Here is a 57,671-nt window from a genome sequence, read left to right as displayed (position 1 = left end):
ACTTAAAGAAAGCAGATGTAGACAAAGCGGTTTTCTTTGCACAGTTTGACTGGGATGCGGTGTTGAAGATGATCAAGAAGCAGACAATAAAGTTTCAAGAGATTTCCAAGTTTCCGGCGGTACGTCGGGATTTGGCTTTGTTGTTAGACGAGAAGGTTTCATTCGAACAACTGCGCCTGATCGCGCAAAAAACCGATCGCAAATTGTTGAAAGAAGTGTCGATTTTTGATGTTTACAAAGGCGATAAATTGCCTGCCGGAAAGAAGTCTTATGCGCTTAGTTTCACCCTTCAGGATGAAAATCAGACGCTAACGGATAAACAAATTGATGGCGTAATTCAAAAATTAATTGTTAACTTTGAGAAGGAAGTTGGCGCTGAGGTGCGCTAAGTGAAAAACATTTGATATAATCGCAAAATATGGCTTCTTTATCTGCGCAAATGGATCTTATCGTCGAGAAGGCGACAAACTTAATTCAATTGTGTGAAGCATACCAAGAGGAAAATGACTTGTTGAAGTTGGAGGTACAATCTCTTCAAGTAGCGCTTGGTACAAGCTCAGAAAAAGTAAAACAATTAGAGGAGAGAGTGAAAGCATTAGCAGTCGCTAAATCCTTTGAAAATTCTGAGGCAGATGCGGCAATAAGTGAAAAAGTACTTGACACGAAACAAAAAATTAACGATTTTGTCCGTGAAATAGATAAATGTATCAATCTGCTGAAATAGCCAAAGGCAACCAGCATGGATAGCATACATTTTTAAGCTCAAAGAAATGGGAGATATTTCCATAAAAATAAATATCGCAGACCGGGTGTATCCGTTGCGCGTAGAGACGGAAGAAGAAGAGGTGATACGTTACGCTGCGAAATTGATAAACGAAAAAATAAAAGAATTGCAAGACAATTATGCAGTTCGTGATAAACAAGATTTGCTATCCATGTGTGTGCTGCAATATGCCACCGGGATGATCAAAGCAGAACGCAATGCACAGGATCAAGGTCAGGGCATTGAACAATCTGTACACGAATTGGACAAACTGTTGACCGATTTTTTTAATAAATAGAAATACGTTCTTTATTTACGGGCTTAAAACAACGAATTTGCCGCAGTTAAATTCGGGTTGTCACTATTTTAAACTTAACGCTTCAATATCACGAGCAAAACAAGATGTAGGCCATTTTGCGAAAGCCATCTGGGTCATGATCATACGCTCAAATCATGTGAATTCGAAGTTTAATAATACATGGAACCTGATTTTTAATTGCGGTTTTTTTTTGACTGAATTTTAATTATTTACTCTATATAAAATGGATATATCTATCACCATATCGATCATCATATCGCTGGTAATAGGCATCGTGATCGGGCGATACCTATTACAGATGTTGCTCAAGAAACAGGAGCAGACTGCCAATGAAAAGGCAGAAAATATCGTAAAGGAAGCCGAAAAACAAGCGGAGCACGTTAAGAAACAACGTCATCTTGAAGCAAAAGAAAAATTCCTACAATTAAAAGCGGAGCACGAGAAAGAAGTAAATCAACGTAATAGCACTGTCGCTCAGAAAGAGAACTCTATCAAACAAAAAGAACAGTCGCTCAACCAAAAGTTGGAAAATGCCAATCGCGATAAGCAAGAGCTGGAAGCCCGTGGCAAAAAGCTAGAGCAAATGATCGAGATCAATGACAAAAAGCGCGAAGAAGTAGAGGCGTTGAAGAATCAGCACATCAAACAGCTGGAAACGATCGCTGGATTGACGGCTGAGGAAGCCAAGGAGCAATTGGTAAGTTCACTACGCGAAGAAGCACGTTCGCAGGCGATCATGCAGATCAAAGATATTGTAGATGAAGCGAAATTGACCGCGTCGAAAGAAGCGAAGAAAGTCGTGATCCAAACCATACAACGTACCGCTACAGAATCTGCCATTGAGAATACCGTATCGATTTTCAATATCGAAAATGACGAAGTCAAAGGACGCATTATTGGCCGCGAAGGTCGTAATATTCGTGCATTGGAAGCGGCAACGGGCGTAGAAATCATTGTGGATGATACACCTGAAGCGATTATCCTTTCTGGGTTTGATCCTGTGCGTCGCGAAATTGCGCGTTTATCGCTTCACCGTTTGGTAACGGATGGCCGTATTCACCCAGCTCGTATTGAAGAAGTAGTGGCGAAAACACGCTCACAAATCGAAGATGAAATTGTAGAAATCGGTGAACGTACTGCTATTGATTTAGGAATTCACGGATTGCATCCGGAATTGATTCGTATGGTTGGCCGCATGCGTTACCGCTCATCTTACGGGCAAAACTTATTACAACACTCGCGCGAGGTGGCAAATTTTGCGGCAACAATGGCAGCAGAATTGGGCTTGAATGTAAAACTGGCTAAACGTGCTGGACTATTACACGATATTGGTAAAGTGCCCGACGATAATCCAGAACTGCCACACGCCATCTTGGGTATGCAGTTGGCCGAAAAATATAAAGAACATCCAGAAGTATGTAATGCGATCGGCGCTCACCACGACGAGATCGAGATGACCTCGATGATCTCACCAATTATTCAGGCTTGTGATGCGATTTCTGGTGCACGTCCGGGGGCGCGTAGAGAAGTAGTGGAAAGCTACATCAAGCGATTGAAGGAATTGGAAGATCTCGCGCTATCTTATCCGGGTGTAGAGAAAACCTTTGCTATACAAGCTGGTCGTGAACTGCGCGTCGTCGTAGAAAGCGAAAAAGTAAACGATACCGATGCCGAAATCTTGGCGGCGGATATTTCTAACCGCATTCAGACGGAGATGACCTATCCAGGTCAAATAAAAGTAACTGTAATTCGGGAAACTAGATCTGTTTCGTTTGCTAAATAACTAATTAATACTCATCATGAGTTGGTTTAAATAGGTATAACAAGCAAAGCTGTCCTAAAATGGGGCGGCTTTGTTTTTTTATGATATTTGATGCCAAGATGTTTCTCCACAGAATACATACTAAGCGTAGCGTTTGTGAAACAAATTGATGATTTGCCTGTAAAGTAGTAGTAGTAGTACTTTTTTATGTTTAGCGAAAATAAATATCTTTAATCGTTTTTTTGCTTGATGTAAATTTATTCATTAAAATAATGACAAATATTAATTCTATGCAGGAAGATGCCGCAAGCGGCTTGTCGAGGACACTGGTCTGGCTGATGGCTATCATTTCAGGACTAGTCGTAGCGAACAATTATTACAATCAACCTTTATTGGCGCTTATTGCTTCAGAGTTTAACATTGCTGAAAGTGCAGCAGGCAAAATATCCGTATTAACTCAGATAGGATACGCTGCAGGACTGTTATTGGTCGTGCCTTTAGGCGACAAACTCTTACGGAAAAGGCTTATTCTAATCGATTTAATCTTGGTTATTGCCTCTTTATTATGGATGACTTTTGCACGCGAGCTATGGATGCTTTATGTAGCAAGTTTGTTGATTGGAGCTACTTCAGTCATTCCGCAACTGTTTGTTCCGATCGCAGCACAGCTTTCAAATGACCGAGAAAAATCAACTAATATTGGATTGGTGATGTCGGGCTTGTTATTGGGTATTCTGCTTTCGCGTTTTTTCGGAGGTATTGTAGGCGAATTGTGGGGATGGCGTTCTATGTTTGGTATTGCAGCCGGAATAATGGTTTTTGTTTGGTTTGTGATTTACAAAATGCTTCCCGAAATGCACCCTAACTTTAAAGGTAGCTATAAGCAATTGATGCTTTCTGTGGTTGAGCTAGCAAGGACGCAACCTGTTTTGCAGTTGGCGTCTTTTCGTGGGGCTATGGCCTTTGGCTCTATGTCTGCTGTATTTACAACCTTAGTATTTCATATGGAGCAGCCGCCCTTTAGTGTAGGCGCTTCAGTTGTAGGAAGTTTTGGTTTAGCTGGTGCAGTCGGAGCTTTGGCTGCAGCAAAAGTAGGTAAACTGCAATCGGCCATAGGTACATACCGTACGATATTATATTCGTTGTTGGTTTTGATCGGCAGTTGGGGATTTACTTATTTCGCAGGCGAAACATATTGGGGACTCATTGTGGGAGTAATTCTTCTGGATCTAGGAGTGCAGGGTAGTCACATTATGAATCAAACGGATTATTTTGCCCTAAAGATAGAGGCAGTCAATAGGCTGAATACCGTGTACATGGTTTGCTATTTTATCGGAGGATCACTCGGCACATGGTTGGCTTCGATCGCCTGGCAGTATGCTCAGTGGGAAGGTGTTTGTGCGGTAGGAGCTACCTTTGGGTTGTTGGGCTTGGTGGCACATTTATTATTCAGTAGAAAAGTACGTTTAGCAGCCGCGAATACTTAAGTTCATCGTATATAATACAGGTAAAATAGCATGTTGATGCTCTAAAACTCAATTTTTAGAGCATCAGCATTAAAGTGAATAGTTTATCGATCTGACCAAACAGCTAATTCATTGCCAGATGGATCTAGAAATTGAAAGCGATGCCCTCCCGGAAAAGAAAATATATCTTTAGTGATCGTTCCACCAGCTTGCACAACATTGTCTTTTGCTAAAGCTAAATCTTCATGATACAGCACAACTAGTGCACCATTGATGATTTCTTCTTCTATTCCTTCAAAACCGCCATCTAAGCCGCTTCCTGAAAATGCCACGTAATTGGCGCCATAATCGGTGAAATTCCATGCGAAAGCCTTGGTGTAAAACGCTTTAGTAGCGGGTAGATCTTGAGCCTTGAATTCAATATAGTTGATATGGTTGTTCGTCATGGTGTGTTGTTTTACGAAAGGGTCTCTATCATAGAAAGCTAATTGCCAAAGGAAACGTTTAGATTGTGTTTCTCTGCGTAATCCTGTCCCAACGTGAGAAGAGCGACATACTTCTCTTCATAAGCTGATCCATATGTTTCAATAATCTTTTCAGATTCGGCCATGATTTCATTTTCTGTTTGTTTTTGATCACACATCTTCGCCAGATTTTTATATTCTTTTTGATATACGGGCAGTACAAATTTGAAGAGATCCAAGGCTGCTTTCTGGAGCACTTTGCCATCCTCATCCGGAGCTGTACTATCTTCAATCTTTTTAATCGTCTGCTCGATGTAAGCAATTTTGTTGTCTACAATTTGTTGTGCTTCGTCACCCTTCTTTTTGGTGTCGGGCATATCCGGAAATTCAACAGTTTCCGCTACTAAAGATTTGGCAAAACGTTCCGATGCAAACTCATTAAGAATATTAGTATTTAAAACCGTGGTTTGAAAGAATTCATCTGGTGATGGGCGATTGCAGCTCATCAATAGGCCAATAGTTAAAGCTGTAAGGGATAAAAATAAATTGAATCTCATAGATGTTTATTTGTGTTTAATAGTGTGCTTGTTATTGATATATGATGTCTATTATTTATAAGTACGCTAATAAAACATCATGTTGGGTTTCGAAATATAATAGAATTACGATTCTGATTGCGCCAACCAATCGTCATAAGATAATACACCTAAGCTTGGTTTAGGCGTACCATCAAGCAAAGCTAGGAATTCCAGTTGATTGCCATCCGGATCGTTGAAATAGATCGCCAATGCCGGCATCCAACAAAAAACCATCGGTTGCACAGATCCGTCTTTCAAAAAATTGTAAGGCACAAGATGATGCTTTTGCAGAAAATCCACCGATTTGCTTAATACAAAATCTTTATCACAATGGAATGCAAAATGACGGGTTTGCAAATTATTGGTTTCTTCCCAAAGGCCTAGCATACTCGTTTTGTCATTGTTGGGCATATACAGGAAAGCAATTCGGCGATCATCATCCAAATGGCCCACAGTTAAACCCAAAATTTCAGTGTAAAATGCAATAGCTTTTTCTAGGTTACTTACCTGTATGTGTGTTTCGTATATTCCGTTTATCATCTGTACAAATCTTATAACAAATTTAGTGTTATTAGCATCTAGTAAGTATTCATTAATCAACTTTTCTGCGCGATGGCATCGATTTCAAAAAGCATGCCGCTAAGCGCTAATTGTTGAACAGGAATGAGCGTACTGGTAGGCAGAGCTGTCTTTTCCCAATTCGCACGAGCTTCCTCACTCCACATCGCTAATTTGTCTTCATTGTGATCTACGATCAACAAAGTGATCTTTACCACATCGTGCATATTGAAAGATTGTAGCTCCAGTTGCAGCTTCAAATTTTGTAGTGCGGCGCGTACTTGCGTCCTGAAATCGGTCGAAAGTTCATGATTAAGTCCGATGCCGCCGCTTTGTCCGGATACGAAGCATATCGACGTTGGATTGGTTACTTTGATACTGTGGGCAAATCCATAAGGAGTCGGATCAAAGAGATCTGTTGGGTTGATGGTGTGTCTATTTGTCTTATTCATTACATTTGTATTTTAAGACAAATGTGGCAAGTAGCGCCTACAAAAACGTATACAAATGTTGAGGTTTTACCTTTTCAACTCTTTGATGATACGGCTTAGTTGCGTAGGAGTGATGCCGAGGTAAGAGGCAATATGATGTTTTTTCAAACGCATAAACATGGGCAAATCATGTTGCAATTTTAGGTATCGCTCTTTTGCCGTTTCATTACGCAGTGCGATTTCTAAAGGTTCTTTTTTTAGCACCCAATTGATTTCCAGATAATGCATATGAAATAATGCGATGTCATGATAAGTATTGCAAAGTTGTTTAAAACTGTCGACTAGGTATCTGATGATGCTGAAATCTTCGAGAGCCACAATCGCAAATTGGCTGTGCAAATGACTGATCGTGGCAGAGGTGGACGCTACAAAACTATTCTCTGCAAAAAACATTTTATAGCACACATCACCATTTTTGGTCGTTGTATAGTATCCTGCCAGACCTTTTACGATAAAATAGATGTATTTCGCAGGCTCATCCGCCAATTGCAAAAATGTGCCTTTTTTTATTTCCTGTTTCACGCAGATTTCTAGAAAAGCATTGCTACTCTCTGTCGAAAGCTTTTGATACCGTTCTACTTGTTCGATGAAAGTGTTCATTCATTGTTGAATAGGATTTGCAAAGATAAATGATATCCGGCTGATATACTTCTTCTTTGTCAATCCACCGTGCTGCTTTGCGCATAAGCATTATTTCAGTCCGTTTTTAGTATCTTCGTGCATAGCCCGATAGGATTCGTTGCGGTTTGTAGGCAACAGTTCTCGGTCGTTGAGGTTCAATCCATTTCTATGCAAATCTTACTAGTAGAAGATGATAATCGTATAAGCAGCTTTCTGATAAAGGGATTGGAAGAAGTTGGCTATTCGGTCACGCTATCCAAAAATGCAGAGGAAGTGCTCGAACATTATATCGAGATGTCGTGGGATTTGATGATCGTAGATGTGATGTTGCCCAAGATGGATGGCATTCAGCTAGTGCAATCGCTTCGCTACAAAAAGAATCTCGTACCGATATTGATGTTGAGCGCCTTGCAAACCGTGAATGACAAAGTATCGGCATTGGATTCTGGTGCCGATGATTACATGACAAAACCATTTCATTTTGCGGAATTGTTATCACGAATCCAAGCTTTAACACGACGTCATGGTCAACAGCCTACACCGCGTTCTAACATTCTTGAAATTGCCGATTTACAGATTGATCTACATCAATATCAAGTAAGTAGGGGCGGGGTGGCCATTGAGCTTTCGCCTCGCGAATTTAAGCTGTTTAAATATTTGGTGGATCACAAGAATATGGCCTTGAGTCGCCTACAAATATTAAATGCGGTGTGGAATATTCATTTCGACAACCATACCAATGTGGTAGACGTATACATATCCTATCTTCGAAACAAGTTGGAAACAGCCGATCTCAAATACATCTACACGGTGAAAGGTATCGGCTATATGTTTAAAAGTACCAATATCTGATCATATGAAGCTCAGATCGCGTCTTTCATATTATTCCTTGGTTATCTTTAGCGTATTATTTGTATTTACCTCAGTAATCATTTATACCTTATTCTATAGATGGGCGCAGCAAAACGAATATAAGAATCTGCAAAATACGACCTTAGTATCTGCAGTATATTACCTAGAGAAAGATGAGCAAACGCATGCAGAGCATGTAAGTGTGCAGAATGAGTTGCAACGATTAATTTCTACGACCAACATTGCGGTCTATGATAGTACCGACAAGCAAGCATACGGGCGGATGGAACAGGATGTGCTGCTTTCTCCAGCTGTTTTGGCCAAGACTCGAGCAGATGATTATTATGTTTTTGAATCCAAAACTGACTTTTATGCGGGTATACATTACCATGATAATCAGGGAGATTTTGTGGTGTTTACGCGAAGCAGCAAAGAAAGTTTTAATGAGTTGATGTATGTGCTCCTAGGTATTCTGAGTGCGGTTTTCTTATCGAGTTTGCTCATCATCCTGTTATTTTCGCGGTGGCTTGGCAAAATTGCTTACGAACCTATTTTGCGTATCATCGAACAGGTTAATACCCGCGATCATCAAAACCTTACGGTGCCTATTACGATTGATCGCAGTTACGAAGAAGTCGACGAACTGATTCAAAGTTATAACCGTTTCATCAAACGGATTAGCCAAACGTTTAATATTCAAAAAAACTTCATCGATTACGTATCGCATGAGCTGCGGACGCCGATTGCTGCATTGTTGGGCACATTGGAGGTGACCAATCAAAAAGAAAGATCCGTAGAGGAATACAAGACTATGGTTAGGCAGCTGGATGAATACATTCAAGATTTGCAATCTACCTTAGATCACATGATGTTGCTTACTGGTGCGAAAACCAATTTTGACTTTGCTCCGATGCGTATTGACGAAGTGCTCTGGGAAGTGGTAGAGCATGCCACGATGTATCACAATGCTCAGATCGAAGTGTACATGGATGTGAAGGATAACCATTTTTTGGAGATGAATGGCAATGACAAATTGCTGGAGCTGGCAATAAATAACCTCGTTGAAAATGCCATTAAATATTCCGACAACCAAACGGTGTATTTATCGCTGCATGAAAATAATGGGCAACTGAGTATTCGGATCTTAGATCATGGTATTGGCATTCCAAACGAGGATTTGGAGCGCGTGACACAAAATTTTTTTCGCGGGCAAAACTCGTCTGCCTATCAAGGCAAAGGCATAGGCCTGTCCATGGCGAGCATTGTTTTCTCTTTGCATGGTATACAGATGAACATTGCGTCTGGACAGGCCGGCACGACAGTTACCTTGCTGTTTTCCAAAGATTAGTGCTTCCGCAAAGCATTTCTAATCAAATTCTAATCTTAATCAGAAATAGGCTTAATCTTGGCCGCGTACTTTTGAGACTTTACAAATTGGTAGTACGTCTTGAAAACATTATACATCATGCTATTGTCCGGCATACTCTTTTCGCAAGTCGGGCAAGCTCAGACCTTTTCTTTAGAAGAGTTGGAGGCTGCTTTCTTGCAGAACAATTATATGCTGATTGCCTCGCGATTCCAAGTCAACCAAGCGGATGCCGAGATCGTGCAGGAAAAGCTGTGGGACAATCCCACGCTAAGTATCAGTGAGGTCAATCTTTGGAGTAATCGCACCAGTGAGCAGTTCGCCAGGCTATTTGGAAATTATGGTCGCACGCAGCAATTTGCGATTGATCTGGAGCAATTGATTGAGACGGCAGGCAAGCGGAAAAAACGCGTAGCGATTCGTTCGCTCGAAAAAAATAATGCCGTATTTGAATACGAAGAGGTGATGCGCGAGTTGCGCAAAGACCTGCGGCAAGCATATAATGAGTTGTACGTAATCAGCAATGATCTCGGCAAACTGCAAGAATCTGTAACTGTGTTTGCTAATCTAAGCGAGACATTCAAAAGGCAAGCGGCCAGTCAAAATATTTCGAAAGCAGATTGGTTGCGCGTGCAGTCGGAGCTAGTCACGATGGAAAAAGAGCAAGTCGATTTGCAAGCTGAATTGATTGAGGCGATCGGGGTGATTCAAGCATTGACCAGTATGCCAGATCTGAGCATCCAACAACTCTCATTTGCAGATATGTCACAGCGGATCAACCGTAGTGTGCCTTTAGACACGCGAGCTATGGCTTTCGAAAATAACTTAGGCATCAAAAAACAGCAAAACCAACTTCTAATCGCCGATAAAGAGCTGGAACTGGAGTTAGCCAACAGAAAGCCTGATCTTACTGTCGGGATAAACTATGATCGAGGCGGAAATATTATGCAAGATTTCTTTGGGTTAGGTGTGAGTATGGACCTTCCTATATTCAACCGGAATAAAGGCAATATCAAGGTGGCTCAATATCAGATTGAGGAGCAGCGCGCCAACCGATCTGCGATCGAAATTGCCTTGGATACACGACTGACAAGTCTTACCGCACAGCTTGTGCAATACCGACAAACACTCGATCGCTGGTCTGCCTTGGATGTAGGAGCAGAGAGCAAAATGTTGGAAAATTACCATAAAAATATGCTTTCCAAGCAAATCACCTTGCTCGAATTTATTGACTTTACGCAAGCTTGGCGCGCATCGTACCAATCGATGTTGGAGATACAGAAAAATTATTTAAACACATACGAAGAATTACAATTTGTCGTCGGCAATGACTTTTAGCACCATGAATAAGCACATCACGCACTATTTAATTTTAGCCAGTATGGCTCTTTCTGCTTGTGGATCGACTACAAGTACAAATGCCGAAAATGAGCAAACGCCAGATTCGACACAGTCGTATTGCCTCAACGAACAACTGCGCGGAAGCACCGCTATTCTGGAAGTGCTGGAGCGCCCGGTAACCGAGCAATTAGCACTTTCTGGAAAGATAGCCTATAATGAAAATGACTTGGTGGCCTTTCAAAGTTTACTGGTCGGAACGGTAGATCAGGTTAGATTTGAGTTGGGGGATTTTGTACGTAAAGGGCAGGTACTTGCTACCGTGAAATCCAGTGACATACAAGATTTGGTACAGCAGCGTCGTTCCCTCCAAAGTCAGATTCATTTACTTAAAAGTCAGCTACAGACCAAGCAAGAATTGTTGGAAGATGGTCTTGCTTCCAAACCTGAAGTCCTAGAGATGGAAAACGAATTGGCCACAGCACGTATAGAATTGGATCGCGTAACGCAATCGCTACAGCTGTTTAGAGCCGAAGGATCTGGTACTTTTCAGATTTTGGCGCCGAAAGATGGCTACATCATACAAAAGGCGATCAGCGCAGGACAAAGTATTACGGAAGACAATGAACCACTTTTTTCCATATCAAATTTGAAACAAGTGTGGGTGATGGTCAATATTTACGCACGCAATCTGCGTTTCGTCAATACCGGCGATGCCGTAAAAGTACGTACCGTGGCATACCCCGATCAGTTATATACGGGCAAAATCGATAAGATTTATCATGTGTTTGATAATGAGGAACATGTTCTAAAAGCGCGTGTTGTATTGGAAAATCAAAACCTAAACTTGATGCCGGGTTTGAGCGCTGATATCATCATTGATCGCAAGAGTTCGGCCGAAAAAGCATTTGCCATACCTAACGCCGCCAAGGTTTTTAGTAACAATAAAGAATACGTGGTCATCTACAAAGACGATTGCCAACTAGAAGTAAGGCAGATTACGCAAATTGCTAGTAATGAAGAATATACTTACGTAAAGGAACGATTTGTGCCAGATGAAAAAGTAATTGGATCAAATGCCTTATTGATATTCGAACAGCTAAATCACTAAGTTACCCATGAAGAAGTTTGTACAACAAATAGTTACCTTTTCACTGCGTAACACCACACTTATTTTATTTGGCACGATGCTACTGCTTTTTGCAGGCGTCTACGCATTACGCCATACGCCAATAGAAGCTTTTCCCGACGTTACCAATACGCGCGCGCGCATCATCACGCAGTGGCCAGGCCGAAGTGCAGAGGAGATGGAGAAATTGGTGACGTTACCCATCTCGAAAGAGATGAATAGCATTCCCAAAAAATCACATATTCGCTCGATTTCTTTGTTTGGGCTTTCTGTCGTTACGGTACAGTTTGATGATGGTGTGGATGATTTTTATGCGCAGCAATATGTGGCCAATAAGCTCAATGGCGTCAATCTGCCGGACGATGTGGATGCGGAAATTGAACCGCCTTCTGGCGCCACCGGAGAGATATTTCGCTATGTCATCAAAAGCGATCTACCGATCAAAGAGGTTTCGGCCATCCAAGATTGGGTAATCGAAAGAGAACTCTTGAGCGTATCCGGTGTGGCGGATATTGTGAGTTTTGGAGGCGAAGAGAAGATCTATGAAATCAAAATTAATCCTACCGAACTAAAGAATTTCGATTTGTCACCTTTGGACGTATACGAAGCAGTAGCACGCTCTAATATCAATGTAGGTGGTGATGTGATCCAGCAAGGCGATCAAGCGTACGTAGTGCGCGGTGTTGGTCTTTTGGACAAAGTCGAAGATATCGGCAATATTACCATCAAGCTCAATCGATCTACGCCCGTGTTGATCAAAAACGTAGCCGATGTTGTGATTTCCAGCAAACCTCGGTTAGGGCAAGTGGGCTATAATGATGATGATGATCTGGTACAAGGTATTGTCATTATGTTGCGTGGTGAAAATCCAAATGAAGTCATCGAACGATTGAAAACCAAGATCGAAGAACTGAATACGCGAATCCTGCCTGAAAATGTAAAAATGGAAACGGTCATAGACCGAACCAAATTGGTCGATAATACGGTGCATACGGTCTCTAGAAACCTGATTGAAGGTGTACTATTGGTTTCACTGATCGTATTCATCTTCTTATACAATTGGAAATCTACGTTCATTGTAGCCTCCGTGATTCCTCTGGCATTCTTGTTTGCCATCATTATGCTCAAAATCCAAGGATTGCCGGCCAACCTGATCTCCATGGGATCGCTGGATTTTGGGCTCTTGCTGGAAGGTACGCTCGTGATTGTAGAAACGGTATTTGTGGCATTGGCAACGGTATCGCACCAAGTGGGCAAAGAACGATTTGCCAAAATGAGCAAAATGGGGATTATTAAGAAAAGCGCCGGTAGCGTCGCGTCCTATATTTTCTTTGCTTTGCTGATTTTGATCGTAGCCTTGCTTCCCATTTTCTCTTTCCAAAAAGTAGAAGGCAAGATGTTTTCGCCTTTAGCATTTACATTGGGATACGCACTCTTTGGTTCTTTGCTATTGAGCTTGACCTACGTGCCTGCCATGTGTAAGTTATTATTTACGAAAGATATAGAGGAGAAAGAAAATGCAATTACGCGCTTTTTCCAACGAAATATCTATGGTATGTATGCCGCAGCATTTCGCTATAAGAAGGCTACCATAGTCCTATTTATTGGCATTTTGAGTGTCTGTGTGTTGAAATTTATGCATTATGGATCCGAATTTTTGCCGCAGCTTAATGAAGGTGCGATCTATATCCGAGCAACATTGCCTAATAGCATTAGTCTCAAAGAATCGACACGCTTGACCAAAGAGATGAAGCAGATGATGCGCGAAAGCAGTAATGCGATCGACTTTATCTTGACGCAGACAGGTAGACCTAATGATGGTACCGATCCAACGGGATTTTTTAATATAGAATTCAATGTGCAGCTCAAGGATGAAGGGGAGTGGGAGCGAGGCGTATCCAAAGAACAGATCATTCAAGATCTACGCGAAAAACTCAACCGTTATCCTGGTATTAACTTTGGCTTTAGCCAGCCGATTCAAGATAATGTGGAAGAATATGTAGCCGGCGTGAAAAGTTCGCTGGTGATCAAAATCTTCGGTGATGACCTGAATGACTTGGAAAGCTACGCCAATCAGGTTGCTGCTTCGATCGAAAAGGTACAAGGCATAACGGATATCAACGTCTATAAAAACATTGGACAGCCCGAGCTCCGTATACAGTTGCATGATTCTGAAATGGCCAAATATGGTGTGTTTACCGATGATGTACAAGCGGTAATTGCGATGACGATTGGCGGACAAGCAGCGACTAAGTTTTACGAAGGAGATCGCCAGTTTGATGTGGTATTGCGTTTTGAAGAAGGCTATCGCGATACGCCAGAAAAGATTCGCAACATCTTGATTCCAACTAGCAATGATCAAAGTATTCCGCTGCAAGAGATTGCTACGGTAGATTATCATACTGGTCCGGCATTTATTTACCGAGAAGGCAATAGTCGCTACATTGGTGTCGGATTTAGCATTGAAGGCCGCGATCTTGGTAGCACCATCGAAGATGCCAAACGCGTCGTAGCAAATGAGGTGAAATTGCCGAAAGAAAATCATATGGAATGGGCCGGTGAGTTTGAAAGTAAAGAGCGCGCCGCGCAGCAATTGGGATTAGTGGTGCCTGTGTCCTTAGTGCTCATTTTATTGCTATTGTACTTTAACTTTGGGAATTTTACGGATACTGCGGTGGCAGCGCTGACATTGCCATTTGCTTTTATTGGTGGCTTTATCTCGCTATGGATTACGGGTACCATCTTTGGAATTTCGGCGGGAATTGGATTTATTATTTTATTTGGTGTCGCGACGATTGATGGTATTGTATTGATCGGTGTGATCCGGGATAATTTAAATCGTAAGTACAGTCTTATCGAAGCTATTCAGCAAGGTGTACGTAGCCGTATTCGTCCGGTCGTGATGATTGCTTTAATGGGTTCCATGGGCTTGCTTCCAGCAGCGTTATCTACGGGCATGGGATCTGAAATTCAAAAGCCTTTGGCGATTATGATTGTAGGTGGTTTATTAATATGTCTGATTCTTTCGTTCACCATTTTACCAGTTGTTTTCTATTTTGCACATCGGAAAACTCACCGGTAAAACGGGCTATGTCTAATGATTTTGCTATCTTTGAGGTGATTACAAAAAAGATACTATGTCATCTAAGATTATTTATACAAAAACAGACGAAGCGCCCTTGTTGGCCACTTATTCATTCCTGCCAATTGTACAAGCATTTGCCAAAACTGCTGATATTGAAGTCGAATTAAAAGATATCTCGTTAGCAGGTAGAATTTTAGCTCACTTCAACGACTCTTTGTCCGAAGATCAAAAAACGGCTGATGCATTAGCAGAATTGGGTCAGTTGGCTACAACGCCCGAGGCGAATATCATCAAGCTACCTAATATTTCTGCTTCAGTGCCACAGCTCAAAAGTGCGATTGCTGAATTACAAAAAGCGGGCTATGCTGTTCCGAATTATCCAGACTCTCCGAAAAACGAAGAGGAGAAAATTATAAAAGCGACCTATTCAAAAGTATTGGGTTCTGCTGTAAATCCAGTCCTTCGCGAAGGTAACTCTGACCGTCGCGCGCCTAAGGCGGTTAAAAACTATGTAAAAGCCAATCCGCACCGTATGGGCGCTTGGTCTAATGAGAGCAAAACGGAAGTGGCTTCTATGTCTGAAGGTGATTTTTACGGTTCAGAGAAATCGTTGACACTCGATAAAGACACTGAATTTAAGATTGAATTTGTCAACTCCGCAGGTACTGCTCAAGAACTAAAAGGTTTTGCTAAGCTAAAAGCTGGTGAAATCATTGATGCTTCCGTGATGAGCGTTTCCAAATTGAAAGTGTTCGTACAGGCAGCTATCGCCGAAGCTAAGGCTTCTGGCGTATTGTTATCTGCGCACTTGAAAGCGACGATGATGAAAGTGTCTGACCCGATCATCTTTGCTGCTATCGTAGAGGTTTACTTCAAAGATGTATTCGATCAATTTGGATCATTGTTCGCAGAGCTAGGCGTAAATACCAATAATGGCTTGGGCGAAGTGTATAGTAAAATTGCTGGTCACGCACAAGAGAATGAGGTGAAAGCCGCTATTGAAGCAGCGATTGCAGCAGGACCTGATTTGGCCATGGTAAATTCGGATAAAGGAATTACCAACTTACATGTACCTTCTGATGTGATTGTAGATGCTTCTATGCCTGCTATGATTCGTATCGGTGGCAAGATGTGGGACAAAGAGGGTGCAGAGCGCGATACATTAGCTATCATCCCAGATCGTTCGTACGCTGGCGTTTATAAAGCTGTTATTGAAGATTGTAAAGCCAATGGTGCATACGATCCGACCACGATGGGATCTGTTCCAAATGTTGGTTTAATGGCGCAAAAGGCAGAAGAATACGGATCGCACGATAAGACTTTTCAAGCAACAGAAGAAGGAACTATCCGTGTCGTAAATAATGAAGGTGCAGTGCTATTGGAGCAAGCGGTTGCGGAAGGCGATATCTTCCGCATGAGCCAAACCAAGGATGCTCCTGTACAAGACTGGGTAAAATTAGCCGTAAATCGGGCAAGATTGTCCGATACGCCAGCCGTATTTTGGTTAGATAAGGATCGTGCACACGATCGTGAGATCATCGCGAAAGTAGAGCGTTACTTGAAAGATCACGATACCAGCGATGTGGACATTCGTATCCTAGCACCGATCGAAGCGACCAAGTTTTCAGTAGAGCGCATTCGCAAAGGAGAAGATACGATATCAGTAACAGGTAATGTACTTCGCGATTACTTAACAGATTTGTTCCCAATTCTCGAGTTAGGAACTTCTGCTAAAATGCTTTCTATCGTACCATTGATGAACGGTGGTGGATTGTTTGAAACTGGAGCAGGTGGCTCTGCACCGAAGCACGTCGATCAGTTTGTCACGGAAGGATACCTGCGTTGGGATTCATTAGGCGAATTTTTGGCATTGCAAGCTTCATTTGAGCATGTCGCGCAAACGCAGGATAATGCAAAAGCACAGGTATTAGCAGATGCGCTAGATCAAGCAAATGCGAAATTCTTGGCCAATGATAAATCACCAGCTCGTAAAGTTGGTCAATTAGATAATAGAGGATCGCACTTCTACTTAGCAAGTTATTGGGCTGAGGCTTTAGCAGCACAAACTGCTGATGCTGAGTTAGCGGAAAGTTTTGCGCCTGTAGCAAAAGCGCTAGCAGAAAATGAGTCTAAAATCAATCAAGAGTTGATCAATGCGCAAGGTAAAGCACAAGATATTGGTGGCTACTACTTCCCGAAAGATGAGTTAGCCTCTGAAGCAATGCGTCCGTCAATAACATTGAATAAGACGATTGATAGCTTGTACAATAGTGCATCTAATTCACAGCAATTGGTGACAGGCTAGTGCTGAATTTTAGTAATATAAACAAAGAACGCGGTGATTATCACCGCGTTCTTTGTTTATACACACTTTTAAATTCCTTGACCAGATAAATTTATTATCTTCGCAGCTACATCTACTAATTATCTAATTGATATGAAAAAAATATTATTGACCATTTCCGCTATCGCGGGTTTTGTTTTTGTTGGTTTTGCACAAGATTATGGGTTTGAAAAAGGAAATGTGATTTTGGAGGGTAGTTTTCGCGCCTCATCATCCAACAACGGAAATTTGTCCACTAAAGAATCAAATTTTAGTTTTCGTCCCAAAGTGGGATACTTTATTTCCGACAAGTTTGCTTTAGGAGTAGATGTGATCCTAAGTCAAAGTAAAAGGGATTCGGATCCAGAATCATCCAGTTTTACGAAGCAGCGAGGAAATGACTTTGCTGCTGGGGTGTTCGGCAGATATTATTTTTTAGAAATTGGTTCTCGCTTCAAAACCTATACCGAAGTTGGTGCTCGATACAACCAAGCTCGTATGCGTGCTTTTGATGATCCAAATGTGGATGAGCAGAAATTTGGTTTTAATGGCTTCAGTACATCGGCCGGTATAGGTGCTAATTTCTTTTTGACCGAGAGAATAGCGATCAATTATTTGTTCACTGACCTCATAGCATTCTCAACATCGAAGCAAAATGATGCGCCTAATGCGAAGAGCGTATCGCGATTTGATGCGAATTTAAATTCTTTTAATAATTTCTTTGGATCATCTAGTTTTGGTCTGACCTTCAAGTTTTAGTGTTAGTTGTTTATCGGTTTTTCAAGTGAATAACTAAACTATAAACAATAAGCCCCGCCATTTAGCCGGGGCTTATTGTTTATAATGCTACTCTAAAATCCGAATATCCCAAATTCTGGGTCAAAGTTGCCGTTCCATTGATCACACTCAAATTCATTTGATTCTGCGGAATCAGGTTTCTTGTTTCTATCGATATGTGCCTGTCAGTTTTTCTCAACTCTAGCTATTAATTAAACAAACAGTTGGATCCTTTAAGCACCATGTTACTTTTTCAGGAAGTGTTTTTAAGTTATAGGGATGATAAACGTGGGCAATACAAATTAGCCTATGATCTCTATTAATCGCCACAGCTATAATTGATAATTTACTGGACAAAAAAATTGGATAAAATTTTTCGATAAATTATGCCTTACGGCCCAAAGTGATATTCTGATCATGTATTTTAAAAGTCTAATTTTTTTCGCAATCGAGTGTAGGCAAACGTTCATGAACACTTTCTCGATCTTGCAACATCAATAACATCGAAATAGGCCAATTCCGCTTTCCGAAACAAATATTGTGTCACGATTAAATATTTTTAATACTTTTGCCGTGCAATGCGGTACAGGATCGTCGCCATACTTCTTCTTATTACTGTGATCAGCTCTAGCTTTTCACGTTTATGTATATATGCCGGCTTTGAATTCAATAAATCTTATATAGTTAAAGAACTTTGCGAAAACAGGTCACGACCTGCGATGCACTGTGATGGTAAGTGCTACCTGATGAAAAAGATCGAGGCTGCTGAGGAGAAAGAAAAAAAGCGAGAATTAAAAGACAACCTCAACCGCTTGGAAATATCCTTTTTTCTGGATCCATTTGAAGCGTCATTTAATAAAATGGTTACGCTCGAATTAAACATTTTACCAATCCCTAATTACGCTTGCCTGTATACCAACCAGCACACCCATGCTATCTTCATACCGCCTAAACAGGTTGCTTAACTTATAATTTTCTTGTTGAAATGATTGCGGATGGCATAAGCCGTTTGCTTAAGTTGCTATTACGCACCGGCGATATGCACTGGCGTCATGGTGCATGTTTGGGCGCCATCAACGTGATCTGATGAAATATCCAATTCACACATATTTTATCTCGTCCCTGCATGTCGTTAGGATAGCACAGAAAACGTTAAAAAATCTACGGGATAACTGATCGTATCGAGCATTATTAACCTATTTAATAGTGTCACAGCCAAAGCGTCTGATCAAGATGGTGCATTTACGATTCACTTAACGAATGGTAACCCGTGAAATTAAAGATATTATTGACCACCGATCCAAAAATGAAATATTATCATATTCTTATTCAATTTATATTAATTAGTTGCAGTAGCGTAGTTGCTGCGCAAACCAACACCGGTGTATTGGAAGGCCGAATCGTCACTGTTAACAACGAGCCCTTGATCGATGCCACTGTTAAGTTAGCTAACACCAATTTCGGCACGAAGACCGATGCAAACGGAATGTTTAGCATCAGCGGCGTATCAACAGGTACTCACCAGCTGATTGTATCAAGCATGGGCTATACTGCACATAAGCAGAACGTGATTGTCACAACCACAGGTACATATCTTGACCTGCAACTTTCAGAAAGTCGCTTAGAGCTCAGGGAGGTCACTATCGCTGCAAAGCGTAGCGGCTACCATCTTAGAAAGTCTAATACCGCTACCCGCATGGAGATGCCTCTACTTGAAACACCACAATCGGTACAGGTCATACCTGCTGAGGTCATGAAAGACAGGCAGGCATTTACTTTGAATGAAATTGCCGGCACATTCACAGGAATGAAGGCAAACAATGGCAATGGCTCATTTACGATGCGGGGTTTTACTGCCTACTCCCCAAACGACGCAAGCTTTCTACTGTATAATGGTATTAGGGGTAATCTATTTTTATGGAGCCAGCAACCGCTGCTGTATAATGTAGAATCTGTTGAGTTGCTTCGCGGCCCTTCTGGTGCTCTTTTCAGTGAAGGTGCGCCGGGAGGTGTAGTTAACTTTGTAACCAAAAAACCGCTTGCAATAAATAGTATGAACGTTGACCTATCGTTGGGTAGTTGGAATTTCAGGCGTGCTTCGGCTGACCTGACCGGCCCGCTGACCAAAAACAAGAAGCTGCTTTACCGTGCGATCATCGGTTATGACCGTTCGGAAAGTTTTCGTGATTATCAGGATAAAGAAAACATCTTTCTAGCGCCTTCACTCACTTATGTGTTCACTGAACATACATCGATAGATTTGGAAGTAAATTATGCACATTCCAAAGCGGTGCATCAGTATGATAATGGTTCCTATATTAAAAACAATGCTGACGGAAGCTTTGACTTTAATTATTACCCTAATAACCTGACCGTCCAAAGTCCAAGCGATTATGGTAAGACTAATAACGCATCGGCCACGCTAATGTTTAATCATGCATTTAAAGACAATTTGAAATTGGCAGTCGTACAGCGATTAGTACGAAATACACTGGACTACCGTGACCATATACCCTTAGGAAGGATTGTCAATGATTCGATCAGTCGAGCGTTACAAGACTGGGAGACCGATCGTTTCAGCCTGCAAACCACGGCTTACGCAACCTATAGTACAAGCACTGGCTTTTTAGGGCATCAAATTACCGTGGGTGCCGATTATAACCGCTACGGCTGGACGAAGAATGACTACCAATATAAGACATCAAGCCGCATCTCAATCTTAAATCCTGATTATAGTAATGATGCCGCAAGTTTTGATGCTCCGGCATTAGAATCGGACGACAATAAGCGCATTACCAACCTCATTGGTGCTTATATACAAGATCAGTTGAGTATCAATGAACAGTTAAAAGTATTGCTGTCGTTACGTTATGACAATTACGATGGCAAAGAAACGCCACTTTCTGCACGTGACAGCAATCAGGGCGATTCGTTGCAAGCCTCGGGCTGGATACCACGCGCGAGTTTGGTCTATCTTCCGTCGCACCATGTATCGGTATATGCATCCTTCGTGAAGTCGTTCAATCCACAAACTTCCAACAATATTTTGTCCGGCGGGCCATTCCCGAACCGGCAGGCCACGCAATATGAATTGGGTTCCAAGGCTGATATTTTCAAGAATCGGTTGTCAGCAATGGTGTCGGTTTATCAGATCAATTATGCTAATATCTTAACTGCTGCTCCTACCGAAGAAAACTCGCATAGGCAGGAAGCCATTGATGGCACACGTAGCCGTGGTGTGGAACTATTTTTAATGGGCAGCATCAATAACTTCAACATTATAGCAGGTTATGCTTATAACGAACATGTGTTGATCAGCTCCAGCGCGTTTGGTAAAAAGGGTGACCGTTTTGCCAACGCACCACATAACATGGCTAATCTTTGGCTGAAATATAATGTACCGTCCAGCATGTTGAAAGGCTTGGGTATTGCGGGGGGCGTGCGCTATGTAAGTGATCAGGTAGGTTTGCTCAGCATTCAGAACTTCGTATTTCCAGAATACACGGTATTCGATGCGGCCATCAACTACCAACGCGGCAGGTACAACATACAGTTGAACGCCTATAACCTTGCTGACAAGCATTATTTTACAGGAAGCCGTTCAAGTACGACCACCGGTGGGTTGGGTGATCCTTTCAATTTTAGAGTGGGTATCAGTTATCGTATCAAATGAGCGGAAAAAAAAGAATAACCAAATTAGCATTTGCTCTCCATAGTTGGATGGGCATGTTTACCGGTGTTTTTTTATTACTACTTGGTCTTAGCGGTTCGGTGCTGGTATTCAAAGAAGAGCTTGACTACGCAGTTAATAAAGAGCTATTAAATATAAAACTGGGTGAGAAAAAACACTCGCTTGATGACATATACCGCATGATCTGCGAACGTCATCCGAACCTCGCAGGTATCGCCTGGCTCAACCCTGACGCACCTACTCATCGCGCATATGAGTTTCGTTTATATCAGAATGATGGACAGTTAAGAACTTATGATCTCGGCATGATGAGCATCAACCCATACAACGGTAAGGTGCTTCGCGAAGGTAATCTAACCGATTTGAGCACCGGTGCGTTGCACTGGCTGGTACAGTTTCACTGGTGTTTTCAGCTCGGTATACCAGGATTACTATTGGCAACTATCTTAGGTCTGACGATGATCCTGTCGGTGATTACAGGTCTAGTCATTTACCGAAAGTATGTTTGGAAAGTGCTACTGTTCCGCGTGAAGTTCAAATGGCGTAACCGTTGGACAATCTCATCGGCCCTGCACCGCAGCGTAGGGGTTTGGGCAATGGTATTTAATATCGTGCTGTTCTTTACTGGCTTTTGGATGAATATGTTTTCTATGCAGCCCTCATACTGGGCTAAACAGACGGTCAGTGCCCCGAAAAATGTGTTAGCCGTGCAGTCGATAGATAGTATGCTGCTCACCGCAAAACAGACATTTCCTGACCTGCTAGTAAGAAACATTTACTTGCCTACGCAGCCCGATAAAAACTTTCGCATCAGTGGTGTGCTTAAAGATCAATCAGCAATATTTTACAATGGCAATTCCGTATCGGTCGATCCACAGAGTGGCGAAGTCATTGATGTGCAACGTTTGGCAGTACAGCCATTATTTGATCGTATTACGGCCACTTTCTTTCCGTTGCATACTGGGAGCTTCGGTCATACGATCGTTAAGATATGCTATGTGATATTGGGCTTGTTGCCTGGTATACTTTCTGTTACAGGGGTTGTTTTATGGTGGCGAAAACGGCGAAGCTATAGAAAAAAACGTTGAAGGTCGATAGGTTTTTCGGGTAATGGTCGACTGTAAGTAATAAGACAGCAATATTTCACCACACAGCAGGCATTTTTGATTCTTTGTATTTGCTGAGGTACTTCGATATGGATCTAGTAAGGTTAAAGGATCCAATGCAGGAAGAGATTCTTTCTTTGTGGCAAATCTCACTAATTTTGGTAATTTTTTCTCCACTAGCAAATTTGGTTTGACATTTAAACTATCGTATTTCTGCAAATACAAAGAAGCTACTAAACTTAAAAGATAGTAATAGATAAGCCCTGGCCAAATGGCCGGGGCTTACCTATATAGTACTATTAAAAAATCCTAATATCCCGGATTTTGAGTTAAGGTTGGCGAACCATTGATTACACTCAAATCAATTTGATTCTGTGGAATTGGGAAATAGTTTGTACGAGAGATGGCCGAAGCACCGCGCACGTCTGTCGTAATACCGCCTTCATAATTGTAAAATGCATTCATGGATGTTTGCAGCATTCCCCAACGGGATAAGTCGAAGAAACGGTGACCTTCCATCGCTAACTCCAATTTGCGTTCGAAGTAGATCGCTTTAAGTGCTAGATCTGTAGACGTAAAATAGCCTGCCGGATACTCGTTAATCAAATAGTTTGCCGCAGGTGTGGTATTGAATCCCGCCAGAGGCGCACTATTATTAATGTAACTGTAAAGCCATCCAGATGGTGTAGCAGCGCGTGCTCTCACACGGTTTACATAGGTTTGTGCCAGTGCCAAAGAACCGCTTTGTGCTTGCGCTTCGGCTGCCATCAATAAAACATCTGCAAAGCGAATCACCAACACGTTGATGGCAGTACCAGGAGCCCACGAGCTTTGATCAGAGTAGACATCTTGTGTAGCTTGCCAATAGATGTTCTTTTTGTTGCTGTAAGGTCCGGCACTCGGTTGCTCGCGAATCCAACGACGACCAGGATGCAACCCCCAATCGTGGAAAGGAATTCCTCGTCTTCCCACTGTCCAATCCAATCGCGGATCTACCGTGGTAGCATCCGGCGTAAAGGCAGCATCAGAAGCAATGTTCATGTCGCTGGCGATCGGTGTGCTATTGTAATCATCCAAATACGGCAAACCTGTGGTTGGCGAAGTGCGGTAAGAGTTGACCAGATCTTGTGTAGGCTGATAGAACCCACAACAGCGAAATGGACTTTCGTATGGGAAGTTCAAGCGACCGCCTGAGTTGGCAAATGTAATAGAGTTCGTGCCATCGTTGGCCACCATTTGTATGGCAAATACCGATTCGGCGTTATTTTTCGTCGCCGCATCAAAGTTATTTCTAAATGGTACTAAATCATATTTTAAACCATTGCTGGTCACACCATTGTTGATGACGTCCGTAAACAGGGTAGCTGCTTCTGGATATTTCTTTTGATACAACAATGTTTTGGCTAAGTATGCGCCAGCTGCCCATTTGTTCACCCGACCTACTTCACTTTGTGTAGCAGGAAGATTTTCAAACGCATACTGGAAATCAGCCTGTATTTGTGGCCAAATGTCTGCTGTGTTCGGAGCGTAAAATGTTTCGCTGGTCTCATCAATCCAAGGAACCTGATTAAACATCTTCTTAAGATCTGAATAGAAATGCGCGCGTAAGAAGCGTGCTTGCGCAGCAATTTCTAAGCGCTCTTGATCCGTAAGATCTTGCGCTAGACCTAAGAAGCGTAAAGTTTGATTCGCTCTACTGATACCTTCAAAAGATGATTTCCATTTGTTATTAAAGAAGCCATTACTAGCATCGAAAGACAAGCGCGCTATCTGATTGATAGCGGGTTGATCTCCACCATCACTGCCTTTGTGCGCGTCGCCGCCGGCCACACTTCCGTAAATCCAGTTGTCTGGCGAAGATTCCCATGGCCCACCGCCACCTAAGCCGTCGTCATCACGCGCAGCGGCCAACGCCGAGTATGTGCCTGTCAATAGAGACATTACACCGACTTTATTACTCAATTGATCTTCGGTAAGCTCACCTAGTGGAGGTTGTTCTAGGAATGTTTTGCTACAGCCTGAAATAAGCAGGCTGCCACATAATCCCCATTGTATAATTGTTAGCAATTTCGTTTTCATAATGCCTAGTTTTTAAAATCCAACATTCAAACCAAATAAGATCTGACGCGGCGTAATGTATGTACCTTGGTCAATACCAAATGCGGTCGTCGTACCAGATATTTCTGGATCAGGTCCTGTGTATTTCGTAATTGTAAATAAGTTAGCTGCTTGTACATATACACGTACGCGTTTTAAGCGTGCTCTAGTCAACCATTCTTCTGGTAAGGTGTAACCTAATGCCGCATTACGTAATCTCAAGTACCCGCCAGGTTCTACGAAGTAGGAGTTCGGTACGTTCTTAGTGCTCGTGTATCCATCCAACTCTTGTATTGGCGCTTTCGCATTCATGTTTTCTGGTGTCCAAGAGTTGTACACGGCCGTATTGCTGTTTGCACTACCGTTGAACGAAGAATAAAAGTCGGTGTACCAACGTACGTTGTTCCAAATGTCATTACCACCCACGCCGTAGAAAAAGGCGCTAAAGTCCCAGTTTTTGTAAGTCAAACCGAGGTTTAGTCCATAACTCACCGTTGGGTTCGGATTTCCTAAGACCGTCCGGTCATCGGCATCAATGATGCCATCTCCATTCACGTCAGCGTAACGGAATCGACCCACACCAATATCTGTTTGGTACACCGCTTCTGGATTACCTGAAACTTGTCTTGCACCTGCATTGGCCGCGTTTACTTCTTCCTGAGAATTCCAGAAACCATCCACTTGGTATCCGAAGAAAGATCCCATTGGATTGCCCACCGAATTGCGTACAACGTAGTTACCATTGTATCGATACTGCGTACCGATCACATCAAAGTAATCGCTGTTTTGTGAAATACTTTGAATGATGTTTTTATACGTAGTCAATGTTCCTGTGGTAGTTAATTTCAGGTCCGGTCCAAGATCAAAGTTTCCAGTAATGGCAAGATCCAAGCCCGAGTTTTTCATACGTGCTACGTTAGTAAATGGCTGCAATGCACGACCTGCTGTGCCAGGCAATTCTGGATTGTACAAAAGATCATCCACCACTTTGCTGTAGTAGTCTACATTCAACTCTAAGCGAGAAAATAAGGTCGCATCAAAACCAATGTTGGTATTGATGTTTTTCTCCCAACGCGCATCTGGATTACCGATACGGAATGGTTGAATACCTAAGGCGGTACTATTACCCGAACCGGTGATATCATAATAAGATCCACGGCGAACACCTACAAAAGTATTATAAGCATTTCGCGAATTGACATTAAGTTGATTACCCATTACCCCATAACCACCTCGAATTTTGAAGTCGTTCAACCAGTTTTTAGCGCCTGACATAAATTCTTCATCAGAAACGCGCCAGCCTGCACTCACTGCTGGAAACCAACCGGATTGATTGTTCAAAAATTTAGAAGATGCATCACGACGTAAGGTTAATCCCAATAAATATTTCTGCTTAAAGTTATAATCTACACGACCGATGTACGAGAACAGCGTCGAGGCATCACGAGCGGATCTCGCCGTCTGTGCACCAAAACCAGTGCTTAAATCCACGAAGTCACGATCAAAAGATACATATCCTTGTGTAGTGGCTTCCATAAACCGGAAGTTCTCTTGAAAAGATTCTGTACCTAATACGACCGAGATATCATGGACATTGTTGAAGTTTTGCTTGTAGTTAATGGTATTGGTCCAAGTCCAGTTCCAAGCATTAATCGCATTTTCGGTATAGGCATTGGCTACCTCGTTCTCCAAGTTTTCATATTGAGGAAAGACAAATCGCTGCGTATTTCCTGAAAGAATCTCTCCACCAAAGACGGTTCTAGCCGTGAAGTTTTTCCATAAATCAACTTCTGTAAATACGTTACCAATTAGTCGATTGTTTTGGCTGCGGTTGTTACGCATACGATCCAACATCGCCACAGGATTTCGCGCATTTCCTAATGCACCGCCTGCGGTACCAGCATAGTTACCCATAATATCATACACCGGAATAATAGGCGCTTGTCTGAAACTCATGCCAATCGCATTTCCCTCATCTAGTTCGCCAATACCGTCATTTCCAATTCCCCCTGTCAAAGATCCCTCTCCACTTTGTGGTGAACGGCGTAGCGAGTAGGTGATGTTTTCACCAATGCGCACGCGATTGCCAATTTTATAGTTGGAGTTAGCACGTACCGTGTAGCGATTCATAAAGGTGTTTTTCAATACACCTTGCTGATCGAAATAATTTGCTGAGAATAAAAATGCGCCTTTTTCATTACCATGGCTTACTGCAATATTGTGACTCATGATCGGTGCATTACTGAAAATCTCATCTGCCCAATCTGTACCAGCCTGATTTGCCTTGTTGATACGGTAAAAATCGCCTGCATTCCTATCAAAGAAGTTTGGATTGACATTATACAAAGCCGGATTCACTCTAGGGTCTCCTTCCATCGCCCCTTGTGGTGCAATGTAATCGGGTAATCTTGGTTCCGCTCCGGTACCATACAAATCATTTCCAACAGGAACACCACTGTTGCGCTGCGCTTGAAATGTTAGGCGCGCATTATCCAGTGGTGAAGCGATATCCCAAATGTTGCCGCGAATAGGGCGCTGACTGCCGTAGAACATATCGTAATTCACACGGACTTCGCCATCTTGCTTTCCTTTTTTGGTGGTAATGATAATTACCCCATTGGCAGCACGTGCACCGTAGATAGAAGCCGAACCGGCATCTTTCAATACCTGCATCTGGTCAATATCATTCGGATTCAAATCCACAATATTCTGAATGGGAATTCCATCTACCACGTATAGTGGTGAGTTATTTCCGAAGGTATTAATACCGCGAATACGCACTTGCGGCTCACGACCTGGTTGCCCTGAACCAGTAACCGTTACACCAGAAGCCTGCCCTTGTAATTGATTGTTGATCTGCCCGGATGGCTGACGGTTCATCTCCGAAACATTTACAACAGAAACTGCACTGGTAAGATCTTTACGACGTTGTGTGGCATAACCCGTTACGACAACTTCGTCTAGATTGCTGGTCGATTCATTGAGTTGCACGGTATAATTATCCGTTGCGGATGTGACGGGCACATCTTTCTGTGTATAACCGATGTAATCAAACGTAAGCACGTCGCCGCTTTTGGCGGTAATCTCAAAGCTTCCATCTTCTTCGGTGCGTGTACTTACATTGGTGCCTTTAACTGTAACACCTACACCTTGGATACCTTGCTTGCTTGTGCCGTCGATTACTTTGCCTCGAATCGTACTTTGTACATTATTGCGTAGGAGCAAAATCTTTTCATTTTCCAATTTGTACTGCACATTGAGATCGGCTTTTATTTGGTTCAATAATTGGCCTAGTACCCAATCCGTCGTTTTCAGATCGAGCATACGTGTGGTTTGCAACACGGATGGACTGTAGACAAATTTGATTTCTGTTTGCTTTTCTATTTCGTTAATTGTTCGTTGCAAACTGATTCTTTTCTCAGTCAATGTCACTTTTTGATGGGTCGGGTTTGCACTTTCTGCCATAAGTGTGTTTACCCCAATCATCAGCGCTAGGAATAGGTAGCCGTAGCGTTGGGCCGTTCTATTCATGGCAATTAATCTGGAACTATATTTTGTGAAGTTCATAATTCTGGGTTTTTGTGTTTACCAATTGGTTTTCTCGATCAGATATCCATCTGTTGGTTCACCATTTTTTTGACAGATCAGAAGATTGCCAGATAAGAATTGAGTTTTTGTTTTTATCATATTTATATGTTTAAATGTTAGTGGTTATAATATTGAAATTTGGCGATCGTGAATCACATACCGTGTGGCTGTCACTGCACAGATCAGGTCAAGCTGCTCGAAAAGTGTCAGGTTGTCCAAGTCGCCCGTAAATGTCGTATTATAGTGAGTAGGGGTTACCCGAATATCAAGCTCATAGATTTTGCTGAGTTTGTTAGCCAATTTTGGTAGATCAATAGCCTGAAAGCGCACTTGGGCAAGCAGTGCTTTGTCGAGCAACACAGGTTTTGGTTTTTCTACGATGGTAGCTTGTAGAGTTTCTCGTTTTTTATTGAATACTGCACGATGGTTGCTCGTAAGCGTAAGTTCATTTGCTTCGGTTCTTGAAAAAAGACGCTGTGCAAGAGATGTATCATGACAGGTTTGGGAAACTTGCACTTTGCCGGAGTATACAATCACTTCGCTTTGCTCGTTATCCGTATCTTTTATCAAAAATTGTGTACCGAGTACCTGTGTGGTCATTTTACCATGCAATACACGAAAAGGTCGTAATGGATCTCGGGTGATATCAAAAATGGCACTTCCTACAAGCGAAACTTTCCGTTGAGAAAAGTCGGCCGCATAACTCAAGCTGCCTCCTCGTAGTAGCTGGATAATTGATCCGTCGGGTAAATCAACGCGCACGGTGTCATCACTACTATTGTGTACGATTTCTAACGGAGTTGCTGGTTGCCAGAATGTAAAAACTAAAATTGGTAATAAAACGGCAGCAGCTACGGATATCCATCTGGCCGTCGTTTTGGCTAGCTCGAAGGTCGGTCTCGAAGTTGTCTTCGCTTGCGAAATCTTGTGCCATAATCTTTCTTCCATGGCGTTGTAATCTTCCTCCCTTAAAGATAATTTTTCATTTTCCGGAAGGCTGTCGTACCATTTTTCGATCATGCGCGCTTCCTCGGGCGTGCAGGTTCTTTGCAGGTATCGCTGCAGTATTTCTTGAAATTGTTTACGACTCATCAGAAAAGTCAGTTTATAATGTGTATAGGCTAGCAAACGCGAGTTTCAATTTCGCGTTCTACATTATAAGTAGTACAAGTAAGACGTACCCCTAAAAAGAATTGAATTTATTTTTTATTTCTTTTGTTCAAGAAAAAATAAGTGTTAAGCTAACACTTGTAGCAAGAAGGGCTATAGCGAGATAGTCGCGAAGTATGATGCGTAGCGACTTTAACGATTTAGTAATGTGATATTCTACTGCCTTTTCGGAGAGATGCAGTGCGAGCGCAATTTTTTTTACAGGCTGATATTCTAAGCGACTCATCACAAATATTTGTCTTGTTTTTGGTGCTAGTTTTTCCAAGCCATCGTACAACTGCGACATCAATTCCTTGGCAGCCAATGCATCATAGCTGCTGTGTTGTTGTTGCGATTCATCATGTGATGATTTGGTGACGTCTACAAATCGCTCTGCTTTGATCACCGATTTGAGGTGATTGATAAAACTAAATCGAGCAGCTGCATCGAGGTAGGAGGGAAGAAATTGAATATGTAAGTCTGTCCTTCTTTCCCACAGGGAAACAAAGATTTTTTGCGTGAGCTCTTCTGCTAATTCCATATCACCGGATTTAGCATAAAGCTGTCTGAATAGTGATCGCCAGTAGCGTCGGTAAATCTCCTCGAATGCGCTGTGATCGCTATTTTTTAACATGGACAGCAGCATCTCGTTGGTTAGTTCGGAGTTCTGCATAGGTTGTTTATAATAAGTAGTGATAAATATATATAATTTTTGTTACAAAGCACAAAATCCTATATACGAAAAAAGCTCTCAGTTGGACTGAGAGCTTTTAAATTTTTCAGATTGAAAATCGATCACACTTTGATTTCTACTTCAACGCCTGAAGGCAATTCAAGTTTCATCAACGCGTCAACTGTTTTCGAGTTAGAAGAGTAGATGTCCAATAGTCTTTTGTAAGCACTTAATTGGAACTGCTCACGCGCTTTTTTGTTAACGTGTGGTGAACGTAAAACCGTGTAGATTTTTTTCTCTGTAGGCAATGGAATAGGTCCGCTAACTACTGCACCTGTAGGTTTTACTGTTTTTACGATTTTCTCAGCTGATTTGTCAACCAAGTTGTAATCGTAAGATTTCAATTTGATTCTGATTCTTTGGCTCATTGTTTATTGTTTAATTGTTTTAAAAAGATCGCCAATTAGAGCTATTAACAACTGGCGATCGGTTTATTGTTAAGGATTGAATTAATCTTCAGTACCTTTAAGTTTACCTTTTGCTTTCGCGATAACATCTTCCATTACGTTACGAGGCGCTTCTGCATAGTGATCGAACTCCATCGTAGAAGTTGCACGTCCAGAAGTAATCGTACGCAATTGAGTCACGTAACCAAACATCTCAGAAAGTGGAACCAAAGCTTTGATTACTTGAGCACCGTTACGAGAGTCAAGACCTTGCATCTGACCGCGACGACGGTTCAAGTCACCCATTACATCACCCATATTCTCTTCTGGAGTCAACACCTCGATTTTCATGATTGGCTCCATCAATACTGGAGAACATTTTGGCAATGCCTCACGGTATGCTTGACGACCAGCTAACTCGAAAGATAGTGAATCTGAATCGACTGCGTGGAATGAACCATCAATCAAACGAACTTTCATACCAGATAATGGATATCCAGCCAATACACCGTTTGTCATGGAAGTTTCAAAACCTTTCTGAACAGAAGGGATAAATTCTTTAGGGATTTTACCACCAACGATCTCATTTACGAATTGAAGTGGAGATTTAGACAAATCGTGATCTTCATCTGCAGGAGAGATAACCACTTTAATGTCTGCAAATTTACCACGACCACCTGATTGTTTCTTGAATACCTCACGGTGCTCAGTAGTACCGTTGATAGACTCTTTGTAAGAAACTTGAGGAGCACCTTGGTTTACTTCTACTTTGAACTCACGTTTCAAACGGTCGATCAAGATCTCCAAGTGAAGCTCACCCATACCAGAAATTACTGTTTGACCAGTATCTTCGTCCGTTTTTACCACGAATGTAGGATCCTCTTCAGCTAATTTACCAAGACCAATACCCAAACGATCCATGTCCGCTTGTGTTTTAGGCTCGATAGCTAAACCGATAACTGGCTCAGGGAAGTTCATCGACTCCAATACGATTGGGTGTTTCTCTTCACAAAGTGTATCACCTGTTTTGATGTCTTTGAAACCAACTACTGCACCGATATCACCAGCCTCGATGAAAGGGATCGGGTTTTGCTTGTTAGCGTGCATTTGGAAGATACGAGAGATACGTTCTTTGTTACCAGAACGCGTGTTCAATACGTAAGAACCAGCATCTAATTTACCAGAGTATGCACGGATGAAACACAAACGACCTACGAATGGGTCAGTCGCGATTTTAAATCCTAAAGCCGCGAAAGGCTCATTTACGTCTGGTTTACGCAACAATTCAGCGCCAGTGTCAGGGTGAGTACCTCTTACACCTTCTGAATCCATTGGCGAAGGCAATAATTCCATCACCAAGTCAAGCATAGTTTGTACACCTTTGTTTTTGAAAGATGAACCACATACCATCGGTACGATAGAGTTATCTAATACAGCTGCACGTAAAGCGTTCAAGATTTCACGCTCTGTCAATGAATTAGGATCTTCGAAGAATTTCTCCATCAATGTCTCATCATATCCAGCTACTGCTTCTAGTAATTTTTCGCGGTATTCAGCTACTTCTTCTAGCATATCTTCTGGGATAGGCACTTCGGTAAAGGTCATTCCTTTATCGTGCTCATTCCATACGATACCACGGTTATTGATCAAATCAACAACGCCTGTGAAAGTGTCTTCGGCACCGATTGGCAATTGCAAAGCAACTGCTTCAGAACCTAGCATTGATTTTACTTGGCCAACTACTTTCAAGAAGTCAGCACCAGAACGGTCCATTTTGTTTACGAAACCAATACGTGGTACTTTGTAGTTATCTGCCAAGCGCCAGTTAGTCTCCGACTGTGGCTCTACTCCGTCTACTGCGGAGAATAAGAATACCAATCCGTCTAATACACGCAAAGAACGGTTTACCTCTACGGTAAAATCCACGTGTCCTGGAGTATCAATTACGTTTACTTGGTATTTTTTGTCGCGGTAGTTCCAGAAAACTGTAGTAGCTGCTGAAGTGATCGTGATACCACGCTCTGCTTCTTGCTCCATCCAGTCCATGGTAGATGCACCTTCGTGAACCTCACCGATTTTGTGGTTTACGCCAGAGTAGTAAAGGATACGCTCTGTCGTTGTAGTCTTACCAGCATCGATGTGGGCAGCGATACCGATATTTCTAGTTAATCTTAAATCTCTTGCCATAATAATTTTAAAGCGATAGGCTTAATGCCTGTATTTTGTTCAATGTTTTTAAATAAGTACACCGGCTTTGTCAAACCCTTGCGGGATGTCAAAGCCGGCGTATGCCTTATTAGATTCTGGTTGTTTTCACGATTAGAATCTGAAGTGTGAGAACGCTTTGTTAGCTTCCGCCATTTTATGCGTATCTTCTTTCTTCTTCACAGCTGCACCTTCACCTTTAGAAGCTGAAATGATTTCTCCTGCTAATTTTTCGAACATAGTTTTTTCACCACGTTTGCGAGCATAAGAAATTAACCATTTCATACCCAAAGCGATTTTACGATCTGGACGAACTTCCATAGGAACCTGAAAGTTAGCACCACCTACACGACGCGATTTTACCTCTACGGCAGGCATCACATTGTTCAATGCTTTTTTCCAAGCTTCAAGACCGTTCTCTTGAGTTTTTGACTCTACTAATTCTACTGCATCGTAAAAGATAGAATATGCGATAGATTTTTTACCATCGAACATCATGTTGTTTACGAAACGCGTTACCTGAACGTCATTAAACTTCGGATCAGGTAAAATGATTCTCTTTTTTGGTTTTGACTTTCTCATTTTATTTTCCTCCGTTTAATTATTTCTTTTTGCCTTTAGCAGGAGCTGCTGCTGCTTGTCCTGGTTTAGGACGTTTTGTTCCGTATTTAGAACGACGTTGGTTACGACCGGCTACACCTGATGTATCCAATGCACCACGGATGATGTGGTAACGTACACCTGGTAAATCTTTCACACGACCACCGCGGATTAACACGATAGAGTGCTCTTGCAAGTTGTGGCCTTCTCCTGGAATGTAGGCATTCACCTCTTTACCATTTGTAAGACGTACACGCGCAACTTTACGCATTGCTGAGTTTGGTTTTTTAGGGGTAGTAGTATATACACGTGTACATACACCTCTTCGCTGTGGACATGAGTCCAACGCTGGTGACTTACTCTTGTCAACCAGAGCTACTCTACCTTTTCTAACTAATTGTTGAATAGTAGGCATTTACCTGTTCTAGTTTTTTAATTCGTTTAAAATTAATTTTTAAAGTCCGCAAAGATACTTATTCCCTTTTGAATATTAAATAGTTAGATATAAATAGTTGCTGTGTTTTTATCATTTTTTGCTATTCTCTGGGTGTATTGTCAAATAGCAGCATTTTAGTGATGGGGGGCTTAGCGCTTCCAGTATCAATTAAGGTTTTCTAGTTAGTAGCAATATCATATGAAATATTTTGCTAATTTCGCATGTCTATGGCATGTATTTTGCCAAATGCACAATAACTATTGAAAACATTAATAATTTACTTTTAAAACTATGAAAAATAAGTGGGTAGCTGCCATTGTATTGGCGTTGGTAACATTTGCATTTGTTGGATGTTCTAAGGATGATGATAATCCTCAAACTGGTGGAAGCATTGATGCGGCTGTCGGTACGTACAATGGGTCAATTAAGTTAGCTGGTGTGGATAAAATGTTTGATAAAACACTTGTCGTTACGAAATCTTCAGATGGTGTCTTAAGAGCAGAGGTTTCAGATAAGTCATTAAATCTACCTGTTAAAGAGTTCCGCGTGATTAATAATATGGATCTATCCATCCAGACTTCGGGTGTGTCTCCGGAAGGAACCTTTTTATATGATGTAACAAACAGAACACTTCTATGTCAAGGTGAAGAAACTAAGGCGGGTGATATTTTTTATACGTTTGAAGGTACTAAGCAATAATAATCTTCTGTATAGATTGCAAAAAGCGCCAGAACATCAGTTCTGGCGCTTTTTTTCTGTAATGGCCACGTCTTTGCTAACCTGAGGAACGAAGGTGTGGCAATCTAAACTTTATATACTTAGATAAAGATAGATCAGTTTCCTTCGGAGCAGCCTTCGGCGGTCGTCGTACCTCCTCGTGAAGACGAGTAGCTAGGCTATAAGACATCCCGAATCTCTTCGACCTTGTCGAATACGCTTTTGGCGAAAGGACAAAGCGGCAAGATTTTAATGTTTTTCTCTCTCGCAAAATTTACAATCTCCATTAATATCGTTTTACCAACGTTCTTACCCTTGAAGTCGGGGTTTACTTCGGTGTGATCGATAATAATGCGGCTGTCGCCGGCCCAAGAATAAGTCATTCGCCCTGCTTCTTTGTTATCTTCTGTGGCTTTGAAATAACCTTTATTGTCGTGATTTACCTGTTCTACCTGCATGATGTTAACTTTTTAAATGCACTTTCGATTTTACCCTAGCTCACTAGGGTAAAATCAATTTGACGTTTCTCTAGATCTACTTTCTTGACTTTGATTTGCACCTCGTCGCCCAGTTGGTAGACTTTTTTCTTTCGTTGGCCGATGATCGCATAATTCTTTTCATCCAATGTGTAGAAATCATCATTGATATCTCGTAGGCGAATCATCCCTTCACACTTATTTTCTTCGATTTCTACATACATGCCCCATTCAGTCACGCCAGAGATTAATCCGGTATATTCTACGCCGATCTGATCTTGCAAGAATTCGGCTTGTTTGTATTTGATGGATGCGCGTTCTGCTTCTGCTGCTTTCTTTTCCATTTGCGAGCTATGCTCGCACAATTTCTCGTAATGCTCTGGATTCACCTGCTCGCCACCATCTAAATAGAATTGTAATAAACGATGTACCATCACATCGGGATATCGGCGGATAGGCGAGGTGAAGTGCGTATAATAATCGAAAGCTAATCCGTAATGCGAAGTATGTTTGGTCGTATAGATCGCCTTCGCCATGGAACGCACGGCTAAGGAGGTCAATATGTTTTGCTCTTTTTGTCCTTCGATCTTCGTCATCAGCGCATTGAGCGATTTGGCGGTTTCTTTATCCGTGCGGGTATTCATTTTATGACCAAATCTTGAGGCGAACTGCGAGAAGGAAGCCAAAGCGTCGGGTTTCGGTACATCGTGGAAGCGATAGACAAAGGTCGGTTTGTTTTTTCCTTTTCCGCGTTTACCGATGAATTCCGCTACGCGTCTGTTCGCTAACAGCATAAAATCTTCGATCAGCTTGTGTGCATCCTTACGCACTTTGGTATATACGCCGGTTGGCTTGCCGTTTTCGTCAAGGTGGAATTTTACTTCTTCGGATTCGAAGCTGATCGCGCCACTCTTGAATTTCTTTTCACGCAGAATGTATGCGAGCTCGTTGAGCTTTAAAATTTCGTCGGCAAAATCTCCCGATTTGTTCTCGATCACTTCTTGCGCTTCCTCATAAGTGAAGCGGCGATCGGAATGAATCACAGTGCGGCCAAACCATTCGTTTTGAATCTGCGCTTGATCGTTTAATTCAAAGACGGCGGAGAAGCAAAGTTTGTCTTCTTTTGGTCGGAGTGAGCAGAGGTTGTTGGACAAGCGCTCGGGCAACATTGGGATTACGCGATCTACTAAATAAACGGATGTTCCACGATCAAATGCTTCTTTGTCTAGCGGTGAATCTGGGATTACATAATGCGACACATCGGCGATGTGTACACCGATCTCATAGTTGCCATTTTCCAGTTGTTCAAAGGAGATCGCATCATCAAAATCTTTGGCGTCTAAGGGGTCAATCGTGAAGGTCGTGACAGCTCTGAAATCACGTCTCTTGGAGATCTCTTCGGCGGTGATTTGGGTGGCGATATTTTTCGATTCTTCTTCCACTTCATTGGGGAAGTTTAGGGGGAATCCGAAGTCCGCCAAGATCGCATTCATCTCGGTGTTATTCTCTCCTTTTTTACCCAAAACATTCTTCACGATTCCGATCGGATTCTTCGCACTTCGTGGCCATTCTAAAATCGAGACCAGTACCTTTTCGCCGTTCTTCGCGCCATTCAAATTGTCCAGCGGAATGAAGATGTCGTGGTGCATTTTTCGGTCGTCTGCTACGAAGAATGCAAAGCTTCCGGTGATGTCAATTGTGCCGGTAAAATCGGTCTTCGCGCGTTGTATAATTTCGACTACTTCGCCCTCTTTTTTACGTCCGCCTTTGCGTTCAAAAACGTGGACTTTTACGATGTCTCCATGGAGCGCTTGGCGCAATTTTCGAGGGGCAACAAAGATGTCTCCATCTGCTGAATCTTCAGGAACGATGAAGGCCGATCCGTCGGCAGTCATGTCTACTTTTCCTGTAATATAAACCTTGATTGATTTTAATTTGTACTTGCCGCGGTCGTGCGATACGAATAAACCATTTTTGGAATTGTCTGACAGAATGTCTCGTATAGCTTCTTTTGCTTCTTCGTCGTCGAGCTTTAGTTTAGCGCTTACTTGTTTATAGTTGAGTGGTTTGTTATTACCTTTTTCAAAGATCTCTACGATTAGTTTTACGAAAACATCTTTGTAGATTTTGTCTGTTTTATTCTTCATCGTTTGTGTCGAATTATGAGAACAGTTTTGTTGCTGTTTATTTGAGCAAGTGAACTGATTCGTATATACTCGAAGATACTCTTTTTTTGCGGCATATACAAGGTGGTGGGGTAGGGGTGATACTGATTCTGCTATTCGTAAAGTATAATTTTATTTTAGCTTATTTATGTATCTGATTAACAGGTTTACATTTATTTAAATGCTAAAATAAAAGTGATTTAAAAGTGCTTTTAGACCGAATAGAGTGAATAATTGAAAAAGCCATCAATATTTGATGGCTTTGCTAAAAGTATTTATGTGAATTTTTTGATTCGATGTAAGTATTCAAATTGTTTGATATCAGTGTGTTATTTTTTATTTGCTAAATTTTTATCAGCTCGAAATAGTATTATTTTTAGCGGTTTGATTTGGTTTGACTGTTGATCTATGACTGACACTTGTCGCAAAGCCCGACCGCATTTACAGCGACCGATTGCAGCGCGAAATTCTTTGGAACGCGGATGTTTGGAATGGAGATTTCTTCAAGACAAATGACGCTGTTGCAAGATGAGCAAATGAAGTGAATGTGTTGGTCTTCGTGTTTGTGTTCCGAGCAATGGTGCGAGCAGGTCGCGTAGGTTGCCGTACCATGCAAGTCAAATACTTTGTGTAAAATACCCTTCTCTTCGAAGCTGGCCAGGATTCGGTATAGCGTCACTCTGTCAGTTTCCTTGCCCAACAGTTTTTCTAATTCTGGCTGGGATATGGCGCTATCTTTTGCTGATATGATTTCCAAAACACGAAGTCTTGGCTGGGTCACTTTCAACTTATTTTCTCGAAGTAAGTTTTTAAAACGCACCAAATCGTTCGCCTCTACCAGTCCTTTTTGATCTTCTTTCATACGGTATAAAAGTACGGATTATAAAGTCAAAAAAAAACCGTTGCCATAGGATATGACAACGGTTTTACAGCGCCCTGAAATCGGCTCAAAATTATTTGCCAGCAGCCTTGTTGTAGTCTGCCAAAAACTGTGTAAGTCCACTATCTGTAAGTGGGTGTTTCAACAACGAAAGCATCGCTGAAAGAGGTCCAGTCATCACGTCTGCGCCCAACTTAGCACAGCCTAAAATGTGCGCACTGTGACGTACCGATGCAGCCAAGATTTGAGTCTCGAATGCGTAGTTGTCATAGATCAAACGGATCTCTTCGATCAGTGCCAAACCGTCTACCGAGATGTCGTCCAGACGACCGATAAATGGTGAGACATACGTCGCTCCAGCCTTCGCTGCAAGTAATGCTTGACCAGCTGAAAATACCAGCGTACAGTTGGTTTTGATTCCTTTACTTGAGAAGTATTTGATCGCCTTTACACCGTCTTTGATCATCGGTACTTTGACCACGATTTTAGCATTCAAGGCAGCTAATGCTTCCCCTTCTTCGATCATCTCGTTGTAGGTCGTCGCGATCACTTCTGCACTTACATCTCCATCTACAATATCGCAAATTGCTCGGTAGTGATTCAAGATGTTTTCCTGTCCAGAAATACCTTCTTTGGCCATCAGGCTCGGGTTGGTGGTTACCCCATCTAATACGCCCAAATCCTGTGCTTCTTTGATCTGCTCCAGATTTGCCGTGTCGATAAAAAACTTCATATTCGATGTATTGATTTTTAGTGTATTATACTATTGGTAAAAACTAACACTCGCGTCAGTTGTTCCAAAGTTAACTATAAAAAACACAAAGAGTAAACGGTTATTCTTAAATTCGAAGCTTATCTTGATCGATGAATATTTTTAGATCGCTACAGTATCCCAATTTTAGATTACATGTTATCGGACAGGCAATTTCGCTGATGGGTACTTGGATGCAACGGGTAGCCATTAGTTGGATGGTGTATTCCATTACCAATTCGGTTTTCTGGTTGGGTTTTGTTTCCTTTATTTCATTATCGCCCTCGCTTTTCCTTTCTCCATTCATTGGATCCTTTATCGATAAACGGAAGAAATATGGTCTTGTGCGCAAGACGCAGTTTGGTCTCATGTTGCAGGCTGGGCTATTGACGTTATTGGTTTATCTGGGTCTCGAATCGGTGTTGCTACTGTCGGTTTTGGGTTTTATGCAAGGCGTAGTCAACGCATTTGATGTACTTGGTCGGCAATCGCTTATGGTTTCCTTGGTGGATGACAAAAAGGATTTGCCCAATGCCATTGCACTAAATTCCTCTATTTTCAATGCGGCTAGGATGGTGGGGCCTGCTATTGGAGGTATTCTACTCAGTACGTACGGAGAATTGGTGTGTTTCGGGGTGAATTTTTTGAGTTTTATTCCGGTTATCATTTGTTTGATGTTGATGAATGTAACCGAGAGACCAGTGACGAGTATAAAGGAAAGTACGTGGCGCGGATTGGTCGAAGGATTTCATTATCTCAAAAGATCTCCACATATTGCCTCGTTGGTGATCGTATTGACCTGTTCAAGCTTATTGGTAATTCCCTATACTTCCTTACTTCCTGCGGTAGCGCGAGAACTTTTTCAGGGAGATGAGGCTACATTTTCTTGGTTTGAAAGCATGGCCGGACTCGGCGCTATGATCGGCGCCGTGAATATGGCTCGGCTCAAGTCTGGTGAGAATTTGCGTTATCGAGTCATGTTCTCTGCTGGTATAATGGGCATTGCTCTTTTACTATTGGCCTATGCCCATTATCTTCCTTCGGCATTAGCATTCACCGCCTGTGTGGCATTTGGTATGATGATGCAAAATTCTTCCATTAATACCTATATCCAAACGCATGCTGTGCCGGCATACCGCGCACGAGCTATGTCATATTACATTATGGCGTTTCAAGGTATTTATCCCATCGGTAGCCTATTGATCGGGAGTGTAGCGCAAGTGGCCGGGCTTAAAACAACGTTATACATCATGGGAAGTTGTGCGGTCTTGATTTCCTTAGGATTTTATTTATATCTCCGTCTGCATATCAAGCGCCGGCTTTTCAAAAAGATTTAGCAGTGGTTACTTGTTGAGCTTTCGCTTGCGATTGGTGAGCTGTAAGGTGGCTGTTTTGTAATTGATCACCGCACCATAGGTATGTAAGATATCACCGCCTAAAACGCCTATAACAGGCTCCAAATTCATTTTACGGTAAGCGTAGTTGATTGAACTTAGATCTAATACCGCAAAATCGAACTTTTTGATCTGCCATTCGCCGATTTTGACTGATGGAATGTGGACAAAAAAGCTTTCCATAGCATTCGTTCCTAGCCCGGTAGATAGTACGTCAGTAAGGTTTAGTTGGGATTCAGCTATTCCAGATTCTAACAGGGTCGTTTTGTCTAACACGGTTTTAGAAGCGCCTGTGTCCACGACCATTTTAAAGGTCTTGTTTAAAAGTTGTATCTCTACAAGGGTATGGAAACCATCCGGTTGTAATTGGATGATTTCCAATGGTATTTTCGTCATGTATTGTGGTGATTAAGCGAATCGACGTATTTGCTGTTAAATGATGCCCTCGTCCGATAGCACCTGATTCATCTTGCGAACCGCATCAGCACTTTTACTCAATAGCTCTTTTTCATCTTCTGATAGCGACATCGGCACGATACGATCCCAGCCTTTATTGTTGATGATGACTGGTACGCCTAGTGCGATATCTTCGTGTCCGTATTCGCCTTCTAGATAAACGGAAGCGGTAAATAGTTTTCCTTGATTGCGTACAATGCTCTCTACCATTGCGGCAGCAGCAGCACCGGGAGCATACCAAGCAGAAGTACCAATTAAACTCGTCAACGTAGCTCCGCCAACCATGGTTTTTTGGATAATGTCCGCTTGCTCTTCATCGGATAAGAGTTCACTGATACGTACACTATTCCAAGTCGCATGCTGGATCAATGGAATCATGGTGGTATCGCCGTGTCCGCCGATGACGATCGCATTTAGATCTGTTGCGGCAGCGTTTAATTTTTGTCCAATCTGATATTTGAAACGGGCAGAATCCAGCGCGCCACCCATACCAATAATTCTATTTTTAGGCAGTCCACTGCTCTTCAACGCCAAATAAGTCATCGTATCCATCGGATTGGAAACAATTAGTATGATAATATCTGGAGAATGCTTGACTAAATTTTCTACGACAGTCTTTACGATGTTCGCGTTGGTGCCAATTAGTTCCTCCCTTGTCATGCCCGGTTTGCGTGGAATACCAGAGGTAATAACAGCCACCGACGAGCCAGCTGTAGTACTGTAATCGTTTGTCACGCCGGTGATCTTTGATTCGAAGCCTAACAATGCTGCTGTCTGCGACATATCCTGCGCTTTGCCCTCAGCAAAGCCCTCTTTGATGTCTAGCAAAATCACTTCTTCGGCAATGTTTCTTCGGATAATATTATCAGCAGTAGTCGCACCTACGGCTCCTGCACCAACTACAGTTACTTTCATGTCTTAGTGGATTATTGATTCATTTAAAGCTACAAAAAATAACCTAAACATGCGACTCTTAGAATGGATAACCAATCGCTAAGTTGAAGACAAGGTTTCTGCGTCGCCATTCACGATCGCCAAAGTCGATCTGGTTGAATACCCAGCCATTACTTTCCTGTACGTACGGTAAGCGGAATGGAATAGCAAAGTCGGTACGGATCACTAAGAAGTCGATATCAACGCGCAGACCTAAACCGCCACCAACAGCTAATTGCTCGTAGAATTTGGTGGTCAATTCTGCACCTGGTCTACTCGCATCTGGTCGCTGCAGCCACACGTTGCCGGCATCGACAAAACCCGCCCACTTGAACATGCCAGAAATGGTTCCACGGTATTCCGCATTGAGCTCTAGCTTAAAATCACCGGTTTGATCGGCAAAGAATTCATCGATGCCCAAGTCTGCCAAATTCGTTAAACCTGGACCGACAGAGCGGGCTCTGAAAGCACGCATACCATTTGGTCCACCGGAGAAGAATTGCTTCAAATAAGGAAGTTGAATGGAGTTGCCATACGAGTGACTGGCGCCAATCATGGCTCGGGTCACAAAAGTAGATTTTGGACTTAATTTCCAATAATGTCTGAAGTCAGCTTCACCCCGTACGAATTGCGCATAGCGCGTGCCAAATAAGAATTCAGGACTATCTGATGATGCATCCGCTCCTTGAATCAAGCCTAGCACATTACCCGACGTATTCAAGGCACTACGCACAAAATAGGTGTGCGTACGATCCTCCATATTGTTCTGGAAAGTAAATACGTAATTTGGACCAAAAGAAAACTGCGGTTCGATAATATGTCCCAATGTCGGGAACTGCACTATCTGTTCGCGATAAGCTTGTGTCACATTTCGTGGTTGTGCATAGATGATTTCGGCTACGGTAAGATCGTGCACTTTACGTTCGTTCTCTTTCCAAGAATAACCAAAGTTAAACGTCATAGAGTTGAGCGTATAGGCAGTACGGCGATCTAGAAACTCGTACCGTACGCTGGCAAAGGTACGGGGAATGTATTTGCGCGAAGGTGCCCATTTGTACGGCGATAGCAAGCGCGGCCAACTGATCGACGCTTCAGCACCGTAGCGAATGTAATTGGAGTTTAAGGCCACTCCACCACCTCTTTGGGTTTCAAATCCTGCAAAAGCGGTTAACGTAAGTGTTTCAAATCCTTTAAAAGCATTTTTGAGACTCCAGTTTATATTTCCCTCGATACCGTCGTATACGGTCGCTGTTTTGGCGATTAACTCTGTACGTAGCGTGCGAGGTTTCATTGGCGTAAGGTAATAATACACATCCATCGTATTCGCTGAATCCTTACTATCCACAAAGTCATTTTTCACGAATTGAAAGGTATTCATATTGACCAAATGATTGATCGTCATATTATGATCTTCCCTATTATACATTTCGCCTTTGTGGAAGAACAGGTGATTAGCGAGTACTTTCTTTCTAAATTTATTGTCGGGATCATGGATGTAGTACTCCCCCTCGTAGGCCTCGGTTCCTCTAGGAATACGTCGCGTATAACCATCCGCGGATTGTGTGTAATTGGGAAAAACCACTATTTTACCAATCTTTTGTGGTTCTTTAGCGCGCTCCGGCGTTTCTGGCTTGACCGTCATGTACATGTCGACCTGATGCGTACCCACGGTACTATCTACGTCCAAGAGCAAGTGATCGGCATTGAAGTAATAGTAACCTTTGTTCTTCATGTCGACATCAATCCGCTCGCGCTCGCTAATAACGACGTCGAGATTATAATTGTTGCCGCGGCGTAGTAAGGTATTTCCTTGCGTGCTTGCGATGTCCTGCCCCCAAGTTTTGGTCGTATCTACATCGAATACGACATCTTTGATTTTATAACCTGGGCCTGCAACGGCATCAAATTGTACGGTGGCTTTCTTGCCGTCAATGATGGTATCGGAGGTTACGTTGGCTTGAAAGAAACCGAAATTTTCTAAACGATTGCGCAGTAAGTTTTCATTGTATTCTTGATTTACTTCGCTCAATAAGACGGGTGGCTTACCCTGCTTTTTGATCCATCGTTTGATGAAGCCAACCGTGGTATCCGGTCCACCGCCCATGTTCCACAAGGCTACTTTAAAGTTAGAAGTCGGTTCTGGGCGTACAAAGCTTTGTAACCGGCTTTCGAAAAGTTTCTTACGGTCTTTGTCTAGGGTGTCATTTTTAATATTTACGGTCGCTTCTTCGAAAAGATGTTCCCCATCCGCGATATGCTTCGTGGTGTTGCAGCTTGCTATTATTAAAAGCAGTGCACCAGCAAATATAAAGTGATTACTTTTCATTAGACTCCCTTTCTTCTTCCTCATTTCTTATGGCGGTATTTTCTTTTCTTCTTACTGAATCTTGTTTGGTACGTGGTCTTGCATTGAAGTTGGTCACGCCATTTACACTTAGGCTATCGCGTCTAGCTTCGGGTTTGCGTGCCGTAGAATCTTGGCCACGACCTCTTCTAGCTTGATGCCGTGCTAAGCTATCTTGTATCACGTGGCGTACGCTATCGCGGTATACCGAATCGGTATCCATTCGCTCGACATCAAATCGTCTACGGAAATTCTTGCTATCGCTATTGTAATAATTGTCTATAGCGCGAGAGCTCATGAAGATCTCTCTGAATTTATCGTAAGTGATGTTGGCCACCAAGCCAATACCTGTTTCTACGAATTGACCTTGCAGTGTAGGTTGATATTGATTTTTGCGGAATACGCGGCCGATATAGCGACCATCAGGCGAAATACGACCTTCGATGGATACGTCTCCGGCGATATTAGAAGCTTTCTCTCCTGGACGGCTATTGCCTTCCACCTCAAAGTTCGAGCCGACAGTTACTTTGATCCGATCATCAAATAAAGCTCGTGATATACCGACGTTCAGATCGGTACGATTTTGTGCACTTCCTGTTAGATAATCTTGCTCTGATTGTAGGTTGAAATCTATGTCAACCCCGCGAATCAAATCGGACGTTAAATTGTTCAATTGTCCTGTCAAGAAGTTACTTACGGTGCTTCTCGCCATGCCCTCGACACCGCCACCACCAGATAAACTTTCAAAAGGATTCGCTGCCATAAATCGACCGAGTGCAATCAAAGAAAACACTTGTTTGTTCAGCTCTGCTGGATCGTTGCGCATATTGGCCAATGCGATATTCACGTTGTTGGTCACATCTTGTGGAACCATAGAAGTATTTTCATCCAGTTGAATATCGAATGATAAATCTGGTGTAAAGAGAGCTCCCGATAGTTTTAGTAATACATTGAATGGAATACGCTGGCGATATAAATTCTGTGATTGTAGCTGTACTTGCGATTGCACTAACTCCAAGGTAGGGAATCGATTACGATATACCGCGGTGATATTCATATTCGCATCCAATGGATCTCCACCCCACGTAATGACGCTCCCTTTTTGGAAAGTAAACTGACGTGAAAGTGGGCCAAGTGGCACGGTATAATCACCTTTTTCGATGGTGTACGTACCAGACATCGTGATTTTTTCACTAGCATCGATCGCTGCAGTAAGGTTAGCTACACCTTGAATATGCAATTCATCCTTGGTGCCGGGATCTAATACCACTGTGAAACGAGCTTCTGGATCGGTCTGCAACTTCAAGCTGATATCCATCCCAGTCAACGCGGTTGGTGCAGTAGTCAGCGAATCTAGTCGTGCAAATATATTTCTACTCGTGCTATCGCTACGATCTACAAACTTCACCACACCGTCACGCTCGGCTACACCCGGATTTTCGTTTGGTACGACAAAGTAAAAGTCTGTATTGTCGTTCACTCGAATACTACCATCTACGCGCGGGCTGTTCATATCGCCCGTCACTTTGAGATTGGTAGTGAGATACATTTTTCCGTAAAACATATCATTGTCTTCCATCGTCGAATTCATGGCTTCGAAATCGTCCATATTGAGGCTTAGATTGAAAGCAAAGTCGCTGTAGTCTTTAGTTTGCACGGTACCATTGATACGAGCCGTATTATTTTTCGCGTCACGTATTTCAAACTGTTTGAATTGTACCCCTTGGTTGTTGAATGAAATGGTTTGGTTATTAATCAACATCGTTGAATTTAACATCGCCACATTCATTTTACTGTTGTTGAATGTGAGTCCGCCGGTGATACGAGGTGCTGCGGTGGTGCCGGCAATGTCGATCTTACCAGATATATTTCCTTCGGTATCTTTCAGGTTACCCAGACTAAACGCTTCCAGCGTTTTCATCATCATCGGTTTTAGCTCCAGGCTTGCATTGATTTGAGCATCACCTTCTGGCGGAGACATAAAGGTACCTAATAACTGTACCTCATTGCCATTGCCTGTGATCGCAACATCTGCTGCAAAAGTGTTCTGCGTCTCGTTATTCACTTTGATGCTGATATCACCCACTTCTTGTTTCGCAAAACTGAAAGCATTGATTATAAGGTCGGAAACAAATACAGGACTGCTCTCTAAGCGGGATACCGTAGCAGTACCGTTGATGCCGCCTCCGATATCTAGCGATTCGGAATCGACCATTCTACTAATAGTTTCGATGCGGAAATTATCAAAATTTAAGGCAATAGGCGAGTTATAAGTAGAATCTTGTGACTGTATGGATAGTTCTTGGCCTGCTTGGCTCAAGACAAAATCGCGTACCAATATGCCCGCATCACCAAATGCAATCTGGTTGTTAGGCCGCACATTCCAGGTATCATAATTCAGCATCAAGCCATCCTCTAGCATGCTCAAGATGTAGTTGTTATTGTCTGCCGTCATTTTGGCACCTAGGTGGTACTGTGGTTTGCTTTCTTTGTCCCGTATCCACAAACCAAAGTTGAGATTATTATCGGCCACATCACCACTAATGATGGTGTTGATCAATTCGATGCTGCTCACACCAATTCTATTGATCAAGGCATTATAATATAACGTGCTATCCACGGTAATGATATCAGCCCCGACATTTTCTACTTCTGTGCCAGAATAGATGAGTTTTGGTGCTAGTAATTTCGCAATTAAGGTCTTGGTTTCGCTGTCAAACGTACCATCTAGTGTAATATCGCGCATCTCTTCTAGATCAGGTACGAGTTCGCGAATGATGCGCGAGTGATTGACCCGGGCACTAAACTCAAAACGCTGTGGTGAATACGAAGTCGTATCGACCACGTTGGTTGGATTATAATAAACACGCACAATATCCTGAATAGAAGTTCCTAGTTCGGATAGGCGGTAATTACCTACCAAGTGCGCATTTAAAAATTCGGAATTGAATAGTATCCTGCTTCTTTCGGCAGTAGTGGACGCGGTTAAGGCAAGCGTATCCAGATAATAGCGATCATCGTTATGCGCTATGTTGGAGTTAAGTACTTTCAGTGAACCATTCAAATAGTCGATATCCAAGGTTTCAAAATCTGCCACCACCTTTCCGTGATAACGGAAATCATCGTCCATCAGTTTTAGATTTTGCAGATTCACACTGTCAATCATCAACGTCGCCGTAAGTCGTGGATAGGTATCGTGCATATTCGCGTCCAGATCTAAATCAAATCGCACGTTAGGATCTGGGCTATTGATATTGCCGCGGATATCTCCACGATTGGCTTCCAGATCCATCGTGATATCACGATAGGAGTAGCCCATGGCATCAGCTCGGTTTATCGTTCCTTGTACCTGCGCCAGCATGGTTTTAGGATCTAAGCCAGTACCTTTTACATGTGCTTCGGCAGCGATAATACCCAGTACTGAATCTTGCCCCAAGATTTGACCAATATTTAAATCATTGATGGCTACCCGAAGATCATAGGTCGTGTCCCGTGCCATACGCATATTTCCGTTTACACTGGCATTGCCTTGCTCGGTGATGAGATCCATATTGGTCGCAAAAGCTGTCATCCCGCCTTTGAATTTTCCTGATAAGCTTATAGAGTTAGGCAGTTGAATACTGTCTGGCAACATCGATTTTGCAACCAATCGCTCGATATCTCTTCGGCCTGTGGTGAACTTTCGCAAATCTAGATCCACATATAATTTCTCGATATCTGGTAAGCCTTTTATATGTGCTTTGGCGAGCATGTGGGTATTATCCAGTGTTTTGAATTCGAAATTTGGGATATATAAATCATTCACAAATCCGTGTACACGTCCGTCAATGTAAAACTTCTGCGCCAACAGCGGTTTCATGCTTTCTTCTTTCTCCAGATCCGGAGCCAAGAAACGCAGATCGCTCATGTCGATATGACTTTTCTTGATATTGGCTTCGATCTGTACTTTACTTAAGTCTTCCGAAAGAGCATCGAGTGAAGGATAACTCACCTTCACATAGTCGCGAATCAAGCTTTTGGAGGTTTCTACGTACAAATTCTCAATTAGTGCACCCGTGTTATAGTAGGCGAAATCTGCTTTTACTTGCTTCAAGAAGAATCCGGAGTGATCTTTTACCGTTAGGTTCTTCAACGAACCAGAAATAGAATCTGCCGAATAATAGAGGTCTTGCAGATCGGTTTCAAAATTGGATAATCGCATGTTGAAGAAGTCCAAGCCCTTTGTTCGTGGTTGGTTTTCATCTTTGAACCAGAAGTTGGTTTTCTCTACATTCAATTTGCCTAAGCTCACGACCCAATTCATCGGCTGGGCTTCTACGGCACTTGTGTCTTGTGCGGCAGTGGCAGGCGCTGGAGCGTCGACTTTGCCAAATAAAACATAGGAATCGGATTCTTCTAAAGTGACGTCTTTGATACGCACGATCTCCTTATTGAGATCCATTTCCTCGATGTTGGCGATAAGTTTTCGTAGGTCAAACTTCGTATCCATGCCCGAAGCTTCATCATCGTACTTGATATGAATATTGCTGAGATTAATCGTTTTGATATCTAGGGCAGGCATCGCTGCGGTTGCGGTGGTGTCGGCAGTCTCGATGCCGAAGTCTGTCGCGCTTGGCGCGTCTGTACTATTAGCTACAGCCCATTGCCGTACTTTGGCCTGCACACCATCCAAGTTAATGGTCGACATGGCAAATGCCATATCACCTGTGAGGTCGAATTTCTTAATATTTGTACTAAAATGTTGCAGGTTCAGATCTGCGTTTGTTCCGATTACTTGATCATCGTACACTAAACGGATGCGCTCAAAAAGTACTTTATCCAAATCAAACACCATCGTTGATTCGGTTTCTTCTTGTTTGGGCTGTGTTTCTGGTGAAGCAAAAGCATTGACAATGTAATCAAAATTGAATGTACTATCAGGTAGTGTGCGACTAATCTTTGCGGTGACTCCTTTTACTTCCAGCTCTTGGAGCTCTACGGTGTTATCTAGCAAGCGCCACATATTGATGTCTACTAGTATCTTTTCTCCCGAAAGCAAGGTGTCTTGTGATTGGTCTTCTATGTAAATGTTCTCTAATACAAGCTTCTTGGGGAAAGCAATATTGATGTAGCCTATACGTACCGGTGTTCCGATCTTTCCTTCTACATAATTGGTCACTTTACCAACTACAAAATTCTGTACAGAAGGAATCCGTATTAATACAATAATTAGTAGAGCTAAGAAGATAACAGAACCGATGATCCATAGGAGAGTCTTCAGCGCGATTTTTCCAAATCTATTCAAAATGAGCGTATATATCGTTAATATTACGTTAGAAACACCTGGTGAGCTGTTATGTTTGCCCCAGTGTTAAAGTTATGCCTCAAAATATTTATGCAGTCTTCAGACCTCTAATCTGAAATTGCAGCATAATTTTTGCAGAAAACTTGTTTCGTGCAAATGTCGTTCCTTTTTTTGCATAATAAAAGAAATATATTGGCCTTAGCATTCAGATTATGAAGATATTGATCGTGGAAGATGAAATTGAGCTGCAACAAGTAATGGTTGAGTTCTTGTCGAAAGAGGGTTACATTCTAGAAGTTGCTGCCAATTTTTCGGAAGGATTGGAAAAAATATCTTTGTACCAATATGCATGCATTTTATTGGATATCACCTTACCCGGTGGTAGTGGGATGCAATTGCTGCAATCCTTGCGAGAGCGTGGCGATAGTACACCGGTGGTGATTATTTCTGCTAAAGGATCTATTGATGATAAAGTAGAAGGATTGAATCTGGGCGCAGATGACTATCTGCCCAAACCTTTTCATCTGGCTGAATTGCTGGCGCGTATCAAATCGGCCGTACGTAGACATCATAACCACGTTGATAATCGCGTAATCTACAAAAATGTCGTTATGGTGCCGGATGATCGTAGTGTATTAGTCGATGGAAATGTGTTGCAACTTAATCGCAAAGAGTTTGAGGTGCTGTATTACTTTATCATCCGACCGGAGAAACTCGTGCAAAAGTCCTTACTAGCCGAATCCATCTGGGGCGACGCGGTAGATCAGGCAGACAGCCTTAACTTCATTTATTCGCAAATAAAGAATCTACGTAAAAAACTGCGTGACTATGGTGCCGAAGTAGATATTCAAGCTGTATATGGTGTCGGGTATAAATTAGTGTAACGATCATGGCTGTTTCCATAAAACAATATACGATGCGCTACGTGATGATTGCCATTTTTGCAGTTATGACTGTTTGGGCGTTACTTTTTTATGCCTATATACTAGATGAGGTATACGATAATGCAGACGATGGATTGCGTAATCAAAAGATTAATATCTTACGGGCCGTGTATGAAGATCCATCTATTCTGGAATTACGCGAATATGGTGTCAATGAGTTTCGTATAACCCCATTGGCCGATACGGTGTTTGACGAAAAGAATCGGTTTTCGAATGAATTCTTTTATATGCCTTATGATGACGAAGACGAGCCATATCGATTACTTACGACGATGTTTTACGGTCCGGATAAGAACACCTACTTACTGGAAATTCGAGCATCTACGGTGGAGCGAGATGATTTAATTATTGACCTATCTACCGCCTTATTAGTATTGTATATTGTGATGATCTTGAGCATTTATCTGCTCAAAGAATATATCTTCACGCGTGCTTTGCGTCCTTTTAAGGTAATACTAAAAGATCTGAACGATTATCAAGTCGGGAAGACGACAGCCATTGCGCCAGTAGATACCAATGTATTGGAGTTCCAAAATCTACATCAGCATATTACATCGATGGTAGCGCGAAATGCAGCTGTGTTTGCTGATCAGAAATTGTTTATTGAGAACGCTTCCCATGAATTGCAGACACCGTTGGCTATTGCAGTGAATAAGCTGGATTTGATATTGGAAGATGAAGATGTGCTATCTGGGGTGATGGCCAAGATAGCGGATACCAAAGTTTCTTTGAAAAGGTTGATCGATCTCAATCGTTCCCTGTTGTTTCTGTCACGTATCGAGAATCGGCAGTTTGTGCAGAACGAGCTTATTTCTTTAGATGCTTTGACGGATGAGCTACTCGACAACTTTCTAGATATTGCAGAGCATAAGGGAATTCAAGTAGATGTAGAGTATAGCGCGACTTTACACGTAAAGGGCAATCGAGATCTATTAGCCATGGCTTTGTCCAATCTCATTCGCAATGCGATACGTTATACGGAATCTAATGGTACGATCCGTATCTCCATTCATTCGAATAGCTGGCAGATTGCTAATAGTACTAATCTCGGAGCCTTACCGGAGAGCTATATCTTTAATCGCTTTTATAAAGGTTCGGATAGTATGCAGTCCAACGGCTTAGGGCTTTCTTTGGTGCGGTCAATCCTACAGATCACGCCTGGAGGCGGAGTAGCATACCATTTTGAAAATAATTTTCATATTTTTTCAATTTCTTTTACAAATTCCTAAATCTTTCCCAAATACGCACTCATCTTTGTTCCTAATAAGATTTAGCAAAGAGCATGAGAATGCGTCATATTTCTTTTTTTGGATTTCTGATACTCGTACTTAATGCCACCGGAGCAGCCGGTCAGGACAAGCATAGCTCCGTTGCTAAATTGCCGCAAAAAGCGAAAGACTTTTTAAATGCGCATTACGCCCGTATAGATGTCGCCTCGGTTAGCGAGGATGTACAATCTTGGTTTGAAAGTAACGTGTACCGTGTGATATTGAAAGATGGAAAACGGATCGCATTTGATGAGTCGGGCAACTGGAAAGAGGTGGATGGCAAAAGAGCCGCGCTTCCGCTCAATCTGATACCCGCCAATGTGCGGGCCTACGTAGCACGTAGCTTTCCGAGAACGGAGGTGGTCAGGATGAAAAGAAATAAACATAGATATCACGTAGCGATATCTAGCGGACTACAGCTAGAATTTAATAACAAAGGAGAATTTATAAAAATTAAGCAACAATAACTCTACACTACACAAATGAAAAATGCAATCTTAAACACTTTGGTTCTGTTAACAATGGCAGTGGCTTTCCTATCTTGCGACAAAGAGGAAACGATTCAATCGGCAGATTTGCCTGTTGCAGCCAACACTTTCTTGACCACACACTTTGCGAATGCAAAAGTATCGCATGTAAAAAAGGAAAAAGAAGGTTTGTCCGGTCGGGAATACACAGTTTACTTGAGCGACGGAACTGAAATTGTTTTTGATAAAAACGGTGATTGGACAGAGGTTGACGGAAGCAATAATACCGCAATTCCAGAAACCTTTATCTTAGCACCAATTGTATCTTATGTCAATGAAAAGTACCCACAAGCAAAGATTGCGAGTATCGAAAAAGACAGAAATGAATTCGACGTTGAATTGACTAACGGGTTTGATCTTGTCTTCGATGCCAACGGTACTTTTAAACGGATGGATTAATTCATCTGTTGGCTTACTACCTGGGAAATAGAAAGCCTTTAAAATCTTCTCGATTTGATAGCATTGTGGCTAGAGATTGAGAACATACGTTGATATGACACACAAAAACCTTGGCTGCCAAGCCAAGGTTTTTGTGTGTTTATGCAAGGGGCGTAGTAGTCTTAACTATTGCTTCACGTAAGTTCTGCCAATCAGGAGCTTTTTACTGCCTAGTGCTAAGCGTGCTATAGTACATATATAGTACATTATCAGTACACTTACATCGGACAAAAGGTTAAGTAGATGCCTATCTAACGCGGATCTATACCCGATCTAAAGTGGTGTCTTATTCCAATAATTGCTATACAAGTTTCTTAGTAAACCCTTAAACAGTTATAGAGTCGATCTTGCTATTCCGAATTCTACTTGGAACAGTACAGGGCATGTAATGATATTTACTAAGCATGTATCTGTCTCTTCAGATTGCGCGCGGAAATACTGTTCATTCCCGTACAATACATGTTCGTAAATGGACAGGTTTTCAAATTAAAATAATTTTATATTCTGATTATAAGTATTTTATGATTTTGGCAATTAACTTGATCATTTTTGTGAAGCGGATGCCGATGCGTGAAAATAGTTTATTTTTAACTCTTCCAATCCGTTGATATAAAACAAAAAAATAGCCATGCTTAGAAATTATTTCACGATAGCCCTGCGTAATCTCCAGAAGAATAAGGCATTTTCTGCTATTAACATTATCGGGCTAGCGATCGGTATGGCAGGCTGTCTCATGATTGCCTTATGGTTGCAGAATATGCTGAGCATGGATCGCTACCATAAAAAAGACGATCGCTTGTATATCATCAGCAATAGAGACGATTATCAAGGATCTCAATTCGCTTGGATTAGTACCCCAAAGATTTTGGGGGAAGCGATGGGAGCGGAGTTTGCCGATGTAGAGTCGTATTCTCGGTATGGCGATGAAAACCATTTTCTCACGACCTATCATGATAAAAAAATCAAAACCCACACTACTTTTGTGGATCCTGGTTTTTTTGAACTATTTGACTTTCCATTGATAGCGGGAGAAAAGGACGGTTTGCTGCAAGATCCGACCTCTATCGTGTTGACGGAGTCGAAGGCGCAGGCGCTCTTCGGCGAGGAAGATCCTATTGGTAAGATCATCAAGATTGACTCTGTCAATCAGGTGCAAGTGCAGGCCGTTATGAAGGATCTGCCTGCAAACTCTAGCTTTGATTTTGAAGCCTTAGTATCTTGGGATTATGCTAAAAAAATCGGCTATTACGATGAGAATTGGGCTAATAACTCTATTATAACGTATATTTTGTTGAAGGTAAATGTGCGCTTAGCCGATTTCAATGATAAAATAAAAACCTTTGCTCGGGATCATACTAACAGTAATAATAGCTTCAGTAAAAACACATCGGAGATATTTGCAACACCTTACCGAGATCATTATTTGTATAATAATGGTAAAGGAGGAGCGTACACTAGTGGACGTATTGATCTAGTTCGACTTTTTGCTTGGATAGGCGGATTTATACTGTTGGTCGCATGTATCAATTTCATGAATTTGAGTACCGCAAAATCGGAGTTGCGCGCCAAGGAGGTCGGCGTCAGAAAAGTAGTAGGCGCAAGAAAGAAAAGCCTGATTATGCAGTTCCTTTCTGAAAGTATGCTTATCAGTCTATTAGCGATGATTCTAGCGGTAATCATCATGATCGTCGAACTTCCCTATTTTAACCAACTAGTCTCGAAGGATCTTTCCATCTCATTTATGACGCCTACAACTTGGCTGTTTCTTGTTGCATTTGCCTTGTTTACCGGTGTATTGGCGGGTATTTATCCTGCATTTTTCCTTTCCGCATTTGCACCTATCGCAACACTAAAAGGAAAGTTTAAGGGCACTACCAAAGGCGTTAGTATCCGTTCCTTGCTCGTCGTGTTGCAATTTACCTTAGCCATTATACTGGTGATCTCCACAGTGGTTGTCACTAAGCAAATTCAATATACGAAGGATCGAGATAGAGGCTATGAGGAAAATGGGCTAGCATATACGTACATAGAAGGAGAGATAGATAGACACTATGAGCAGATTCGTCACGATCTGGTAGCGAGTGGCGCAGTCTTGTCTGTCTCCAAAAATATGTCTCCCATTACCGACCGATGGAGCTCCGGGCTGGGATTTACATCAGATGCTTCAACTGAAGCGGATAAAAGAATAAACTATGTACGCTTTAGTTCGGATGCCGACGCGGTGAAGACCTTGGGTTTTGAACTATTGGCCGGACGAGATATTGATATCAATACATTTCCTACCGATAGCCTAGCAGTACTACTCAATGAATCTGCCGTGCAAGCACTCAGATTGGAAAATCCGGTAGGTAGTACAATTATGGGCGATGGAGAAAAGCGTGTGGTAGTTGGCGTTATTAAAGACTTTGTGATCGGTTCACCGTTTGGCAAACAGGAACCCACCGTAGTTTTGGGCCCAGATGCATGGTTTAACATTATACACTATCGACTAAATCCGGCCAAGAATACCGCGGAAAGCCTGAAAGCGATCGAAGCCGTTTTTAAAAAATATAATCCCGATTATCCATTTTTATACCATTTCATTGACAAGGTTTTTGAAAACAAATTCAAAGAAACACAAGCAGTGGGTACCATCTCCATGTTATTTGCCGGCCTGACTATCTTTATTGCCTGTTTGGGTTTATTAGCTCTTATCGCCTATATGGCTGAAACACGCGTGAAAGAAATCGCTGTACGTAAAGTGCTGGGGGCGTCTGTCACACAAATTACAGTGCTACTTTCTCGGGATTTTATCAAGTTGATTATCTTGTCTATTGTCATCGCATCACCCATCGCATGGTGGGCAATGAATAACTGGTTGAAAGATTATGCTTACCGTATCGAGATACAATGGTATTATTTTCTAATTGCAGGCTTTATCGCGATTGCCATTTCATTAGTGACGATCAGTTTTCAGTCTATTAAAGCTTCGCTTGCTAAGCCAGTTGATAGTTTGCGGAATGAGTAATAGATCTTTGCCTGCGCATTGAAAAATCCCATCATTGCTGATGGGATTTTGTGCATTATCTCCTTAATGAATAAGATATCATAATATATAATGCATTTAGCACAATTCTACTGCATTTACGTGACGCTGAAATTGACCAGGATTGACGCCTGCAAAGCGCTTAAAGAATCTGCTAAAGTGTGAGCTATTGTCAAAATTCAACTTATAAGCGATTTCCTTCACGCTAAGTGTCGTATTGGAAAGCCAGTATTCGGCTTCCTTGGAAATACGGTCGTGTATGATTTGCAAGGCTGTGACGCCCAAGACTTCTTTAACGCTTTCACTAAGATGCTTTGCTGATACAAACAGCATGGAGGCGTACTGATTTACTCGCCTGATAGTCAGAAAGTGCTTGTCTACACGCTGCTGAAAATCCTGAACCAACAGTTCCTTACGCGATTTTATGTGTTCCATCTGGGTTGGTGCAATTTGGGTGGCTCGAACTACTTTTAGCACAAGCTCTACCAACAGCACTTTTAGCATACTTGAACGTAAAAAATTTCCACTATAATATTCTTCATAGATATCGGCAAATAGCCTAATAATCTGTTTTTTCGCATTCTCGGCCACCAAAAAAACAAAAGTTTGTCCAAACTTGGAGTCAATCGTATGTTCAATCGGAGGGGCAAATGCCAGTAGTTCTTCCAAAAAATCTTTCTTAAAATGGATGACAAAACAAGAAAAATCGTCCGTCCATTCTTTCAATCGCAGTCCTCCCACGGAGCAAAGCAGACTGCCGCTTTTGATATCAAGCCACAGATCATTGCCATCAATCAGGGCGCCGCCTTGTACAACCATGCTCAGCACATACATTTCTGGGTCTTCAGTGATAGTAGATTTGCCATCCCGAAGATATTCTACCATAAAGGAATCGTTTGAAAATACGGTCGACCTAGAAGAAAGTAAACTCACCTGAGGAGTGGAGGCGAGGTCTTTACGGTTATTTCTCTCAGACCGTGGTATTCTAAATAATGTATTATTTTTCATAGCTAGACGCCGACTTAAAACCAGATAATTGACTTTTATCCAAAAGTAGTCAATTGTTAAAAGAGGTTGGTCACAGAAATATAAAATGATTAGTGAAAGGAGATAGCTGATTTGCTTACTTCAGAAATTGATCGATAAACAAACGGCTCTCCCCATGATGGGAAGAGCCGCTAATATTAAATAGGATAAAATGGCTCTTACAAACCGAAACTATATGCTACGCGCAATCCCAAAACATTATTGGATGCACCTTGATCGGTGAACTTGGTAGTACCTTCAAAACGCACACCAGCGTCGATGTAATTTTTACCGCCAACTGGGAAGAGGTATCCGATCTGTGGCGCATACACAAAGGCTGTAGATTTGGTTGCGCCGACATCGTTTTTATTTGCCACGAATGATGCCCCAGCCTCACCGTGCACATAGAAATTTTTGGCAACGAAATATTTCAGACCCGCTTTTACAGGTATCAACTGTAGGTCATTGAAAGAAACACCCGCGAAATCTTTAGCGAAATAGTTGTTGTATCCGGCATTCAACGTTACATAAAGATCATTTTTATATATAGCGTAGTCTGCTTGAATAGAACCGCCTATGCTCCAGTCAAACGCATCAGAAAAACTACCTACCGGAAGGGTCACCTCTGGCCCAACGCTCAAACGTACTTTTTCACGTTCCTGAGCTGATAAGGAATTAGAGAGAAATAAACCCAACAATGCAGCGAAACCAATTTTTAATACATTTTTTTTCATAACATTTTACTTTTATATAATTTTTAAACAATTTCTGTAGCGACTTTATTGAATTGCGCTACATGATGACACAAAAGTAAGAGGAGTGTTAAGGTCGATCAATACCCAAAATACGGCATCCACAACCAAAATTACGGTTTCTACAATAAGAAGAGGTTAATAAACATTTTTCTCAAGATTGGTGATGAAGTACGGCTATAAACAGAGCGGAAATTCAGTAGGGACCTTATGGTGGCAGGGCTTCTGTTCGACTCCTCACAACGCAAAAAATCCCTCATTTTTCGATGAAGGATTTTTGTGCGGAGCGTTCCGGATTGGCTCAGCCGCTCAGCACCCCGCGCACGACCTTGAGCCTTCTAGAATCGAACCCCGGCCAACGCTTCTGTTCGACTCCTCACAACACAAAAAATCCCTCATTTTTCGATG

General features: G+C 42.1%; 46 protein-coding genes (1 of these 46 running past the window's edge). 23 read left to right on the top strand and 23 right to left on the bottom strand.

The annotated features are described in order from the left end of the window. The 5 genes from pheT to GKO22_RS10935 all read left to right on the top strand — a co-directional run. Positions 1-389 carry the end of a phenylalanine--tRNA ligase subunit beta gene (gene pheT / locus GKO22_RS10955; RefSeq protein WP_166335009.1) on the top strand. 2,008 nt of this gene lie to the left of the window's left edge, so the window shows 389 of its 2,397 coding nt (coding positions 2,009-2,397); its start codon lies beyond the left edge, outside the window; the stop codon is at positions 387-389. 29 nt (positions 390-418) lie between these two features. Continuing rightward, complete coding sequence (locus GKO22_RS10950; RefSeq protein ID WP_116774298.1) at positions 419-724, top strand: hypothetical protein; 306 nt, start codon at positions 419-421, stop codon at positions 722-724. Between the two features lie 46 nt (positions 725-770). Next, complete coding sequence (locus GKO22_RS10945; RefSeq protein WP_066752987.1) at positions 771-1,061, top strand: cell division protein ZapA; 291 nt, start codon at positions 771-773, stop codon at positions 1,059-1,061. 244 nt (positions 1,062-1,305) lie between these two features. Further along, positions 1,306-2,865 carry a ribonuclease Y gene (gene rny, locus GKO22_RS10940; RefSeq protein WP_166335007.1) on the top strand — a complete coding sequence of 520 codons (1,560 nt, stop codon included), beginning with the start codon at positions 1,306-1,308 and terminating at the stop codon, positions 2,863-2,865. A 251-nt stretch (positions 2,866-3,116) separates the two neighbouring features. Next, on the top strand, positions 3,117-4,331 hold the full coding sequence (locus tag GKO22_RS10935) for an MFS transporter (RefSeq protein WP_240920267.1): 1,215 nt from the start codon (positions 3,117-3,119) through the stop codon (positions 4,329-4,331). Positions 4,332-4,414: 83 nt separating this feature from the next. Here GKO22_RS10935 and GKO22_RS10930 read toward each other — a convergent pair whose 3' ends face one another. The 5 genes from GKO22_RS10930 to GKO22_RS10910 all read right to left on the bottom strand — a co-directional run bounded on the left by GKO22_RS10930 (position 4,415) and on the right by GKO22_RS10910 (position 7,001). Continuing rightward, positions 4,415-4,756 (bottom strand): VOC family protein, encoded by a 342-nt coding sequence (locus GKO22_RS10930; RefSeq protein WP_166335005.1) that lies wholly within the window; start codon positions 4,754-4,756, stop codon positions 4,415-4,417. A gap of 38 nt (positions 4,757-4,794) precedes the next feature. Next, positions 4,795-5,331, bottom strand: a complete 537-nt coding sequence (locus GKO22_RS10925) for a hypothetical protein (protein ID WP_166335003.1) — start codon at positions 5,329-5,331, stop codon at positions 4,795-4,797. Between the two features lie 105 nt (positions 5,332-5,436). Continuing rightward, positions 5,437-5,892, bottom strand: coding sequence for a VOC family protein (locus tag GKO22_RS10920; protein ID WP_166335001.1), 456 nt, complete (start codon positions 5,890-5,892; stop codon positions 5,437-5,439). Between the two features lie 56 nt (positions 5,893-5,948). Further along, positions 5,949-6,362 carry a RidA family protein gene (locus GKO22_RS10915; protein ID WP_166334999.1) on the bottom strand — a complete coding sequence of 138 codons (414 nt, stop codon included), beginning with the start codon at positions 6,360-6,362 and terminating at the stop codon, positions 5,949-5,951. 66 nt (positions 6,363-6,428) lie between these two features. Continuing rightward, entirely contained in the window at positions 6,429-7,001 is a 573-nt protein-coding gene (locus GKO22_RS10910) for a Crp/Fnr family transcriptional regulator (protein WP_166334997.1), read from the bottom strand. A gap of 189 nt (positions 7,002-7,190) precedes the next feature. On the opposite strand from GKO22_RS10910, the gene GKO22_RS10905 reads away from it, so the two are divergent. From GKO22_RS10905 to GKO22_RS10860, 10 genes are all read left to right on the top strand, one after another. After that, complete coding sequence (locus tag GKO22_RS10905; RefSeq protein ID WP_166334995.1) at positions 7,191-7,874, top strand: response regulator transcription factor; 684 nt, start codon at positions 7,191-7,193, stop codon at positions 7,872-7,874. A 4-nt stretch (positions 7,875-7,878) separates the two neighbouring features. Further along, positions 7,879-9,222: a sensor histidine kinase gene (locus GKO22_RS10900; protein ID WP_166334993.1), complete on the top strand. Its 1,344-nt coding sequence runs from the start codon at positions 7,879-7,881 to the stop codon at positions 9,220-9,222. 99 nt (positions 9,223-9,321) lie between these two features. After that, positions 9,322-10,578, top strand: a complete 1,257-nt coding sequence (locus GKO22_RS10895; protein WP_166334991.1) for a TolC family protein — start codon at positions 9,322-9,324, stop codon at positions 10,576-10,578. A 4-nt stretch (positions 10,579-10,582) separates the two neighbouring features. After that, a complete protein-coding gene (locus GKO22_RS10890) occupies positions 10,583-11,689 on the top strand; it encodes an efflux RND transporter periplasmic adaptor subunit (protein ID WP_166334989.1) in 1,107 nt (368 codons plus the stop codon). A 7-nt stretch (positions 11,690-11,696) separates the two neighbouring features. Next, positions 11,697-14,789, top strand: a complete 3,093-nt coding sequence (locus GKO22_RS10885) for an efflux RND transporter permease subunit (protein ID WP_166334987.1) — start codon at positions 11,697-11,699, stop codon at positions 14,787-14,789. 55 nt (positions 14,790-14,844) lie between these two features. Next, a complete protein-coding gene (locus GKO22_RS10880; RefSeq protein WP_166334986.1) occupies positions 14,845-17,097 on the top strand; it encodes an NADP-dependent isocitrate dehydrogenase in 2,253 nt (750 codons plus the stop codon). A gap of 132 nt (positions 17,098-17,229) precedes the next feature. Beyond that, complete coding sequence (locus tag GKO22_RS10875; RefSeq protein ID WP_166334984.1) at positions 17,230-17,874, top strand: outer membrane beta-barrel protein; 645 nt, start codon at positions 17,230-17,232, stop codon at positions 17,872-17,874. A 764-nt stretch (positions 17,875-18,638) separates the two neighbouring features. After that, positions 18,639-18,857: a hypothetical protein gene (locus GKO22_RS16675; protein WP_240920265.1), complete on the top strand. Its 219-nt coding sequence runs from the start codon at positions 18,639-18,641 to the stop codon at positions 18,855-18,857. Between the two features lie 305 nt (positions 18,858-19,162). Further along, a complete protein-coding gene (locus GKO22_RS10865; RefSeq protein WP_317165709.1) occupies positions 19,163-21,565 on the top strand; it encodes a TonB-dependent receptor in 2,403 nt (800 codons plus the stop codon). Beyond that, positions 21,562-22,671: a PepSY-associated TM helix domain-containing protein gene (locus GKO22_RS10860; RefSeq protein ID WP_166334980.1), complete on the top strand. Its 1,110-nt coding sequence runs from the start codon at positions 21,562-21,564 to the stop codon at positions 22,669-22,671. The genes GKO22_RS10865 and GKO22_RS10860 overlap by 4 nt, the downstream gene beginning before the upstream one ends. Positions 22,672-22,998: 327 nt before the next feature. Here GKO22_RS10860 and GKO22_RS10855 read toward each other — a convergent pair whose 3' ends face one another. The 8 genes from GKO22_RS10855 to rpsL all read right to left on the bottom strand — a co-directional run bounded on the left by GKO22_RS10855 (position 22,999) and on the right by rpsL (position 33,862). Next, entirely contained in the window at positions 22,999-24,768 is a 1,770-nt protein-coding gene (locus GKO22_RS10855; protein ID WP_166334979.1) for a RagB/SusD family nutrient uptake outer membrane protein, read from the bottom strand. 12 nt (positions 24,769-24,780) lie between these two features. Then, positions 24,781-28,353 carry a SusC/RagA family TonB-linked outer membrane protein gene (locus tag GKO22_RS10850; protein ID WP_166334977.1) on the bottom strand — a complete coding sequence of 1,191 codons (3,573 nt, stop codon included), beginning with the start codon at positions 28,351-28,353 and terminating at the stop codon, positions 24,781-24,783. A 144-nt stretch (positions 28,354-28,497) separates the two neighbouring features. Next, on the bottom strand, positions 28,498-29,466 hold the full coding sequence (locus GKO22_RS10845; RefSeq protein WP_166334975.1) for a FecR family protein: 969 nt from the start codon (positions 29,464-29,466) through the stop codon (positions 28,498-28,500). Positions 29,467-29,593: 127 nt separating this feature from the next. Beyond that, positions 29,594-30,196, bottom strand: a complete 603-nt coding sequence (locus tag GKO22_RS10840) for a sigma-70 family RNA polymerase sigma factor (protein ID WP_166334973.1) — start codon at positions 30,194-30,196, stop codon at positions 29,594-29,596. A gap of 122 nt (positions 30,197-30,318) precedes the next feature. Further along, on the bottom strand, positions 30,319-30,624 hold the full coding sequence (gene rpsJ / locus GKO22_RS10835; RefSeq protein WP_066753028.1) for a 30S ribosomal protein S10: 306 nt from the start codon (positions 30,622-30,624) through the stop codon (positions 30,319-30,321). An 81-nt stretch (positions 30,625-30,705) separates the two neighbouring features. Then, on the bottom strand, positions 30,706-32,829 hold the full coding sequence (fusA, locus tag GKO22_RS10830; protein ID WP_166334971.1) for an elongation factor G: 2,124 nt from the start codon (positions 32,827-32,829) through the stop codon (positions 30,706-30,708). 132 nt (positions 32,830-32,961) lie between these two features. Then, positions 32,962-33,429 carry a 30S ribosomal protein S7 gene (gene rpsG / locus GKO22_RS10825; RefSeq protein ID WP_066753031.1) on the bottom strand — a complete coding sequence of 156 codons (468 nt, stop codon included), beginning with the start codon at positions 33,427-33,429 and terminating at the stop codon, positions 32,962-32,964. 19 nt (positions 33,430-33,448) lie between these two features. Next, on the bottom strand, positions 33,449-33,862 hold the full coding sequence (gene rpsL / locus GKO22_RS10820; protein ID WP_002993550.1) for a 30S ribosomal protein S12: 414 nt from the start codon (positions 33,860-33,862) through the stop codon (positions 33,449-33,451). Between the two features lie 312 nt (positions 33,863-34,174). Between rpsL and GKO22_RS10815 the strand changes: the two genes are divergently transcribed. After that, complete coding sequence (locus GKO22_RS10815) at positions 34,175-34,582, top strand: hypothetical protein (RefSeq protein ID WP_166334969.1); 408 nt, start codon at positions 34,175-34,177, stop codon at positions 34,580-34,582. A gap of 197 nt (positions 34,583-34,779) precedes the next feature. Here the strand turns inward: GKO22_RS10815 and GKO22_RS10810 are convergent, their stop codons facing one another. The 4 genes from GKO22_RS10810 to fsa all read right to left on the bottom strand — a co-directional run bounded on the left by GKO22_RS10810 (position 34,780) and on the right by fsa (position 38,854). After that, complete coding sequence (locus GKO22_RS10810) at positions 34,780-35,058, bottom strand: GNAT family N-acetyltransferase (RefSeq protein ID WP_166334967.1); 279 nt, start codon at positions 35,056-35,058, stop codon at positions 34,780-34,782. A 35-nt stretch (positions 35,059-35,093) separates the two neighbouring features. Next, positions 35,094-37,223: a ribonuclease R gene (gene rnr / locus GKO22_RS10805; RefSeq protein WP_166334966.1), complete on the bottom strand. Its 2,130-nt coding sequence runs from the start codon at positions 37,221-37,223 to the stop codon at positions 35,094-35,096. Positions 37,224-37,647: 424 nt separating this feature from the next. Continuing rightward, positions 37,648-38,103: a Fur family transcriptional regulator gene (locus GKO22_RS10800; RefSeq protein ID WP_166334964.1), complete on the bottom strand. Its 456-nt coding sequence runs from the start codon at positions 38,101-38,103 to the stop codon at positions 37,648-37,650. Positions 38,104-38,194: 91 nt separating this feature from the next. Beyond that, positions 38,195-38,854, bottom strand: coding sequence for a fructose-6-phosphate aldolase (fsa, locus tag GKO22_RS10795; RefSeq protein ID WP_166334962.1), 660 nt, complete (start codon positions 38,852-38,854; stop codon positions 38,195-38,197). Positions 38,855-38,985: 131 nt separating this feature from the next. Between fsa and GKO22_RS10790 the strand changes: the two genes are divergently transcribed. Further along, positions 38,986-40,209, top strand: a complete 1,224-nt coding sequence (locus GKO22_RS10790) for an MFS transporter (RefSeq protein ID WP_166334960.1) — start codon at positions 38,986-38,988, stop codon at positions 40,207-40,209. A 6-nt stretch (positions 40,210-40,215) separates the two neighbouring features. Here the strand turns inward: GKO22_RS10790 and GKO22_RS10785 are convergent, their stop codons facing one another. Genes GKO22_RS10785 through GKO22_RS10770 form a run of 4 tightly spaced genes read right to left on the bottom strand, consistent with a single transcriptional unit; the run spans position 40,216 to position 49,283 of the window. Next, positions 40,216-40,662 carry a retropepsin-like aspartic protease gene (locus tag GKO22_RS10785; RefSeq protein WP_166334959.1) on the bottom strand — a complete coding sequence of 149 codons (447 nt, stop codon included), beginning with the start codon at positions 40,660-40,662 and terminating at the stop codon, positions 40,216-40,218. Positions 40,663-40,698: 36 nt separating this feature from the next. Continuing rightward, positions 40,699-41,637, bottom strand: a complete 939-nt coding sequence (locus GKO22_RS10780) for a malate dehydrogenase (protein WP_166334957.1) — start codon at positions 41,635-41,637, stop codon at positions 40,699-40,701. 58 nt (positions 41,638-41,695) lie between these two features. Then, complete coding sequence (tamL, locus tag GKO22_RS10775; RefSeq protein WP_166334955.1) at positions 41,696-43,981, bottom strand: translocation and assembly module lipoprotein TamL; 2,286 nt, start codon at positions 43,979-43,981, stop codon at positions 41,696-41,698. Further along, positions 43,971-49,283 (bottom strand): translocation/assembly module TamB domain-containing protein, encoded by a 5,313-nt coding sequence (locus GKO22_RS10770; RefSeq protein WP_166334953.1) that lies wholly within the window; start codon positions 49,281-49,283, stop codon positions 43,971-43,973. Before GKO22_RS10770 ends, tamL begins: the two co-directional genes overlap by 11 nt. 212 nt (positions 49,284-49,495) lie before the next feature. On the opposite strand from GKO22_RS10770, the gene GKO22_RS10765 reads away from it, so the two are divergent. The 5 genes from GKO22_RS10765 (at position 49,496) to GKO22_RS10745 (ending at position 55,467) form a co-directional block, all read left to right on the top strand. Then, on the top strand, positions 49,496-50,167 hold the full coding sequence (locus tag GKO22_RS10765) for a response regulator transcription factor (RefSeq protein ID WP_166334951.1): 672 nt from the start codon (positions 49,496-49,498) through the stop codon (positions 50,165-50,167). 5 nt (positions 50,168-50,172) lie between these two features. Continuing rightward, complete coding sequence (locus GKO22_RS10760; protein WP_166334949.1) at positions 50,173-51,456, top strand: sensor histidine kinase; 1,284 nt, start codon at positions 50,173-50,175, stop codon at positions 51,454-51,456. A 59-nt stretch (positions 51,457-51,515) separates the two neighbouring features. Continuing rightward, complete coding sequence (locus GKO22_RS10755; protein WP_166334947.1) at positions 51,516-51,962, top strand: PepSY-like domain-containing protein; 447 nt, start codon at positions 51,516-51,518, stop codon at positions 51,960-51,962. A gap of 15 nt (positions 51,963-51,977) precedes the next feature. Then, a complete protein-coding gene (locus GKO22_RS10750; RefSeq protein ID WP_166334945.1) occupies positions 51,978-52,421 on the top strand; it encodes a PepSY-like domain-containing protein in 444 nt (147 codons plus the stop codon). A 667-nt stretch (positions 52,422-53,088) separates the two neighbouring features. After that, a complete protein-coding gene (locus tag GKO22_RS10745; RefSeq protein WP_166334943.1) occupies positions 53,089-55,467 on the top strand; it encodes an ABC transporter permease in 2,379 nt (792 codons plus the stop codon). Between the two features lie 96 nt (positions 55,468-55,563). On the opposite strand, the gene GKO22_RS10740 is transcribed toward GKO22_RS10745, so the two are convergent. Then, positions 55,564-56,493 (bottom strand): helix-turn-helix domain-containing protein, encoded by a 930-nt coding sequence (locus tag GKO22_RS10740; RefSeq protein ID WP_166334941.1) that lies wholly within the window; start codon positions 56,491-56,493, stop codon positions 55,564-55,566. Between the two features lie 197 nt (positions 56,494-56,690). Further along, entirely contained in the window at positions 56,691-57,245 is a 555-nt protein-coding gene (locus tag GKO22_RS10735) for an outer membrane beta-barrel protein (RefSeq protein WP_166334939.1), read from the bottom strand. 184 nt (positions 57,246-57,429) lie between these two features. Here GKO22_RS10735 and GKO22_RS16580 point away from each other — a divergent pair. After that, positions 57,430-57,671: hypothetical protein (locus GKO22_RS16580; protein ID WP_206367881.1), on the top strand; the 242-nt coding region annotated here is incomplete at its 3' end.

Origin of the sequence: Sphingobacterium chungjuense, from assembly GCF_011316935.1 — a bacterium.
GTDB classification, from domain to species: Bacteria; Bacteroidota; Bacteroidia; order Sphingobacteriales; family Sphingobacteriaceae; genus Sphingobacterium; species Sphingobacterium chungjuense.
The sequence above is the reverse complement of the archived record's forward strand: the minus strand, read 5'-3'. Positions and strand labels throughout refer to the sequence as shown.

What these genes read in the sequence shown, in the direction of transcription:
- GKO22_RS10880 (WP_166334986.1), top strand. Translation starts at nt 14,845, where the DNA reads ATGTCATCTAAGATTATTTATACAAAAACAGACGAAGCGCCCTTGTTG.
- GKO22_RS10900 (WP_166334993.1), top strand. Translation starts at nt 7,879, where the DNA reads ATGAAGCTCAGATCGCGTCTTTCATATTATTCCTTGGTTATCTTTAGC.
- GKO22_RS10800 (WP_166334964.1), bottom strand. Translation starts at nt 38,103, where the DNA reads ATGAAAGAAGATCAAAAAGGACTGGTAGAGGCGAACGATTTGGTGCGT.
- GKO22_RS10815 (WP_166334969.1), top strand. Translation starts at nt 34,175, where the DNA reads ATGAAAAATAAGTGGGTAGCTGCCATTGTATTGGCGTTGGTAACATTT.
- GKO22_RS10790 (WP_166334960.1), top strand. Translation starts at nt 38,986, where the DNA reads ATGAATATTTTTAGATCGCTACAGTATCCCAATTTTAGATTACATGTT.
- GKO22_RS10945 (WP_066752987.1), top strand. Translation starts at nt 771, where the DNA reads ATGGGAGATATTTCCATAAAAATAAATATCGCAGACCGGGTGTATCCG.
- GKO22_RS10905 (WP_166334995.1), top strand. Translation starts at nt 7,191, where the DNA reads ATGCAAATCTTACTAGTAGAAGATGATAATCGTATAAGCAGCTTTCTG.
- GKO22_RS10875 (WP_166334984.1), top strand. Translation starts at nt 17,230, where the DNA reads ATGAAAAAAATATTATTGACCATTTCCGCTATCGCGGGTTTTGTTTTT.
- rpsJ (WP_066753028.1), bottom strand. Translation starts at nt 30,624, where the DNA reads ATGAGCCAAAGAATCAGAATCAAATTGAAATCTTACGATTACAACTTG.
- GKO22_RS10750 (WP_166334945.1), top strand. Translation starts at nt 51,978, where the DNA reads ATGAAAAATGCAATCTTAAACACTTTGGTTCTGTTAACAATGGCAGTG.
- GKO22_RS10840 (WP_166334973.1), bottom strand. Translation starts at nt 30,196, where the DNA reads ATGCAGAACTCCGAACTAACCAACGAGATGCTGCTGTCCATGTTAAAA.
- GKO22_RS16675 (WP_240920265.1), top strand. Translation starts at nt 18,639, where the DNA reads ATGAAAAAGATCGAGGCTGCTGAGGAGAAAGAAAAAAAGCGAGAATTA.
- GKO22_RS10910 (WP_166334997.1), bottom strand. Translation starts at nt 7,001, where the DNA reads ATGAACACTTTCATCGAACAAGTAGAACGGTATCAAAAGCTTTCGACA.
- rpsL (WP_002993550.1), bottom strand. Translation starts at nt 33,862, where the DNA reads ATGCCTACTATTCAACAATTAGTTAGAAAAGGTAGAGTAGCTCTGGTT.
- GKO22_RS10845 (WP_166334975.1), bottom strand. Translation starts at nt 29,466, where the DNA reads ATGAGTCGTAAACAATTTCAAGAAATACTGCAGCGATACCTGCAAAGA.
- GKO22_RS10920 (WP_166335001.1), bottom strand. Translation starts at nt 5,892, where the DNA reads ATGATAAACGGAATATACGAAACACACATACAGGTAAGTAACCTAGAA.
- GKO22_RS10780 (WP_166334957.1), bottom strand. Translation starts at nt 41,637, where the DNA reads ATGAAAGTAACTGTAGTTGGTGCAGGAGCCGTAGGTGCGACTACTGCT.
- GKO22_RS10935 (WP_240920267.1), top strand. Translation starts at nt 3,117, where the DNA reads ATGACAAATATTAATTCTATGCAGGAAGATGCCGCAAGCGGCTTGTCG.
- GKO22_RS10860 (WP_166334980.1), top strand. Translation starts at nt 21,562, where the DNA reads ATGAGCGGAAAAAAAAGAATAACCAAATTAGCATTTGCTCTCCATAGT.
- GKO22_RS10950 (WP_116774298.1), top strand. Translation starts at nt 419, where the DNA reads ATGGCTTCTTTATCTGCGCAAATGGATCTTATCGTCGAGAAGGCGACA.
- fsa (WP_166334962.1), bottom strand. Translation starts at nt 38,854, where the DNA reads ATGAAGTTTTTTATCGACACGGCAAATCTGGAGCAGATCAAAGAAGCA.
- GKO22_RS10740 (WP_166334941.1), bottom strand. Translation starts at nt 56,493, where the DNA reads ATGAAAAATAATACATTATTTAGAATACCACGGTCTGAGAGAAATAAC.
- GKO22_RS10915 (WP_166334999.1), bottom strand. Translation starts at nt 6,362, where the DNA reads ATGAATAAGACAAATAGACACACCATCAACCCAACAGATCTCTTTGAT.
- GKO22_RS10735 (WP_166334939.1), bottom strand. Translation starts at nt 57,245, where the DNA reads ATGAAAAAAAATGTATTAAAAATTGGTTTCGCTGCATTGTTGGGTTTA.
- tamL (WP_166334955.1), bottom strand. Translation starts at nt 43,981, where the DNA reads ATGAAAAGTAATCACTTTATATTTGCTGGTGCACTGCTTTTAATAATA.
- GKO22_RS10930 (WP_166335005.1), bottom strand. Translation starts at nt 4,756, where the DNA reads ATGACGAACAACCATATCAACTATATTGAATTCAAGGCTCAAGATCTA.
- rny (WP_166335007.1), top strand. Translation starts at nt 1,306, where the DNA reads ATGGATATATCTATCACCATATCGATCATCATATCGCTGGTAATAGGC.
- fusA (WP_166334971.1), bottom strand. Translation starts at nt 32,829, where the DNA reads ATGGCAAGAGATTTAAGATTAACTAGAAATATCGGTATCGCTGCCCAC.
- GKO22_RS10745 (WP_166334943.1), top strand. Translation starts at nt 53,089, where the DNA reads ATGCTTAGAAATTATTTCACGATAGCCCTGCGTAATCTCCAGAAGAAT.
- GKO22_RS10855 (WP_166334979.1), bottom strand. Translation starts at nt 24,768, where the DNA reads ATGAAAACGAAATTGCTAACAATTATACAATGGGGATTATGTGGCAGC.
- GKO22_RS10925 (WP_166335003.1), bottom strand. Translation starts at nt 5,331, where the DNA reads ATGAGATTCAATTTATTTTTATCCCTTACAGCTTTAACTATTGGCCTA.
- GKO22_RS10885 (WP_166334987.1), top strand. Translation starts at nt 11,697, where the DNA reads ATGAAGAAGTTTGTACAACAAATAGTTACCTTTTCACTGCGTAACACC.
- GKO22_RS10785 (WP_166334959.1), bottom strand. Translation starts at nt 40,662, where the DNA reads ATGACGAAAATACCATTGGAAATCATCCAATTACAACCGGATGGTTTC.
- GKO22_RS10765 (WP_166334951.1), top strand. Translation starts at nt 49,496, where the DNA reads ATGAAGATATTGATCGTGGAAGATGAAATTGAGCTGCAACAAGTAATG.
- GKO22_RS10890 (WP_166334989.1), top strand. Translation starts at nt 10,583, where the DNA reads ATGAATAAGCACATCACGCACTATTTAATTTTAGCCAGTATGGCTCTT.
- GKO22_RS10760 (WP_166334949.1), top strand. Translation starts at nt 50,173, where the DNA reads ATGGCTGTTTCCATAAAACAATATACGATGCGCTACGTGATGATTGCC.
- rnr (WP_166334966.1), bottom strand. Translation starts at nt 37,223, where the DNA reads ATGAAGAATAAAACAGACAAAATCTACAAAGATGTTTTCGTAAAACTA.
- rpsG (WP_066753031.1), bottom strand. Translation starts at nt 33,429, where the DNA reads ATGAGAAAGTCAAAACCAAAAAAGAGAATCATTTTACCTGATCCGAAG.
- GKO22_RS10755 (WP_166334947.1), top strand. Translation starts at nt 51,516, where the DNA reads ATGCGTCATATTTCTTTTTTTGGATTTCTGATACTCGTACTTAATGCC.
- GKO22_RS10850 (WP_166334977.1), bottom strand. Translation starts at nt 28,353, where the DNA reads ATGAACTTCACAAAATATAGTTCCAGATTAATTGCCATGAATAGAACG.
- GKO22_RS10810 (WP_166334967.1), bottom strand. Translation starts at nt 35,058, where the DNA reads ATGCAGGTAGAACAGGTAAATCACGACAATAAAGGTTATTTCAAAGCC.